Raw genomic sequence first — 56,927 nt, 5'->3', positions numbered from 1 at the left:
CATCGACGAGCTCGACACCGAGATCATTGGCTGTGAACGCGAGCTTCGTCGCCTGGGTGCCGATCATCGCTATGTCGAGTTGTTGGTGACCGCACCCGGGATCGCCTGGGTGCTCGGCTACACCATCGCCTCCGAGATCGGTGACATCAACCGGTTCGCGTCGGCGAAGAAGCTCACCGGCTACACCGGCCTGTGCCCGAAAGTCGACCAGTCCGGCGAGTCCGACTGGCGGGGACCGCTGGCCAAGAACGGCCCACGCTATCTGCGCTGGGCGCTCATCGAAGCCGCGGTGCACGCCGCGCAACATCCCTGTTATCGGCCTCACTACGAACGCACCAAGCGTCGCTGCGGCAAACAGCGTGGCGCCAAGATCGCCCGCGTCGAGATCGCCCGCAAACTCGCCACCGCGATCTGGCACATGCTCACCCGCGGCGAACCCTTCGCTCCGACAGGCCCCGACTACTCCCTGACCGCTTGACGGTCCTCTTCCGAGTTGGGCTACCGGAGCGTCCCACCAACCAAATCCTCCTTCGAGCAGGCAATAGAGAGATGACGGACACCACCCACCCGTACCCCGCGCGACCACCACCACGAAACCCTTGACACCCCGCCCCTCTTCATAGAGGGAGTAGTCGCGGGAGTAGTTCCGGGAGCGGAGCGGTCCAGCTTCGCGCGTGTACAAGCGCGAGGCGTGACGGCGCTGTCCGTCGGCGACCGTGAGCGAAGGCTTGCTGGTGTAGATCGGTTGCGAGTTTGCCGCTGATGGCCGAGTTCAGGGGCCGCCGTGTTCCTGCGCTCGGGACGCGACGACTAGGCCGGCGTTCCAGCCCGGTGCGCGCCCACCCGATGGTGGGCCCATCGCGGTCGTCCATAGGCCGGCGCGTGCCAGGAGCCAGGACACGAGTGAGTTCGAGTTCCACATCTCGCCAGCACGCAGCTCGTCGCGTCCCCACGTGCAGATCGGGAAGCGGGGGCGAGTTCGAGGACCCTTGTCAGCAGCGTCGCGAGAGGAGCCTTGTCAGCAGCGTCGCGACGAGTGCTGACGCGGACAGGGCCGCTTACCGCGGCTGCTATGTCAGGAATCGAGCCGTCCCGCCAGCAGCACACCTCGTAACGAAACAAACGCGATCGCCCGAGGAGTCGTGTGCCAACGGGTCCCTCGGCGACGACGCCACGGTCACCGTGTTGGATCCACACGGGCGCTATCTCGACACAGGTAGTCACGCCGCCTGTGGCTATTTCGAGCGCGGAGTGGAAGAAGTTGTGGCGAGGTCGGCGCTCGCGCGCCGCCGCGATTGCCTCGTACAGCCGGCCACTCCAGGGCACGAGCTCGCCATGACGCGGCCCGCCGCGGTCACGCGAAAGGAGAATCGGCGACCGGGCTCCGCGTCGACGACCGTCGCCACGGTGTTCCACTTCTTCGTGCCGTTGCGGTTCGTGCCGCGGAACCTCGCGCCTGGCTGCGGGCCCGTCGCGCCCCCCAGCCACGTGCCGCCCACGTTCTCGGGCGACCACTCGCCCATTCGGGTCACGTCGGAGACCATCGTCCACACCTGCTCCGCGGGCGCGTCGACGTCCCGGGTCACGCTCACCTGCTCCGTCACGTGCCGCAGCATATCGATCGGGTTTCACAGCTGTCCTCGAAGGACGACCGCGACATCCCAGCGATGCAAGCCCATCGCGCGGCCCTCGGCCGTCCGGTTGCCCGTTCCTGTGTTGACCGAACTGTCGTGTAGCCGACTCTTGACGAACACCGGCAGGTGCGCGCGGTCGCTTCCGAGGAAGCTCGTGGTGCGACGCGTCATTGTCCTACCGCCCATTTGCAATCGCGAGAATGGCCCTACTGTGCTGGACAAGCTGCCGGAAAGTCGAGGTGTTGAGATGCCCGATGACATTCGCGACGTTCCGACCGAGGAGTACTGGGAGCGGTTCGAGAAAAAGTGGACCGGGCTCCTGAGCTATCGCTACCTCGGGAGACGGCACGGGGTGCTCGACACCGGCGTGGAGCGGGAAACCATGGTGCTCCGCAGCGACATGCGGAACCCCGCCGGCGGCATCATGGCCGCGCCGTTGTGCATCGCCTCGCCCGAGTCGGGTGGGATGGCCGACGACCTGTTCGTGCCCAACCCGGTGATCGCGTCGATGCAAGTGATCGACGACGCACGCGACGTGCGCGAGATCGAGATCCTGCGCGAGACAATCCGCGTCGGGCGGCAGATGGGCTTCAGCCGTTCGAAGATCGTCGATGCCGACAACCCGGATCGGCTGATCGCGCTGTCGGAAGGGTCGGGGGTGAGCATCGGCCAACCGCCGCCCGGCTTCGAGCACGTCGACAATCCTGTGATCGACGTCGTCGACTCACCGTCGCTTCCGCCACTGCACGTCGCGTTCGGGGCGCAGCGACGCGCTCCAGGTGTGTGGGAGTTGCCGGAGCTCAGCGACGAGCTATCGTCGCCGGACGCGGCGTTGCACCTCGGGCCGATCCATGTGGTGTTCGAAGCGGCGGCGATGGACCTTGTCGCACACGAGGCGGACCGACGCGGTGCAGGTCGAGGACTGGCACGTGATGTTCGTCGCGCGCGGGAAGGTCGGGCCCTTCCGTGCGAGCGGCGAGGCCACCACCGGCACCGGTGGGCGAATCGGGTGTCGCCTGTCGCTGCACGACGAAGGCAACGAGGATCGCGTGATCACATCAGGGTCAGCGGTGTTTCGGACCTCGCCGTAGGCTGACGGCAACGAAGCAGTGGTGGGACGAGTGTGGGGGAAGCGCGATGAGCGACGCAGCCGAGCGCCAGCGGTACACGGTGATCTCGTCGGACGGGCACGCCGGTGCGCCGATGGAGCTGTACAAGGGGTACCTCGAGTCGAGCCTCCACGACGAGTACGAGGCATGGCGTGCCGAGTTCCAGAACCCGTTCGGTGACCTCGTCGACACCGAGTCTCGCGACTACAAGCGCAACTTCGACAGCTCGATCCGCCAGTCCGACATCGAAGCCGACGGCATCGCCGGCGAGATCCTCTTCCCGAACACCATCCCGCCGTTCTTCAACGGTTCACCCTTCTTCGGTGCGCCCGACCCGAAGGACGCGCGCGAGCTCGAACTCCGGTGGGCAGGAATCCGCGCGCACAACCGGTGGCTCGTCGACTTCTGTAGCGAGGTGCCGGGTCGTCGCGCGGGGATCGCGCAGATCTTGCTCGACGACGTCGACACCGCGGTTGCCGAGCTGCAATGGGTGAGGGAGCAGGGCTTGATGGGTGGCGTCCTGTTACCCAACCCGAACGCTGACTCGTCAGTGGCGCAGCTGCACGCACCCGTCTACGAACCGCTTTGGACGGAGTGTGAATCGCTCGGCGTGCCCGTCAACACTCACGGCGGCGGCGGGGGACCGAGCCTCGGCGCGTATCCGTCCACACCGGTGATGATGTTCCTCGAGTTCGGCTGGTACGCACAGCGTCCGCTCGTGCGACTGCTCTTCAGCGGAGTGTTCGAGCGTCACCCACGCTTGAAGTTCGTGATGACCGAGACCGGCAACTCGTGGGTGCCCGACCTGCTCGAGCATCTCGATTGGTTCTGCCACCAGATGCGCACTGCACGGCCGAACTCGGTGGAGGCGCACTTCGGCGGCCCGACTATCGGTGAGCTCTCGCTGAAGCCGAGCGAGTACTGGGCACGCCAGTGCTACCTCGGTTCGAGCTTCATGGGCCCGAAGGATTGCGCGCTTCGCTACAAGACGGGACTCGACCGGGTGATGTGGGGCGCGGACTATCCGCACGCCGAGGGCACGCATCCGTACACGATGGAGGCGTTGCGCTACACGTTCGCGGGCGTCGACCCGACCGAGGTGGCGATGATGCTCGGCTCGAACTGCGCCGCCGCGTACGGGTTCGACGTCGACGCGCTCGACGCCGTCGCGGCAGAGATCGGCCCGAGGGTCGACGAGGTCGCGCAGCCGTTCGACCCGAGCCAGATCCCCCAGGACTCGACGTCCATGGTGTTCTTCCGGGAGCCACTACCGGCGTGATCCAGCCGTTCCCGTAGGCTTTCGCCGTGCCCGACCCCGCTGCATCGGGCGCGCTCGTCGCCGAGTAGGTCCTACCGCACGCCCCGCCAGCTGTTTGTTTCGGTGTCCAACTCGAACGAAACCGGTGGGCGCCGAAAGACGCGGATCTCGCCGTCCCATTCGTCGAGCGGCGCGCACTGCCAGCCCCAATTCTGCGGGCGATCAGGCTGGCCGGGCAGCGATGCGCGGCCGTTCGACCAGAGCAGGGTGAGCCAGGTGGGCGTGTCGCGCGGCGCCCACGGGAACAGCCGGTCGAGCACCTTGCGGGCGAGCGGTTCGGGCGGGTCGTACGCGAGACCGAGACCGGCGGCGGCGTCGGCTCCGTGCACGATCACCTCGTCGACCGCCATCGCGAGGAAGCCGGACACGTCGGCCATACCCCCTTCGTGATACGCGCGCGCGGTGCCGGGCGACCCCGCGGCCACGATCGCGAGCATGCGGGCTGTCGCCGGCAGTAGCCGGAGCACTTGCTCGTTCGTCGCGTCGATAGCCATGTCGAGGATCAACGGCAACCACGTTGTCGTCTGGCTCGCGAGATGGCCCGAGTAGTACGTGACCGCCGAGGCGGAGTGCAGGACCGTGGTCCTCACGTCCCAGTCGAGCCTGCCCGCGGGCACGCTCCAATCAGCGTCGGTGGCGGGTGCGAGCGTCGCCGCCACGTGGTTGGCTGCCTCCACGATGTCGTCGGGGAGCAACGAATCGGCCATCAGCCGAGAGCTTGCGACGAGCGCGGCGCGGGTGCGACGAGCTCGATGGCGTTGCCGTCGGGGTCGCGCAGCTGCAGAGACGGCTTGCCGAGCTCGAGGACGATCCCGTCGTGATCGATGCCCGCACTGGTGAGGTGATCGGCCCACTCTTCCAAGATCGAGCCGTCGGGTACGGCGAACGCGAGATGATCGAGCGCGGTGTCGGCGCCGTCCGAGACGGAGACCTCACGCATTGACAACACGATTGCCACTCCGCTCGGCTTGTGGCGGAGCGCAACGTAGCCAATCGAGTCGTCGGCCGCGAACCGCTCGACTCCCAGCACCGTCGTGTACCACTGCTCACTCGCGCGCACATCGGTCACGAGGAGCTGCACGTGCGAGAAGCCCGTCATCGGCGAAGACGGCGAAGAGACCGACTCGGTCACGCGCTCATCATGGCAGGCCGTTGGCCGACATGACGACGAAGCGACGGATCCTACGTCACGATCGGAGCTGGGCTATCCACGGGCTCGTCGGATGGGCGGTCTCGAGCGCGATGGCCAACCAGTCGCGTTCCTCGGGCTCGAGCAGGGGCAACGCAGTCTCGAAGTCGTTCGCGGCGCGCTGCTCGATTGGGCCGGGCGCCTTGTAGAGCAGCGCGACCGGGAGCGAGAGGAACGAACCAGGCGGTCCGAGCTCCTCGAGTGGGAGCGACACACGGGGATCGCGGCGGTAGTGCCAGGTTCCGGCGTGGGACGGTTCGAGCAGGAACTCGACGACCGAGGGGTCGACCGAGAATTCCTGCCAGCGCAGGTCGACGCCGTCGTCGACGCGGGTCCAGAGGCACGCCTCGTCCGGTTCGAGCGGCGCGCCCCGCCACCGCCTCCACGTGTTCGGCTCGGCGATCCGGACGTCGCGACCGCGCAGATGTGTCCAGAGGGACGGCAGGTCTTGGCGCAGGACGGCAACGTCGACATCGTGGTGTTCACGAATGGCACGACCCGCACGCGCGTCGATCGCCCAACCACCGGCGATCCACCATGCTCCGGTGTAACCGTCCATAACCGCTCTCGTCTGCTCGAGCACTTCGTCGAGTGTGTCGGGCGACACGCGGATCTGCTCCCGGATCGAGTCGGGGAGGAGGAAGCTGCCGTCGGGCTCGGGCGGGAAGTCGACGACCGAGCTGATGGCAGCGATGGGTATCGGTCCGTACACGTGTGGGAAACGGCTGCCTCCGACCGGCTCGTCACGAACGCGGTTACCCAGGATCGCGCGATCGATGGAGAGCAGCACCAGATCGCGTTGTCCCGGGACGGCGAGCGCTGCGACGCGCGCGACCTGGTGCGGATACGAGCAGTGGATGAAGCCCTCGCGGTCCAGCGAGTCCGCGACGTAACTGCCGCCGGGCGCGAGTGCTTCCCACGCCGACTTCGTCGTGAAGTGGAGGATCACGCGAGGACCCGAAGTGCCTCGGTCTGCCACGGCGACTCGGGCCAGCCGGGCCTTCCCCGCAGTTTGTGGACGGCGTCGAGCCAGACCGCGACCGCGTTCGGTTCCCTCCCGAGCGATACGAGCACCGCGCCGATCACCGTGCCCGTCCGTCCGGTACCACCGGCGCAGTGAACGATCACGCCCAGACCGTCGTCGAGGAGTTCCCGCGTCGCGACCGCAGCCTCGGTGACGCGCAACCACTCAGCGCTCGCGTCAGCCGGCGCGAGCGCTCCGTAGAGATCTTGGAGCTCGAATCCCTGCCACCGAAGCGCGGTGGCGTCGTATACAACCTCGGTGCCGGCGAGACACACGATCGCGCTCACGTCGCGCGCTGCCGCGAGGCGTGCGAGCGGGAAGCCGTTACGTGGCCGCGGCATCCCACCGAGGGCCAGAGGTTCGCGTGCCGCCCACCAGATCCCGTCGACATCGGGGTCGAGCGCGTTGCGCGGGTCGAGCAGGTCGAAGGTCATTCCAGCACCACGCGCGCGACGTCGCGGATGTCGGCGTCGGGCAGGTGGACGGTACGCGGCGGCAGACCGTGGATCCATTCCTTGCCGACGAAGATCGGGATCCCGACGACGTCGAGCATGGGGAGGTCGCGCGCACCGTCGCCCACTGCGGCGATCTCATCGTGTGGCACACCGAGCTCCTCGATCCAGGAGGCCTTGTCCTCCGCGAACACGTGGTCGATCCGACCGTCGGCATGCAGCGTGGTGCCCAGGCATCGGTCGATGTCGAGCATTTCCGCCATCGCTTCCACCCCGAAGCGCCAGGTGATCGAAGCGATCGCGAGATCGACGCCGCAGTCGCGCAGCAGCGCGCAACCTTCGAGGGCACCGGGAGCGAGGTCGGCGTCGAGGCAGAGCGCGCGCAGCGTGTCAACTGGCACGTCCCGGTACCACGTAGCCATCTCCTCGCGGGCTGCCACGATCTCCGGCCGCGATCCGGCGCCTTCCAGGGTGCGCATCCGGTCACGCTGCCCGAGGCCCTCGGCCACGACCTCACAGATCGTGGGGCCCCGGATGAGTGTGCCGTCGAGGTCGAACACCACGAGTCGGACGCCCATGGGCCATTTTGACATCCTTTGACTTGTCGCGACCCCAGCGGGCTGTTTCAATCCCCGTATGGAGATCGACCTTCCCGCCGAAGATGATCCGCGCCGCCTCGAAGTGCGGGCCTGGTTCACGGAGCACCCGCGCCCGACGGCGCGGCAGCTTGTCGACGCCGGGTACGTCGTGCCGCACTGGCCCTTGCCCTACGGGCTCGACGCGGAGCCCGAGCTCCAGCTCATCATCGACGACGAGCTGAAGCGCGCCGGAGTCGCGCGCCCGATGAACCCGATCGGGATCGGCCACTGCGGCCCGATCCTCGTCGCGCTCGCCTCCGACGAGCAGAAGGACAGGTACATCTGGCCGATGCTCACCGGAGAAGACATGTGGTGCCAGCTCTTCAGCGAACCGGGGGCGGGATCCGACCTCGCCAACCTCAGCACTCGCGCCGAGCGCGACGGCGACGTGTACATCGTGAACGGACAGAAGATCTGGACTTCGCTCGCCGACACCGCGAAGTACGGGATCTTGATCGCGCGCACCAACTCGAACGTGCCGAAGTACGTTGGCATCTCCTACTTCATCATCCCGATGAACCTCGAGGGCATCGAGGTGCGGCCGATCCGCAACATGACCGGCGGCGCCGGCTTCAACGAGGTGTTCTTCACCGACGTACGCGTGCCCGCCGAGAACCTCATCGGCGAGGAGAATCGCGGCTGGGGCATGGCGAAGACCACGCTTGCAAACGAGCGCGTGTCACTGTCTACCGGCGGTGGTCTCCAGTGGGGGCACGGTCCGAGCGCACAGGACCTCGTCGCGCTCGTTCGTGACCGCGGCGGTGCGCCGAACGCGGTGCTGCGCCAGCGCCTCGTCGGCGCGTTCATCGAAGGCGAGATCCTCCGCTATCACAAGCTGCAACTCATCTCGGCCCAGGTCAACAAGCAGCCGGGCCCCGACGCGTCGTTGCGCAAGGCGCTCGCCGATCCGCACGGCAAGCGTGTGTTCAACCTCGCGAAAGACCTGATGGGCGCCCACGGGATGCTCAACGTCGACCCCTCGCTGGACCAGGAGTGGTACCAGTGGGCCGGCGGCTTCCTCTTCAGCCCCGCGCTCACGGTCGGCGGCGGCACCAGCGAGGTGCTCCGCAACATCATCTCCGAGCGCCTGCTCGGGCTCCCGCACGATCCCGACGTCGAGCAGGGCAAGACCTGGGCCGAGACCGGCGGCAACGTCACCGCGCGCGGCTGATCCGGCGGCCCGCGCGATTCGTCGTAACGAGGGGGAGAGCATGAAGTTCTGGGCGTCGACGGCGTTCTCGCCGCCCGATCACTATCTACCGCTCGCGAAGGCCGCCGACGAGGCGGGCGTGCACGGGATCATGATGTCTGACCACATCTTCTACCCGCGCGATCTCTCGACGCCGTATCCGTACTCGGCCGACGGCAAGCCGATCTGGCCGCCGGAGACCGCGTGGCCCGACAACTGGGTGACGATCGGCGCGATGGCCGCGGTCACCGAGCAGCTGCAGTTCGGGACGTCGGTCTACATCGCGCCCGCGCGCGACCTGTTCACCGTCGCCAAGCAGGTCGGCACCGCGGCGGTGCTGTCGGGGAACCGCGTCAACCTCGGTGTCGGCGCAGGTTGGATGCGCGAGGAGTTCGCGCAGACCGGGCAGCGGTACGACAACCGCGGTCGTCGCCTCAACGAGATGATCGCCGCGCTGCGTGCGCTCTGGAGCGGCGGGTGGGTCGAGTACCACGGCGAGCACTACGACTTCGATCCGCTGCAGATCGAGCCGTCGCCCACGCAGCCGGTGCCGATCTGGTGCGGCGGCCACTCACGCCCAGCCTTGCGTCGCGCGGCGCGCCTGTGCGACGGCTGGCTCGGCAACGCGTACCCCATCGAGGAGTGCGAGCGTTACGTCGGCCTGTTGCAGAAGGAGCTCGACGAGGCCGGCCGCGCCGGCGAACCGTTCGAGATCATCCTCGGCGTGCAGGCCGCGCCCACCCCCGACGTGTGCGAGCGGATGGCCGCCATCGGTGTGACGGGCCTCATGTGCGTTCCGTGGATGCAGATGTTGCCCGACGATCACGGCGAGATCGCCGGCGCGCAGCGCGGCACCGAGATCGGTCGCAAGATCGAGGCCACCCACCTCTTCGCCGAGCAGGTCATCAAGCCCGCCGCCGACATCTGAGAATCGGCGGCGCGATAGCGTCGGGCGCCAACCGCGCACCGGGAGACGGGGATGAAGCTCGACCTGCTGTACGAGATCGACGTGCCGAAGCCGTGGGCGAAGCCGCACCCGTACGGGCAACGCGAGGCTGAGCAGGCGGCGTACCGGGAGGCGCTCGAGCAGATCAAGCTGGCCGACACGCTCGGCTTCAACTGCTCGTGGCACGTGGAGCACCACTTCCGCGAGGGTCGCTCTCACTCGCCGGCACCCGAGGTGTTCATCGGCGCGCTGTCGCAGTGCACCGAGCACCTGCGGCTCGGCTTCGGCGTCACGCTCATGCCGCACGCGTTCACGCCGCCGATGCGCGTGGCCGAGAAGGTCGCGACGGCCGACATCCTCTCGGAAGGGAGGATCGAGTGGGGCACCGGCCGGTCCACGCCGATGGAGCAGGCCGCGTTCCACGTGCCCCGCGACGAGAGCCGCGACCAGTGGCAGGAGGCAATCGAGGCCGTCGTGCAGATGTGGGAAGACGAGTACTTCGAGTTCCACGGCAAATACCTCGACTTCCCGCGCCGGATGGTCACGCCCAAGCCGGTGCAGGACCCGCACCCACCGTGCTGGATGGCGGCGACCTCCGACGGCAGCGCCGCGGTTGCGGGCAAGCTCGGGCTCGGGCTGCTCTCGTTCTCGATCCTCCAGCCCCTCGACCGGATGTCGCAGCACATCGCGCAATACCGCGAGGCCGCCGCGAACCCGGAGCCGATCACCCGCGTCACCACGAACAAGGTGGCGGCCTACACGCTCGTGCACTGCGCCGAGACGATGGCCCAATGTGAAGCGAACGGCATCTGGGACTCGGTGTGGTGGTGGTACAAGAACCTCGCCGAGTTCACGCTGGAGTGGGAGTTCCCCAACATTCCCGAGAGCGAACGCGACAGCATCTTCCCGCTCCTGAAGCGCCAGATCGAGGGCAACTTCGAAGCGCAGGAGTTCAGCGACGCCGACATGATCATCGTCGGCGATCCCGACCACTGTCTACAGAAGATGCTCCACTACGCGGAGCTCGGGGTCGACCAGCTGATCTGTTACGTGCAGTTCGGCCACCTCGAACACGACACGATCATGCGCACGATCGAACTCCTCGGCACCGAGGTCATCCCCGAGTTGGAACGGCGCGACGTCGCCGTCGATGTCTCGGTGACGGCGTCATGACCCGCACCGACGACACTCCTGTTCCCGACTACCCGGGCCTGCTGCGCCTCGACGGAAAGCGATTCGTCGTACTCGGTGCCGGCCAGGGGATCGGGCGCCAGGCGTCGCACGCGCTCGCGTCGGTAGGGGCGCGGCTCGCGTGTGTCGACGTCGACCCTGATCTCGCGCACGACATCGCCGCCGAAGTCGACGGTATCGGCCTCTCGGGCAACGCGATCGATCGCGCCGACGTCGAGTCGCTCTTCGCGGATGCCACCACGCAGCTCGGCGGTATCGACGGCGTCGTCGACATAATCGGGATGGCGCGTTACGCCAACATCACCGAGATGACCGACGAGGAATGGGACTGGCACTTCGACATAGTGCTGCGCCACGCGTTCCTGGCCATGCAGCACGGTGCTCGAGCGATGGAAGCGAGTGGCGGCGGCGTGATGGTGTTCGTTGCGTCGGTGTCGGGCATCACGTCCGCGCCCCGTCACTCGGCGTACGGCGCGGCGAAGGCCGGGCTCATGTCGCTCGTGCGGACGGGCGCGGTGGAGCTCGGGCCGTCGGGGATCCGCGTGAACGCGGTCGCGCCCGGTGTGGTATGGACGCCCCGCGTGTCGGCGTTCCTCGGTGAAGAGGGCCGCGGGCTCAACACCGACAACACACCGCTTCGTCGGGTCGCGCAGCCGGCCGACATCGCCGCCGCGATTCTGTTCCTTGCATCGGATCTCGCTGCATACGTCACGGGCCAGACGCTCTCTGTCGACGGCGGCGTCGGGGCCAAGTTCCCGTACCCGATGGGGAACTTGTGACCGCTGCCGACCCCGTGCAGCCGTACGTACGCGGCTGCGCGTGGCCGGGGACCGACGAGATCCCGTACCCGCGGGCCGATCCCGACGATCTCGCGCGCTTGCCCGGCGACACCGTGGCGACGGCGCGGCTTCCGGTGAGCGTCCGGCTCGAGCTCATCGGTGACGCGGAAGCTGTCGAGCTCGCCTACACCACGCGCACCGACGACTTCGGCTACCGCGGTCCGGGTGCGGGTACGACGTTCACCGTCGTGCGCGCCGGGAAGCAGGTCGACGAGCAACCGGCGGTGCTCGGCGAGGGCACGGTCCGCCTCGGACTTGGTGGTGATGTATCCGACGAGCGCGCGATCGTGTACCTGCCCGAAGGGATGCAGCCGATCGTGCTCTCGATCAGCGCTCTCGGCGGCGCGATCGAGCCCGCGCCACCACAGCGACGCTGGATCGCGTACGGCGACTCGATCGCGGAGGGTTGGATCGCGTCCGGCCCCGTGGGTGCGTGGCCTGCGGTCGCGGGCCGCGACTACGAGCTCGACGTGGTGAACCTCGGCTACGCGGGCGCGGCGCGGGGTGAGATCGTGTCGGCGGAGCAGATGGCGAAGCTCGACGCCGACGTGATCTCGATCTCGCACGGCACCAATTGCTGGACGCGCATTCCGTTCTCTTCGTCGATGTTCCGTGAGAACACCCGCGGGTTCCTCGACATTGTGCGCGAGGGGCATCCCGATATCCCGGTCGTCGTGACCAGCCCGGTGCTCCGACCGGACGCCGAAGCCACACCCAATCGGCTCGGTGACACGCTCGGCGACCTGCGCGTCGCGATGGAAGAGGTGACGCTCGAACGCATCGCCGCGGGCGACGCCGCACTCACGCTCGTACGCGGTGGCGCGTTGCTCGAGCCTCACCACCTGCCTGACGGTATCCACCCTGGCGACGAGGGCCATCGTGTTCTCGCGGCTGCCTTCGGTGGTGCCGTCCGCGACGCACTGGAGGGAACATGACCGATCCACGTGATGCGTTCGACTTGGACGGCCGGGTTGCCGTCGTCACGGGTGCGGCGAGTGGGATCGGTGCGGCGAGCGCACGGATGCTCGCGGCGGTGGGTGCGACGGTCGTGTGCGCCGACGTCAATGCCGATGGTGCCGAGAGGGTTGCTGACGCGATCCGGTCCGACGGTGGCCGGGCGACCGCGGCGCAGTGCGACGTCTCGGTCCAGACGGAAGTCGACGACCTCGTCGAGCGCGCCGCGGCTGACCACGGACGAGTCGACGTGATGGCGAACATCGCCGGCATCATCCACGAGAGTCTCGTGGTCGACACGAAGGAGGACGATCTCGACCGCGTGCTCGGCATCAACCTCAAGGGTGTGTTCTTCGGGTGCCAGGCGGCGGCGCGGGTGATGATCGGGCAGGGCTCGGGCAGCATCATCAACATGTCGTCGGGTGCCATCGACGTGCCCGCGCCGAACATCGTGTGTTACGCGATGGCGAAGGCGGCGGTCGCGCAGCTCACGAAGACGTTGGCGGTCGAGGTGGGTCCGCTCGGCGTGCGCGTCAATGCGATTGCTCCCGGCTTCATCATCACGGGCATGACCAGCCGCCACTGGCGCCAGCCCGACGGCACCATTGACGAAGCTGTGAAGGAACAAGTTACGATGCCGATGCGCGAACGGTCGACGCTCGGTCGAGTCGGCGAGCCCGACGACATCGCCTACGCGGTGCTCTACCTCGCGTGCGACGCCGCGAGCTTCATGACCGGCCAGATCCTCCGCCCCAACGGCGGCGTCGCCATGCCCTGATCCTGACCGGTCAGGAACAGACCTTCGTCAGGTACTTGTCCCAAACGATTGTTGCCTTGGTGAACTTGACCGTGTCTTTCGCGGTGATCACCTGGAGCGCGGCGTTCGCGCTTCCGGCCTTTCCGACCTTGTCGAAGTAATCCGCCATCGTGTTGATCGCGGCCTTCACGTTCGCCGGCGTGCCCTTCGCCGCGCTCTTGAACGCCTTTGCCGCGTTCTTCCACGCCGACTTCTTGAACTTCGCCGGGGATCCGAGCGAGCTCAAGTCGGGTCCCGTGAGGGTCACCTGCGCGCACCTCTCGGCGTCCGTCGCCATCGATACTGAAGCGTCGGCGGTCGGCGCGAGCGTGGCCATAGCTCCGACGGTGGTCGCTCCCGCGACGAGCATCCTGAACGAGTGCATGCGTGCGCCCCTCCATCGGGACATCTGGCGTTGGGCAGCGCATCCTAATCGCGATGCCGTGAACTCTGACTACGTCACCGGTGCGAAGCGCGTCTCGGCATCTTCGGCAGGAATGCCCAAGGCCTCTCCGATACGGTCCCAGCCCACACCGCGGTCACGGAGCCGCCGGACCTGTGCGTTGAGATCGTCCACCACGTCGTGTGCGGTTCTCGCGATCCCCGGCAGGAGGGAGAGCAGCCGGTCGGCGGGCCAGTCGGCGAACGCGTAGCCGCGCTCGGCTCCCGCCGCGGGCGCGTTGCCTTCCCCGGCGAGAAAGTAGTTGCACAGGCGGATGCAGTCGTCGCAGATGTACACGCCGGGTCCGGCGATGAGCTTCGCCACCTCGTGGTTCGTCCTCGTGCAGAACGAGCACCGGGCGATGATGTGGGCGTCTGGAGTGGTCATGTGTGGTTCCTCCACGGGATGGATCGGGAAGTGACGGCGCGCGGAGGTGTACGACTCGCCGGTCTTTGCCGCGCGGGCTCGAACGAGCTGTTTCAGTCGCTTCCGCTTCGTCATCCGGGCTTCCACGGCCAGGGAAACGTCCCCCAGCGACGCGCCCGGCCGGATCTCCGGACGGCGACCCGGGGACACGCGTTCCCCTTTGCCTCCGGGTAGTTGGCCTCGCTGGGGGAGGTCGATGGAGGTTCGGCGCGGGTCTCGCCGACGCGCATCATCCCCTCTGGGTCAGCGTGTGTCAATCACGCGGCCGGCGGGTTGGCGCGTTCCCACACGACGGTCGAGCGAATGCCGTCGGAAGGGTCGACCGGCTCCGTGTAGCCGAGCACGGTGCGGATCTTGGCGGTCTCGAGCGTGAGGTCTTGGCGCCAGTCGAGTCCCGAGAACGGGCGAGGGGGCATCTCGCCGGCGGGTTGGGTGACGATCTCCCCGTGCCAACCGACGACCGCGGCCACTTGCTCGACCCATTCACGCTCGGTGTACGCGTACTGCTCAGCCACGTTGAACACTTCGCCGGCGGAACGGTCGAGTGTCACCGCCAGCAGGGCGGCGTGCGCGACGTTCGCGGCGTACGCGCGAGCGAAGCGCCACGTGTCCTCGCCGTCTTCCAGCAGGATGACCGGCGCATCATCGACCATCTGCTGCACATACTTCGACAAGCGACGATCGCCCGGGCCGTAGATCGCCGGATAGCGGAGCACCGTGCCCGGGAGACGCGTGTCGCGGAGCACCTCGGCCTCGACCCAGCGCTTCTCGTATTCCTCGCCGTGGATCGACAACCTCTCGCGTAGCGGGGCGTCCTCGCGAAGAGGGACCGGATCGGGAGAGCCCGGCTCTGTGCGATGGATTCTCCCGAACGCGCGGTACACGTCGGCGCTGCTCGGAACGACTACACGGCCCGCGTGCCCACCGAACGTGTCCATGAACGCGCGTCCGTCGTCACGCGTGAACGCCACCATGTGTACGACCACGTCGGCATCGAGCGCGCGGAGCTCGCTGCCGAGCGCACCATGTAGGTCTGCCTTGTCGCCATGGATGTGCGCGACCTCGGGTGGCAGGGGCGCTTCGTGCTCGCCCCGATGACACAAGAACACCTCGTGACCGGCGCTGACGAGTGCTTCGACGAGAAACGGTCCACTTAGATGGGTACCGCCAATGACGAGAACGCGCACTACTGCGGCTTCGAGCCGTTGGACGACACCGTGGTCGGATGGAGCTCTCGGGGCTCGACGACGTGGTCGACGAGGCCGTACGCGACCGCGTCGGCGCCGCGGAGGATGTAGTCGCGGTCGATGTCTTGTCGAACGCGCTCCTCCGTCTGACCCGAATGGCGCGCGAGGATCTCGACCATGTGGTCGCGCTGCACGATCACCTCACGCGCCCAGATCTCGATGTCGACCGACTGTCCTTGCGCGCCGCCGTGCGGCTGGTGGATGAGGATGCGGGAGTGGGGGAGGGTATTGCGCTTGCCCGGAGCGCCGGCGGCGAGCAGCACCGCGGCCGCCGAAGCGGCCTGTCCGACGCACGTCGTCTCGATGTCCGCGTGCACGTACTGCATGGTGTCGTAGACGGCGAAGAGCGCGTTCATGTCGCCGCCGGGGCTGTTGATGTAGAGCTTGATGTCCTTGTCGGCGTCCTCCGATTCGAGGTGCAGCAACTGGGCGACGATCAGGTTGGCGATCTGCTCGTCGATCGCGCCCGTGAGGAACACGACCCGGTCCTTCAGCAGCCGGGAATAGAGGTCGAAGGCGCGTTCGCCGCGCGGGCTCTGCTCGAGGACGGTGGGGACGAGGAGTTGGGACACGGCAACCTCCATATCGAACTGGCGTGCGATCGGGCGAGACGCAACTGATTGGTTGCACTATCCTGGCGCATGAGTCCGGGAAGTGCAACTATATGGTTGCGGATCCAAAGGTTCGGGATGATGGCGGAGGCGCTGCATGGAGCACGTCGAGCGTGAGATCAGGCTGCCGAGCTCCAGTGAAGAGGTCTGGAGGGCGGTCGTCGACCCGGCGCGGCTGGGCGGGTGGTTGGGGGGCGAGCTCGACATCGTGGCGCGCCCCGGGGCGCGCGGGAGCTTCCGCTCAGCCGACGGTGCGGCACGGCGGGTGATCGTCCTCGCGGTGGACAACGGTCACCAGTTGTCGTTCGCGTGGTGGCCGGAGACCGCGGCGGGCTCGTCGAGCACGGTGACGATCACGGTCACTGGCGACGTCGACGGCGGCTCGGTGGTGCGTGTCCGCGAGACTCGCGCGCAGGCCATGCTCGCCACGGCATGACCACGCGTGACGACAAGATCGGTGCGGTGTTCTCCGCGCTGTCGGACGCGACACGGAGGTCCGTGCTCGGCGAGGTCGCGCGCGCGGAGTCGGTAACTGCGACGGAGCTCGCGGAGACGATTCCCGTCAGCCGCCAGGCCGTGGTGAAGCACCTTCAGGTACTGGGGCGCGCCGGTCTCGTCACCTCGGCGCGCGACGGTCGCGAAGTGCGCTACTCCTTTGCCGCGGCTCCTCTCGCCGACGCCGCGCAGTGGATGGCCGAAGAGGGTGCGAACTGGGACGACCGGCTCGAACGGCTCCGTCGTTCCTTCGACCGCCGGTGATGGGCCGACCGTGGATGACGGTCAGCCGAACTTGGGCGGATGCGCGAAGAACGGTTCGAACACGTAGTCGAGCTCGATTGTCTGGCCGAACACGAGCATGCCGTAGGCGAAGAGGTCGGTCTTCACGAAGCACTGCACCCAGTAGTCGGCAAACGCCGGGCGCTCGTCGCCGGTGAACGCGGGCGACGCCGCGATGCGAGCATCGACCGCGTTGTCGAGGTGCGGTCGTGCCCGATACTTCGTGATCTCGACGCGTCCGTGTAGCGGACCGCCTTCGCGCGCGTCGGTCTCGATCGTGAGCAGCGTCTGCTCGAGTGCTTCGAGCTCGGCGTAGCGGATTCCGATGTGCGACGCCGCTTCGGGCGCGTCCCTCTCGAGCTGTGCGAACGAGGTCGCAGCCGGAGCCTCACCGATGGCGCCGATCCCGAGCTGCTCCTGGATCGCGCGTTCGAGCTCCTCCTGCGCCGGACCGACGCGAGCAAGGAACAAGATGTTGTCGGCGTAGTTGGCCGATCCGTCGTCGACGAGCACCGTGCAGAAGCCGTCGGCGCCGGGTCGCGGGCCATTGTCGACGAGCGTGCATCCGAGATCTTCGAGGAGCCGGCGCGACCCGGCCTCATCGCCCGGTCGGTAGTGCAGCGCAAGGTGGCCGAGGGTTCGAGCGGTGGTCACGCGCCGAAGGCTATGCCTACGAGACGAGGTCGCGCGTGATGTCGCCGACGGTGCTCGCGCCGATCAACGCCATCGTGCGTCGGACGTCGCGATCGAGGATCGCCAACGCGTGCGTGACGCCCCGTTCACCGCCCGCCGCGAGTCCGTAGAGGTGCACACGCCCGGCCATGCACGCGCGTGCGCCGCGGGCGACGGCCTTCACGATGTCGCCGCCGCGCCGCACGCCGCCGTCGCAGATGATCTCGAGCCGATCGCCGACCACATCGGCAACCGGCTCGACCAGATCGACGATGGCCGGTGACGAGTCGAGTTGCCGTCCTCCATGGTTCGACAGCGCGATGGCCTCCACCCCGGCGTCGGCCGCGACCTTGGCGTCGGCCACGGTCTGGATGCCCTTGATCACGATGGGGCCGTCCCAGACTCCGCGCATCCAGTCGATGTCGCGCCAGGAAAGAGAGGGGTCGAATTGTGTATTGATGTAGTCGGCGATCGCCACCGGGCTGCTGCCGTCGCCGACGTCGCGTCCGACGACGTTGGCGAACCGGATCGGATCGGAGCGGACGAAGTGCCAGGTCCAGGCCGGGTGCAACGCGCCGTCGATGATCGTGTCGATCCCGAGCTTGGGAGGCATCGTGAAGCCGCGACGCACGTCACGCTCGCGTCGCCCGAGAACTGCGGTGTCGACCGTGACCACGATCGCCTCGTACCCCGACGCCGCGGCGCGCTCGATCATCTCCTTGACCATGCCGCGGTCTCGCCAGACGTACACCTGGAACCAGTGCGGTCCGGTGGCCGCGGCGGCGACCTCCTCGATGGAGTACGTGCTCAGCGTCGAGAGTGTGTACGGGAGGGCGGCGCGCGCCGCAGCGCGCGCGGTTGCGAGCTCGCCGTCGGGATGCACGCTGCGCGGGAACCCGGTGGGCGCGAGGACGAGCGGTATCGGCAACGGGCGGCCGAGCAGCGTGGTCGACGGGTCGACGGTGCCGACGTCGCGTAGGACGCGCGGCCGGAACTCGATCCGCCGGAACGCGGCGGTGTTCGCGGTGAGAGTGATCTCGTCTTCCGCGCCGCCGTCGACGTAGTCGAACACGCCGCGCGGTAACCGTCGGCGCGCTATCTTCCGGTGGTCAGCTATATCGGCGGCGCGCGCGAGGCGCCGCGCGACGGGATCGAGCTCGATCCGCCGGAACTGCATCACCGAGCGCAAGGTCTCGACGGATCGCCGGATCCGTTCGCTCGCGTTCACGCGCTGCGCGCCTCGGCGGCAACGAGCTCCTCGGGGACGCCGTCGACGTACACGACCTGGCGGGTGCGGACCGCCGGCACCGTCGTGCCGGGAACCACCACCCCAACGAGGTTGAGGGGATCGGTTGCGTTCAGTACGACGCGCTCACCGGAGCGTTCGAGCTTGCGAACCTGGGCGAGCTGCTCGAGCGCGTGGGGGAGTGCGTACTGCTCGCCGGTGAAGCCGGTGACGAACCGTCCGCCGCGCACGAGCCCACGGTCTTCCAGCCGGCGCAACGCCCACTGGATATCGCGCCACGGGAAGCGCACCGAATCGCGGAAGGCGACGTCGCGGAATATCACACCCCAGCGGTTGAGGAGGAGTTCGGCGACGGCTTCCGCGAGCTCGTCGCGGTCGATGTCGGTGCCGGTCGCGGGAACGAGTGACCAGCGTCCGGCGGCGGGCCCCGGCGCGCGGGAGCCGCGCAACAGTCGCGACAGCCGCCGGGCATCGGTGCCGTTGCGGCTGCCGTTCACACGGGCGCGGATCGCGCCGAACCCGTCGGCAGTGAGCAGGCCGCGCGCGACGCCGTCCCAGAGCGCGCGCTCGATGTCTTCAGGGAGACGGTTCGTCGCCTCACCGAGCTCGGTGGCGAAGCACGCCCCGCGCTCGCGCAACACCTCGACCACCTCGGCAGTCGCGCCCACAGCAGGTTCGGCCGGGTCGCCACTGCCACTCCGAGCCGCTTCCAGCAGCCAACCCAGATCGTTGCGGAACACGATGGTGATCGGCGTGGCCTTCGACGGGGCGCCGGCAGGGGTGTTGGCGTCGTCGCGCGCTCGTGGCGTGAGCCGGAGCCAACCGACCTCGCCGTCGTGGCAGAGGCGGTCGAGCCAGGCGGGGTCGTAGTTGCGGAGACGGCGCGCAAGCAGGTCGGGTTCCCACGCGACCGCCGCGGCCTCGTAGCCCTGGAGCTGTTCGAGCGCGGCCGCGAGGCCGGGTTCGCCGGCGAGCTGGGTGCCGGGCGCGACGTGCTGCCACCGGAGGAGGAAGCGCATGAAGTCTTGCGCGGTGGCGGGCTCGACACCCTGACGGCGCGTGCGTCGCGAGTAGGAGTGCATGCGAGCGAGCAGGCGCCGTGACACCCACTCGGTGCCCGGCGCGTCCCCAGTAGTGGTGGAGGTGTAGCGCCCTTGCAACGCGAAGCCTTCGTGTTCGAGCACCGCGAGCCCGGCTTCGACACGTGACACGGTCAGCGTGGTGACGTCGGCGAGCCGGTCGACCGAAGTGATGCCGGCGATCTCGAGGTGGCCACGCAAGACGGTGGCGATCGCGCCCTCTTCGCCTGCGATGGCGCGGTCGGCGTCGCCGGACGCCTCCGTGGTACACCAGAGTTCGATGCCCTCCCGCTGGAGCACGCGCCCTCGCCCGCGCGTGACGAGCTCGTCCCAATACTCACGCCACTCGTCGCGTGCGCGGGTGACGACGAGCGAGCTCAACAGGTCGTGCAGGTCGTCGGCCGTCGACGGGTCGGGCTTGATCTCGGAGTGGACCTGGGAGATCGCGGCCGGTTCGAGCGCGCCGATCGACGCGAGGTCGACCGACAACCCGCGTCGCAGCGTGACCGCGTTCGTGCGGCGGTTCTGGAACTCCTCGTCGTCGAGGAACGCGTACGGCCGCGCGGTGAGGATCTCGTGTGAGAGCACCGAAGGCTCCGTGGTCTCCGCGAAGTGCACGGTGACCTCGGCGTTCTCGATTCGCTCGAGAAGGGCGCGCAGGCCGTCGGCATCGAGCCCCTCGTAGAGGGTGTCGGCGATGGTCTGGCGGACGAGCACGTGGTCGGGGATCTCGATGGGGCCGACGGCGTTGTCCTGGCAGGCCGCGGCCTGCGGGAACACCGCCACCATGAGGTCGTCGGCCTCCATCCGCTGGATGGGAGGCGGGTTCTTCCGCCCGGCGCGGTTGCGCAGGACCATGAGCGAGCGGTTGAGGTTCCAGCGCCAACGCGCCTGGAACATCGGGGAGTCGAGGATCGCGTGCTCGAGGGTGTCGTCGATCGCCTGGCTGCTCAGATAGCGGGGCACGTCGGCGAGGGGGAAGCTGTGGTGCGGGCCGAGCGACAGCACGACCGCGTTGTCGGTGGCCGCCGCTTGCAGCTCGAAGTTGAACGTGCGGCAGAAGCGCTTGCGGAGCGCGATGCCGAGCGCGCGGTTGATGCGCCCGCCGTACGGCGAGTGCACGACGAGCTGCATGCCACCGGTCTCGTCGAAGAACCGTTCAAGCACGAGACAGTCGAGTGTGGGCATCGCGCCGAGCACTGCGCGGCCGACCGCCAGGTAGTCGACGACCATCGTCGCCGCCTCGGGGCCGATGCCGGTCGTGTTGATGAGCCACGCGCGGGCGCCGTCGGGATCGCCACGCGCGAGAAAGCCGTCGACCCGCTTGCGGAGTTCCGACACCTCGGCCGACAGCTCGTCGGTACGCGCCGGTGCCTCGCCCATCCAGAAGGGAACAGTGGGCGCGGCGTCGCCGGCGTCTCGCACCCGCACCACCCCGGCTTCGATCCGTCGGATCTGCCAGGAGTGGGTACCCAGCAGGAAGATGTCGCCCGCCATCGACTCGACCGCCCAGTCTTCGTTGACGGTGCCGATGAAGGTGTCGTCGGGCTCGGCGACCACGCGGTAGTCGCCGTTCTCGGGGATGGCGCCACCCGACGTGAGCGCGGCGAGCCGAGCGCCCTTGCGGCCGCGTACCTCGCCGTTGATCGCGTCGTGGTGTACATACGCGCCGCGCGTGCCGCGGCCGGTCTGGATGCCGTCGGAGACGAGCGCTACCACTTCGTCGAACTCGGCGCGCTCGAGCTCGGCGAACGGCGCGGCACGCCGCACGAGTGCAAAGAGATCGTCGGTACGCCACTCCTGCGCGCCGACCTCGGCCACGATCTGCTGGGCGAGGATGTCGAGCGGCACGCGCGGCAGTTGGATGGCGTCGAGCTTGCCGGCGCGCACGGCAGCAAGGAGTGCGGTGCACTCGACGAGCTCGTCGCGGGTCATCGGGAACAGCCGACCCTTCGGTGTGCCGGCGCGACTGTGGTTGGAGCGGCCGACGCGCTGGAGGAAGGTGGCGATGCTGCGAGGTGAGCCGATCTGGCACACGAGCTCGACCGGGCCGATGTCGATGCCGAGCTCCAGCGACGCGGTGGCGACGAGGGCGCGCAGGTCACCGGCGCGGAGGCGAGTCTCCACCCGGTAGCGGCGGTCCTTCGAGAGGCTGCCGTGGTGCGCGGAAACTGCACCGTCACCGAGGCGCTCACCGAGCTGATGGGCGAGCCGCTCGGCGAGTCGGCGCGTGTTGACGAACACGAGCGTGGTGCGGTGTTCGCCCACGAGCTCGGCGATCCGGTCGAGCACGTCCCCCATCTGCTCGGCGGACATGACGGCTTCGAGCTCACCTTCGGGGAGCTCGAGCGCGAGGTCGAGATTGCGTTGGTGGCCGGCGTCCACGATCTGCGGGATGGGCCGGGTGCCGACGAGCAACCGAGCGATGGTCTCGACCGGTCGCTGAGTCGCGGAGAGGCCGACGCGTTGCGGTGGCCGGTCGCAGATGGCTTCGAGCCGTTCCAGCGTGAGCGCGAGGTGCGCGCCGCGCTTGTCGCGCGCGACCGCGTGGATCTCGTCGACGATGATCGTTTCGACGGTCTTCAGCAGCTCGCGTCCGCGCGCACTCGTGACGAGCAAGTACAGCGACTCTGGCGTGGTGACCACGAAGCTCGGCGGCCGGCGCAGCATCGCGGCGCGCTCGGAGCTGGTGGAGTCGCCGGTGCGGACGGCCACGCGCAGTTTGGGCGCGTCGAAACCGATCTCCGCGGCGACGGCGGCGATCTCGGCGAGCGGCCGCTCGAGGTTCTCGGCGATGTCGACGGCGAGCGCCTTCAGGGGCGACACGTAGACGACCCGTGTCGAGCCCTCGATCTCCTCGCCCTGCTCGTGCGCGCGGTACAGGCGGTCGATGCACACGAGGAACCCGCTGAGCGTCTTGCCTGACCCGGTGGGCGCGGCGATCAGCGTGTCGTGGCCCGCGGCGATGCGGGGCCAGCCCTCCGCCTGCGGTGTGGTGGGCCCTTCGGGAAAGCGGCGCCGGAACCACTCCGCGACGGCAGGGTGGAACCCGGCCAGCGCCGGGTGCGGATCACCCGCGACCGTGGGCCCCAGCGTGAGCTGCCGTGACGGGGAAGTCATCGGTGCCTATTCAACCCCATGGGTACGACACTTTCCCCTAGCGGGCGATGCGATCGGGTGTGCGGGTGGCGGTCTCCTGCAAGCCGCGCCAGACGGCGACGGCCTCGTCGCGGGGCAAGGCCAACGTGGCCCCGGCGATGAACTCGTCGTCGGGATGCGAGAAGCACACCGGCCCGGCGCCGAGCTGGTCGTAGCTCGCGACGGCGACCTCCTCCGGCGACGACGGGTACAGCAGCCGAGCGCGGGCGCGGTCGAGCGGATCGTCCGACTCGCGATTGCCGGCCAGGGCGGGGTCGAGTGTGGCCTGGAACGCGGCGTAGTTGGGCGAGAGCGTGGGGCCGACCAGGATCGTGGTGACGTCGACGCCTTCGTCGCCCAACTCGGCCCACAGCGTTTCGCCGAGGATCCACTCGAACGCCTTGCCCGCGTTGTAGGTGCCGAAGTTGATCGCGCCCGCAATACCACCATTCGAGCCGACGAGCACGATCCCGCCGCGCCCGCGCTCGACCATCGGCTTGCCGAAGAGATTGACGAGGACGATCGGCGTCGCACAATTCACCGCCACGCTCGCGAGCTGGTCCTCGAGCGGAACGTCGAGGAAGCGCCCGTGCATGGCGATGGTCGCGTTGTAGACGAGGAGACCGACTTCGACATCCGCGGTGGCGTCGGCGACGACCGTCCCGATCGCGGGATCGGCGAGGTCGGCGACGACCGGACGTGTCTCGACGCCGTGTTCCCCTCTGACCTCGGTGGCGGTCTGGCGCAGCAGGTCCTCGCCCCGGGCGAGCATCACCACGTTCAGGCCGCGCCGCGCGGCCTCGTGGGAGAACGCCCGGCCGATCCCCATCGACGCGCCCGCGATCAGTGCCCAGGACCCGTACCGTTCTGAGAAGTCCGTCATCGGTCAAGTGTCCCAGGAGTGTCCCGCGTTGACAACGCGACAGGGGGTCGGTCACGATGCGGCGCGATGGACAAGGAGAAGCTGGCGACGCTGTTCGACCTCACCGACCGGGTCGCCATCGTCACCGGGGGAACGCGCGGCATCGGCCGTTCCATCGCCGAGGGCTACGTGTCCGCGGGCGCCAAAGTCGTCGTCGCGAGCCGCAAGGCCGACGCCTGCGCCGAGACCCAGGCCCACCTCGAATCCATGGGCGGAGAGGCGCTGGGCGTTGCCACCCACATGGGCGAACTGGCGGGGGTGCAGGAGCTCGTCGACGCGACCGTCGACCGTTTCGGACGTCTCGACATCGTCGTGAACAACGCCGCGAACGCGCTCACGCAGCCCCTCGGGGAGTTCACGCCCGAGGCGTGGGAGAAGTCGTTCGGCGTGAACCTGCGCGGGCCCATCTTCCTCATCCAGGCTGCGCTCCCGTATCTGAAGGAGAGCCCGTGCGCGGCGGTGGTGAACGTGCTCTCCGCAGGTGCGTTCCTCGCGTCGACCAACGTCTCGATGTACTCGGCCGCGAAAGCCGGCATGCACGCCTTCACCCGTGCGATGGCACGCGAGTGGGCACCATTCGGTATCCGTGTGAACGCGCTCGCACCGGGCACCGTCGACACCGACATGGTTCGGAACAACCCGCCCGAGTATCAGGAGATCATGGCGAAGGCCGCCCCGATGGCGCGCGCCGCCCACGCCGACGAGATGGTGGGGCCCGCGCTCCTGCTCGTCTCCGACGCCGGAAGCTTCATCACCGGTGAAGTACTGGCTGCCGACGGCGGCCTCGTGATGCGTTGACCTGACCGCGACAACGGAAGCGACCCAGGAGGACTGCCGTGCCCGTCCCGCTCGACGACTACCCCGTCCACCAGGTGCCGATGTCCATGCGCTATATGGAGTCGAGCGACCGCAACTCGTACGACCGTTCGTACTGGAACGCGCAGGATCGCTCCGGCGAGGTGTTCCTCGTGACCGGGCTCGGGGTGTACCCGAACCTCGGCGTGATCGACGCGTATGCGACCGTCGCGACGCCGGGCAAGCAGGTGGCGGTGCGCATGTCGGACGCGTTGGGTGACAACCGCATGGTCCAAGAAGTCGGCCCGTACCGCATCGAGGTGCTCGAACCGCTGCAGAAGCTCCGCCTCACGTGCGACGCGAAGGACCAGGGGATTACCTTCGACCTCACGTGGAACGCCTCGTTCCCCGCGCACGAGGAGCCCCGGCACCAGACACGCGCCGGCGGCCGCATCATCCTCGACGCGGCGCGCTTCGCGCAGGCGGGCACGTGGGAAGGCTGGATGAAGGTCGACGACGCGGAGTGGGAGGTCTCGCCCGACGTGTGGGTCGGGTGCCGTGACCGTTCGTGGGGCATCCGCCCCGTGGGCGAGCAACCCCCGCCCGGTCGGCCCGACGAGACTCCCGGAGGCCGCAGCTTCTGGTGGCTCTACACGCCCACGCGCTTCGACGACTTCTTCTTCTTCGCGATCGCACAGGAAGACGCCGACGGCAACCGCGGGATCAACGAAGCCGTGCGTGTGTGGCCCGACGGACGCGTCGAGCAACTCGGATGGCCCGAGGTGGAGATCTCGTACCGATCGGGCACGCGTCATCCGGAGCGTGCAGTGATGCACGTGCGCGACGAGAGCCACAAGCCGTTCGACGTCGAGTTCGAGACGCTCGGGTTCGTCGCGCTCGGTCTCGGTTCGGGCTACGGCGGTGACGACTGGAACCACGGCCGCTGGATGGGCGAGGGCTGGGTCGACCGCGTCACTTACGACCTGAACGATCCGGAGATCCTCGCTCGGCTCGGCTTCGGCCTGCTCGACCACGTCGCCAAGGCCACGTGCAACGGCGCCGAGGGCTACGGACTGTTCGAGCACACCAACGTGGGCCGGCACGCGCCGAGCGGCTTCGCCGACTTCGGGTCCGTCGCCACCTGAGCGCATGCTCACTGGCGAGAAGATCCTGCTCACCGGCCCGGCCGGTCAGATCGCGTTCCCGCTCGCGGAGTATCTCGCCCGTGACAACGAGGTATGGGGGATCGCGCGCTTCGGTGATCCCGCGACGCGGGAACAGGTCGACGCGATCGGGGTGACTACCCTCGTGTGCGACGTCGGCGACGGCGACTTCTCGGAGTTGCCCGACGATTTCACGTACGTGCTGCATCTCGCCGCGTTCATGGGCCCCGGCCTCGACTTCGACCACGCCATACGCGTGAACGCCGAAGGTACCGGGCTCCTGCTCGCACATTGCCGCACGGCGAAGGGGGCGTTGGTGATGTCGACGCACTCGGTGTACCGCCCGCAAGAGGATCCGTTGCACGTGTTCCTCGAGACTGATCCGATCGGCGAGGTGAACGCCGCGCATTCGCCGACGTACTCGATGTCGAAGATCGCGCAGGAGGCCGTCGCGCGGTACTGCGCGCGTTCGCTCGACCTGCCGGTGGTGATCGCGCGCATGAACGCGTCGTACGGGCCGAATGGCGGCTTGCCCACGATGCACCTCGACGCGATCGCGACGGGGAACCCGATCACGACGCGCTGGGACCCGTGCCCGTACAGCCTCATCCACCAGGACGACATCAACGCGCAGACGGAGGCGCTGCTGGACGCGGCCGGCGTGCCCGCGACCGTCGTGAACTGGGCGGGAGACGAGGGCGTGGCCGTGCAGGAGTGGGCGAGCTACATGGGCGAGCTCACGGGAAAGGACGCGGTCGTGAACGTCATCGAGACTCCCGGTACGTTGCGCGGCTCGATCGCAAGCGATGCGAAGCGCGCGTCGTTCACCGGCCCGTGCACGGTGGGTTGGAGGGACGGCCTTCGCCGCGTGTGGGAAGCGCACCGCTAGCGCCACCCTCTCCAACTTGCGTCGTTCATGGTCGTAGAGCGCCCACAGGTGACGCAGGTTCGTGGTCAGTCGGGGCGGCGATATTCGAAGAGGAGGTGTTGGGAGAGGTCGCCGACGAGGTCGACGATCATGTGGCGGCGCGTGAAGTGCCACTGGACGGCGCGGCGGAACTCGTCGTGGTAGCGGCCGGCGATGATCGGCTGGAGCGGCACCCCATCGGTCTGCTGCAGCACCGTGAAGTACGAGCGACAGGTCGCGAGCTCGCGCGCGTCGTCGACATCGATCACGAGGTTCGTGGTGACGTGCTTCGTGCGCGGCGTGCCGTCGGGGTAGCGGCGTGTGCCGTCGACGTACATCTCGGTGATCGCCTGACCGCCGCGCCACGACACGTCGGAGCCAACGGCTGTGATCACCGCGTCGGCGAACAGCTCGCCGATGCCGTCGAAGTCGCCCGCGTCGATCAGCTCCGCGTAGCGGTACACGAGGTTGGCGATCGCAACGTGGTCGGGCACCGGCATGTTCGCGAACCTCACACCTTCGGTCGGAAGTAGGGCAGCATCGTGCCGTCGGCGATGGTGTGGAACTCGACGGTTATGCGCATGCCGATGTGGACGGCGTCGTGCTCGCATCCGACCAGGTTCGACAACATCTGAAATCCTTCGTCGACGTCAACGATGATGGGCTGGTACGGCACGACGAACGCGGGCGTCTGCGGACGCCAGACTGTGGTCCAGCTGTACACCGAACCGGTGCCCGCACTCGCCTCCCACGCGAGCTCCCGCGACGTGCAGTGCGCGCAGATCAACGCGGGCGTATGCGTCGCGAGGCCGCACGACGCGCAGCGCTGGAACCGCAGCTCGCCGCGCGCGCAGCCGTCCCAGTACGGCTGCGAGAGCTCGCTCGGGTAGGGACCGCTGATCTCGCCGGTCTGCGGCACGAGCAGGGTCACGCGGAATCCTTGCCGAGGAGGAGCACGTCGGTGAAGAGCGCACCCGCGCCACCTCCCGTACACAGCGCAACCTCGGCGCCTTCGACCTGCCGGGTCGCGCACTCGCCGCGCACCTGCTGCACGCCGCGGATGACGCGCTGGAGCAGTTGCACCATGGCGCCACCGTGGCTGAACGACATGAGGCCGCCGTCGGTGGTGATCGGGTACCGGCCCCCGGGCTCGATGGTGCCGTCGAGCACGAAGTCGCCGCCTTCGCCTTCCTTGCAGAAGCCGAACGCCTCGAACTGCCGGATGATCTCGAACGAGAAGGGGTCGTAGAACTCGCACACGTCGACGTCGTCGGGGCCGAGCCCGCCCATCGCGAACGCGACCTCGGCGGCCCGGCGGCCCACCATCCCCGCGACCAGATCGGCGCGCTTGTTGCCGCCGAGATCCCACGCCGGCGGATGTTGGTACGCAGGCCCGTAGTGGTCGGTGCTGCCGCCGAGGATGACGACGGACGGCTTCGGGAGGTCGCGGGCGCGCTCCGCAGTCGTCAGCAGGAGCGCGCACCCGCCTTCCGACGTCATCGAGCAGTCGAGGAGGTGGAACGGGTCGGCAACCATCCGGCTGTCGAGAACGTCCTGGGGCGTGAACGGTCCGCGCCCGAAGTAGACGGCCTCGGGGTTGACGTGCCCGTTGTTGCGGATCGTCGCGGAGACGGCGGCCAGCGCCTCTGGCTTGGTGCCGTACAGGTGCATATGCCGCCGCGCCATCAGGGCGAACTCGGCGGCGGTGAACATGCCGAACGGAGCGACGAACTCGTTCGCGGGCCGGGTCCACGGCGCGGTGGACGAGCGCTCCGTGTACACGCCGGCCGATCCCGCGCTCACGAGCACGGTTGTCGTCTGACCCGCGGCGATTGCGCCCGCGGCGTCGAGGATCCCGGGGATGCCGAAGCCCGACGCCGAGCGCCACACTGGTCCGAGGCGGGCCTGGTACAGGAAGTCGTTGCCGCCCTGGCCCATCACGCCGTCGATGTCGCGGATCGTCAGCCCCGCGTCGTCGATCGCGCCGACGCCGGCGTCGAACGTGATGGACCGCGAGTCGTGCCCCTCGAGCACGCGCGCCTGCTTCGTGTTGAACACACCGGCGATCGCGACGTCGTGGTACATGTGGCGTGCCATCGGTAGGATCAACCCCTCCTGGGTGCGCGGTACGCGTCCATGTGTGCCTGCACCTCGGGGGTTCGCCCGGCGATCGTCTGGTTGCGGTTCTCGAGCGCGATCGCAGCAGCCATGTTCGGCGCGTCGAGGTTGGCCCACATGACCTCCTTGGTCATGCGGAGACCGATCGCGGTGTAGCCCGCGATCTGCGACGCGAGCGTGATCGCCTCGTCGTGCAACGCGTCGTCGGGCACCACGCGGGACACGAGACCGAGATGCTCGGCCTCGATCGCGTCGACGGTGCGACCGGTCACGATGAGGTCGAACGCGCGCGACGCGCCGAGCAGGCGGGGGAGCGTGTAGCTCACTCCGATGTCGGTGCCGGTGAGCCCGGTGCGGATGAATGCGGAGCAGAACGTGGCCGACTCCCCGGCGATCCGGAGATCGGCGGCGGCCGCGATCCCGAGCCCGCCGCCGTACGCGGGACCGTTCACCGCGGCGACGATGATCTGCGGCGTCGATCGCATGTGCACGGTGAGGTTGGCCATGAACTCCTGGCCGCCGATCCCCGCGTGGACGTGCGGGTGCTCGCCCGGCGCAGGCGGCGTGCCGAAGTCCTTGAGGTCGAGGCCGGCGCAGAAGCCCCGGCCGGCCCCGGTGAGGATGGCGACGCGGCACTCCGAGTCGGTGCCCACCGCGTCGAGCGCGTCGTGCAACTCGGCGGTGAGCTCGAAGTTGAGCGCGTTGAGCCGCTCGGGCCGGTTGAGCGTGATCTGCTTGACGTGCGTCGCGACGTCCTCGACCGTGACCGTTGCCATGACCGCTACTCGAGCACCAGGTCGCGGATGACCTTCAGCTGCTCGGCGTCACGGCCGCCGACCAACAACGTGGTCACCGGGCTCGCGCGCCACGCCTCCAACCGCTCGCGGATGCGCGACGGCGGCCCGACCAGCGAGATCTCGTCGGCGAACTCCTCGGGCACCGCTGCGATCGCTTCCTCGCGCTTGCCCTCGAAGAAGAGGTCCTGCACGCGATATGCCTCTTCCTCGTAGCCCATTCGCGCCATGAGCTTGGTGTGGTAGTTCTGCCCCTTCGCGCCCATCCCACCGATGTAGAACCCGAGCCCGCTCCGCACGCCGGCGAGCGCGGCGCTCACGTCGTCGGTGACGGCGATGTTCACGAGCGCCGCGATGCCGAAGCCTTCTTTCGCGCCCTCGAGTTGGTCTGCGTACACCTCCTGCCGGTAGGGCGAGTAGTAGAGCGGGAGCCAGCCGTCGGCGATCTGAGCGGTCTGCGTGACGTTCTTGGGTCCCTCGGCGCCGAGGTAGATCGGGATCTCGGAGCGCAACGGGTGGGTCATGATCTTGAGTGGCTTACCCAGCCCGACGCTGCCGGGCCCGCGGTAGGGCAGCGGGTAGAACTCACCGTCGAACTCGAGGGGACCCTCGCGCCGGAGCGCGCGCCGGATCACCTCGACGTACTCGCGCGTGCGCGCCAGCGGCTTGTTCGAGGGTTGCCCGTACCACCCCTCGACGACTTGGGGCCCCGACACGCCGAGCCCGAGAATCAGACGGCCGTTCGACAGGTGGTCGAGCGTCACCGCGGCCATTGCCGTCGCGGTGGGCGTACGTGCCGCGAGCTGCACCACGCCCGTACCGATCTTGATGGTCTCGGTGTGCGCGGCGACCCATGCGCCGAAGGTGAACGCGTCGTTGCCCCATGACTCCGCCACCCACACGGAGTCGTAGCCCAGACGCTCGGCGTCTTGTGCCAGTTCCACGAACCCGGGACGCGGTGAGGCACCCCAATACCCGAACACGACCCCCAGCTTCATCGCATTGGCTTCATCGCATGGGCTCCCGTCTTGCGGTCGTCGGGAGGGGACCATACCTTCCCGACTTGTGAACCTGTCCATGACGCTGCCCACGATGCTCCCGCACACGCGCCCCGACGTGCTCGGCTGGTGCCGAGGCGTGGACGAAGGGCGCCTGTGGACGAGCCTCGCGGTGCCCGAGCGCATCACCTACACGAGCCATGACATCACCGTGCAGCTCGCGGCCGCCGCCGCGCTCACCGAACGAGTGCGGCTCTGGACGACGATCGTGATCCTGCCTGCCCACGATGCCGTCGCCGTCGCGAAGCAGATGGCGTCGGTCGACGTGCTCTCGGGCGGGCGCCTCACCATGGGTGTCGGTATCGGAGGACGCGAGCAGGACTACCGCGCCATCAACGCGTCGTTTGCGCGCCGCTTCCCGCGCATGGACGAGCAGGTGGCGACCATGCGGCGCATCTGGAGCGGCGAGCCCCCCTTCGAGGGTGGCGACCCCGTCGGTCCTCCACCGGTGCAGAAGGGCGGCCCTCCGCTCATCGCCGGAGTCTTCGGGCCGAAGGGGATCGCCCGCGCCGCGCGCTGGGCGGCGGGCATCGACGGCGCGTGGACGCTCGACGGCAGCCGCGACGTGATGGCCGCCGCGTTCACGCAGATCCGCGACGCGTGGCGCGACGCCGGCCGCGCCGAACCGCCGCACCTCTCGTCGAGCATCTGGTACGCGTTGGGTGACAACGCCGAGGAGCAGCTGCGTTCCTACGCCTACGACTACCTGAAGATCTTCGGCGATGCCATCGGACAGGGCGCGGCGTCGATGGCCACATGTTTCGGTCCCGAAGCGCTGCGTCGCACGGTCGCGAACGCGCGTGACGCCGGCGCCGACGAGTTCTTCCTCGTGCCCACCACCGCCGACCCCGACGAGCTCGCGCGCACCGAAGCCGTGCTGGGCGACTTCGCCGACTGGAACTGACTCGCATGGCCGAAGACACGACGTCCGCCGTCGACCGCATGCTCGAAGAGGTGTCGGCCGAGGTCGGCCTCGACGACTTCGGCCACCCGTCGTTCCGCGACGGGCTCGAGCGCGTCTACGCCTCGGGCACCAGGCAGGCCGGGCTCACGCCGCTCGGGCTCGGCGTGCTCGACGGCCAGTGTCGCGGCAATCTCACGAACCGGCTCCGCGTCACCGACTGGCACAAGCAGCACCCCGAGCTCGCGACCGACGCGATCCACGAACCGATCGTGATCGTCGGCCTCTCTCGCACCGGCACCACCGCGCTCAGCCAGCTGCTCGCGTGCGACACCGAGAACCGGTCGCTGCTCGGGTGGGAAGCGAGCCAGTCGGTGCCGCCGCCGACGAAGGACTCGTACGACTCCGATCCGCGCTTCGAGGCCGCGCGCGCGGGCGCCGGCATGCTCGACCTGCTGAACCCGGGCTTCAAGGCGATGCACTACGACCCGCCCGACCAGCCGATCGAGTGCTCGGTGCTGCTCGCGCAGCACTTCCTCTCCGCGAGCCTTTCCACCTGCTTCAACGTGCCCGACTACGACGCCTGGATGCTGGCGGCCGACGCGCATCCTGCGTACGCCTATCACCGGCAGGTGCTGCAGGTGCTGCAGTTGCAGTATCCCGGCGGTTGGCAGCTCAAGACGCCCGTGCACTGCTTCTACATGGACGCGCTCGCCGACACCTACCCGGACGCGCGCTTCGTCGTCACGCATCGCGACCCGGTGAAGGCGGTGGCGTCCGTATTGAGCCTCGTCGAGTCGCTCACGGGAACATTCAGCGACGTTGACCACCACGAGTACATCGCCGAGCACTGGCCGATGCTCGTCGAGGAGATGTGCAACCGCGTGCTCGATTTCCGTGATGCCAACCCCAACTCGGTGTTCCACGACATGCCGTACGAGCAGCTCGTCCGCGATCCGGTCGGCGCGGTGCGCGACATGTACGGCACGTTCGGACGCGAGCTCTCGCCGGAAGCGGAACAGACGATGCGCGCGCACTCGGCGGAGCAACCCCAAGGGGTACACGGAACGCACACGTACCGGCTCGCCGATTTCGGCCTCGACCGTGCCGAGGTCGCCGAGCGCTTTTCCCGTTACTACGAGCGCTTCGACGTGGCAAGGGAGGACGCATGAAGGGCGACGCGTGAAGGTCGAGGTGCTCCTCTCGGGCCCGTTCGACGACTCGGCCCGCCGAGCGCGCGAGCTCGCGGCCACCGGTGTCGACGGCATCTTCACCTTCGAGGGCCAGCACGACGTGTTCTTCCCACTCGTGCTGGCGGCCGACGCGGCCGCGAACGCCGGTGTCGACCTCATGTCGAACGTCGCCATCGCGTTCTCCCGCAGCCCGATGCACCTCGCCAACGCCGCGTACGACCTGCAAGTGCTGTCGAAGGGAAGGTTCCGGCTCGGCCTCGGCTCCCAGATCAAACCGCAGATCGAGCGCCGTTTCGGTGCCACGTGGTCGCGACCGGCAGCGCGGATGCGCGAGATCGTGCTCGCGATCAAAGCGATCCTCGCGGCGTGGGAGGGTGAGGCACCGCTCGACTTCCGGGGTGAGTTCACGACGCACACGTTGATGACGCCCACGTTCGATCCCGGTCCGAATCCCTACGGCCCGCCGCCCGTGCTCGTCGGCGCGCTGGGCCCGCGCATGACCGAGATCGCGGCCGAGGTCTCCGACGGGATACTGGTGATGCCGTTCAACAGCGCGCGCCACCTGCAGGAGCGCACGGTGCCCGCGGTCGCGCGTGGGTTGGCGAAGGGTGGACGCGAGCCCGGCGACGTCGAGATCATCTGCGAGGCGATTGTCGCGATGGGGGAGACCGAGGATGAGATCGTCGCCGCGACCAACGGAGTGAAGGGGCTTCTTTCGTTCTACGGGTCCACGCCGTCGTACCGGCCGGTGCTCGACGTCGAAGGGTGGGGTGACCTCCAGCCCGAGCTGAACGCGATGTCGAAGCGCGGTGAGTGGCGAGAGATGTCGGGCCTCGTCGACGACACGATGGTGCGCACGCTCGCGGTCGTCGGGACTCCCGACGAGTGCGCGCAGGAGATCGTCGATCGGTTCGGCGCCATCTCGCAGCGCGTGTGCTGTTACTTCCCCGGCTACGCCGCGACCGACGACCGCATCGCGAAGCTCGTCGCCGTGATCAAGGACGCGACCAAGGAGCAAGCGACCGCATGAGCTACGGGTTCGAGACCACCACCGACGACGTGATCGACGGCATCGACCTGAGCGGCACGATCGCCGTTGTCACGGGCGCGTCGGCCGGGATCGGGGTGGAGACCGCTCGTGCGCTCGCGGCCGCGGGCGCTCACGTCGTCCTCGCCGCACGGAACGCCGAGCGTACGCGGGAGGCCGCCGACTCGATCCGCGAGCGCGTGCCCGGCGCCGAGCTCGAAGGCGGCATGCTCGACCTCACGTCGCTCGACAGCGTGCGCGCGTTCGCCGCCTGGTATCTCGACGCGCACCACGAGCTGCAGCTGCTGATCAACAACGCGGGCGTGATGTACACCCCGTTCGAGCACACCGCCGAGGGCTTCGAGCTCCAGTTCGGCACCAACCACGTCGGCCACTTCATGCTCACCTGCTTGCTCGTCCCCGCGCTCCTGGCCGGCGCGCCGTCGCGGGTGGTGAACCTCAGCTCGGGTGGCCACGTCGGGTCCGACATCGTGTGGGACGACCCCAACTTCGAGCGCCGCGAGTACGACAAGTTCGGGGCGTACGGCCAGTCGAAGACCGCCAACATCCTGTTCAGCGTGGAGCTCGACCGCCGCCTCTCCGATCGTGGCGTGCATTCCTACGCGGTCCACCCCGGCATGATCGCCACCGAGCTGGGCCGATACATGACCCACGACGACATGGCGGCGCTCCAGGAGCGGGCGAAGCGCAGCCCGTCGGGCGGCATGCCGCCCCGCAAGAGCCTCGAGCAGGGGGCGGCCACCACGGTGTGGGCGGCCACCGCCCCTGAGCTCGAGGCCCGTGGTGGCACCTATGTCGCCGACTGCCAGGTGACCGACCAGCACGCGCCCTGGGCGCGGGATCCCGAGGGAGCCCAGCGTCTTTGGGCGTTGTCCGAAAAACTGGTCGGCCAAGAATTCCGGCTGCCCGAATAGCGCAGCCGCGCGCGCCCACATTCGCCGGAGCGACCACGGTAGGGTACGCGGCGCTGCCGGAGTGCGGTCGCACACACCTATCAGGGGGATTCCACATGTCCACACGCAAGACGAAGCGGGTCACCGGCGTCGGCTTCGTTGCCGTACTGACCGTTGTGGCCTCCATCCTCATTGCGCCCGGAGCCGCACAAGGGCAGTCCTCGGTTCGCGGCTACGACGGCACGACCATGAAGGTCGGCGGCTTCGGTTTGAAGAACAACTTCCCGAACGGGGACATCGGCGCCCAGGCCCGGTTCCAGCTGGCAAACACGAACAAGGAAGTCAAGAACGTCACGTTCGAGTACACGAACTACATCGACGACAAGCAGGACGCGGCAACCGCGCTCTCGGTTGGGCGCCAGCTCGTCACTCAGGACGAAGTCTTCGCGATCGTGCCCGACTTCTCGCAGTACAACCCGGGCGACTACTTCAACCAGCAGCACGTGCCGTACTTCGGCTGGGCGTTCGACTCAACGTATTGCGTGAACAGCGTCACCCCGAGCACGAAGCTCTATGGCTTCGGCTACAACGGCTGTCTCCTGCCGAGCAACCCGAAGGTCATGGGTGACAACGGCTTTCAGGCCTACAAGTACGTGACTGGGAAGACCGGGAAGAAGACCCCGACCGCCTCGCTCTTCTCGAACGAGACCGACTCGGGAAAGATCGCGGTCTCGACCCAGCAGGTGGCGTACAAGGGCGCCGGCTTCAAGGTCGGGTACGCCGAGGGCTTGCTCCCGCCGCCGCCACTCCCCGACGTCACGCCGTTCGTCCAGACGCTCATGACGTCGGCCAACGGCAAAGAACCTGACCTCTTGGTGTGCCTCCTCGCCGTCGACTGCATCCCCGTGTACACAGGGTTGGTCGCGGCGGGCTTCAAAGGAATCTTCCAGAGCCCTCTCTACTCGGACATCCTGGTCAAGCCGATGGCGAACAGCCTTTCGAGTGTGGCGTTCCTGCCCCTCAATGACACGAGCCCGGCGTCCACCAAGATGAAGGCCGCCATCGAGGCGTACAAGCCCGGCACGAAGATCTCGTCCGACATCGCGGCTTCGTACTTCGCGGCCGACATGCTGATCCAGGCGATCAAGGGTGTGCAGAAGGCGAAGAAGCCGATCACGCCCGAGAACGTCCAGGCCGTCGCCGCGAAGACGACGTTCGGGATCAAGGGCCTGTTCGGGCCGACGAAGTATCCCGACTCCACGGTGAAGCCCACGCCGTCCTGCTCAGCGTCGGTCCTGAGCACCGGCACCGTGTGGGAGACGGTCGAGCCCTACGCGTGCTCGACCAAGAGCTACAAGGTCACGTCGAGCAAGTAGGAGAACCTCGGCAGCAGCCCTCAGTGGGTGCTGCCGAGGTACGCCGAAGTGAGCAGCTCCATGTCGGCCTCCTCGCGAGCGCCGACCCACACGATCGTGCCGAGTTCCATGAACGCGAGCGTGTCGGCGGCCTTCAACGCGTTTTGCGCGTGCTCTTCGACGAGCAGGATCGCTGACCCCGCGTCGCGGAGTTCCACGATCGCGCGCATCACCGCAGCGGCGGCGAGCGGCGCGAGACCGAGTGTGGGCTCGTCGGCGATCAACGCCTTGGGTGGGTCGGCGAGCGCGGGAGCCAGGCTCAGCATCTGTTGCTCACCCCCGGAGAGCAGCCCGGCGACCTGCTTGCGGCGCTGCGCGAGGATGGGGAACCGTGCGTACGCCTTCTCCCGAAGCTCGGGATCACGCAGGATCACGGTGAGGTTTTCCTCGACGGTGAGACCCGGGAAGATGCCGCGCGCCTCGGGGACCAGCAGCAGGCCGTTCCGAGCGCGCCGGTACGAGGATTCGTCGGTGATGTCTATGCCTTCGAGCAGCACGGTTCCGAGGGTTGCCTCCACGAGCCCGGCTGCCACCGAGCACAGGGTCGACTTGCCTGCACCGTTGGCGCCGAGCAGCGCCGTGACCTTGCCGGCGTCGAGCCGGAGGTCGACGCCGTGGAGGACCTCGGCATCGCCGTAGCCGGCGACGATCCCGGACATCGCGAGCGTCGCACCCGCCAGCCGGTCGCCGTCGGGAAACTGTGACGCCGCGATCGCTTCCGGAGCGGTATGCGCCATCTCGTGCTCGGGCACCGCGCCACCGTGCGCGGCCGCTTCGGCAGCGGCGATGCGCGCGAGGCGTCGCTTCTCGCGCTGGTTGGCGAGTCGTTGCTGACCGACGAGCGAGAGGATGCCGTCCGGCTCTTGGGCCAGGTTGATGGCCGCGAGACCGGACAGGATGGGGATGAAGTACACCGAGGTCAGCAGTGTGTTCACGTCACCGCCGGGGAGGATGTCGCTCGCGATCCAGTGGAGGATCGCGGTGCCCGCCGCGAACGCGAAGCCGCCGAGGAGCGCACCACCGGGCCGCCGGACACCGAACGTCACCGCGAGGGCCAGCCAGAACAGACCGGTGTACACGAGCGCGTACGAAGGGTTCGCGCCGCCGATGTTGAAGTTGAAGAGACCGAGCATCACGCCGCCGAAGCCGGCGATACCTGCCGACAGCGAGAACACCATGATCTTCGTGCGGTTCACCCGCACACCCGCGGACTGTGCCGCCACCTCCGAACTGCGCGCCGCGAGCATCGCGCGGCCCGACGGCGAGCGGTACAAGCTGTGGATCAGCAGTGTGAAGAGCCCGAAGACGGCGAGGAAGAGCAGGATCTGCTCGGAGAGTTGGCTGAAGTCGAGCTTCGGCTGGTCACCCTTCACGATCAGGTCGTTCAGCCAGTTCAATCCCGGGATGTCGAGTGTCGGCGACCGGATCGGCCAGCCGACGTCGGTGTGGTTTCGCACGTCGTCGATCTCGAACACGATCGCCGCGCAGATGAACGCGGCTGAAAGGGTGCCGAGGGCGAGCATCACGCCGCCGAGCCGAGTGGCGAGCACGGCGATCAGCGCGCCGAGCGCGGCAGCGACGAGCGCACCGAAGACCGCGGCCAAGAAGAAGTTGGTCTCGCCGTGCGTGGAGATTCCCGGGATGTCGAGCCCGGTGTTCCAGCTGAGCGCCCAGCCTGCCGCAAACCCTCCCGTGGTCACGAATGCCGCCTGTGCGAGGCTCACCATGCCGCCGAGTCCGGTGACGACCACGAACGACAGGAAGATGATTCCCATCACCAGGCTCTGCGCGATCACCGACTGGTCGAACGGGTCGGCCTGGAGCCAGCTCACGTTGATCCACTGCTGCGAGTAGGCGACGAGCGCGACGATGAAGATCGTCCACGGGAGCAGCCGGCGCCACGTGGGCAGCCCCTCGCGATGGTCGGGTCGGGGTGAGTCGTCGGCCACCGTGCCCGCCTGCCGCGATCGATCGCGACCGAAGAAGAGGAGGAGCACGATCACGAGCACGTACGGCACCGAGAACTGCAGCCCGTTGATCGAATTGATCGAATCCGGGAGGAAGTCGCCGCGGTAGCCGGCCACGTAGTTCTGGGCGACGCCGAGCAGCATGCCGCCGATGAACGCGATGGGGATCGAGCGCAGGCCGCCGAGGACGACCGCGGCGAGCGAACCGAGCACGACCAGCGCGTAGAACGTGTCCTGCAGGATGAACAGGGGCGCGATGAGCACGCCGCCCAGCCCGGCCAGGATCATCGTGAGCACCCACGCGACCGACGACGTGCGCGCGGCGTTCACTCCGCGTAGCCCGGCGAGGGTGTCGCGGTCGACGACCGCGCGCATCTCGAGCCCGACGCGGCTGTGGCGCAGCACGAGCCAAAGCGCAAGCGCGGCGATCGCGGCCACGACGAACACCGCCACCTTGTCCGAGCTGAGGGCGACTCCGCTGCCCAGGTGGTAGACGTGCGCCGGGGTCGGGCCGATCCCGGGCACCGGTGCGCCCTGGACCACGGCTTCGCTCCCCGGCAGATCCCACCCGAGGACGTTGACCATGAGCGTGTCGACGAGCCACTGCATCAACGCGGGCAGCGCGACGAGGAGGCCGATGGTGCCGACGATCCGCGCGTACACGGGCGCCTTGGCGAGCCGGCGCAAGAGGAGACGGTCGAGGAGAAGCCCGAGCAACGGGGCAAAGATGAAGACCGAGATGATCAGCGACGGCACGATCGGGACGTGCAGTCCGGTGTTCAGCTGATAGAAGAAGTATGCAGTGGTGAACGCGACGGCGCCGTGCGCGAAGTTGAAGATGCCCGACGTGGTGTACGTGAGCACCAGTCCCGACGCCATGATCGAATAGATGGCGCCGGTGACGAGGCCGGAGACGGTCAGCTGGAGGAACTTGTCCACCGCGTCCTAGTTCCCGGACACGTCGTCGAGCGGACCGACGTCGGCCTCACCGAGATACGCGTCTCGGACGAGTTGGTTGTTCTGGATCTCGTCGGGCAGTCCCGAGGCCAACACGGTCCCGAGGTCCAGTACGACGACGCGGTCGCTGTGCTCCATCACGAAGCCGGCGTTGTGCTCGACCAGGAGCACGGCACAGCCCGTCTCGTCACGGACGGCCTCGATCTCTTCGCCGAGCCGTTCCGCTTCCATCTCGTCGAGGCCCGACGCGGGTTCGTCGAGAAGGAGCAGCTTCGGTGCGTCGACGATGGCGCGGGCGAACTCGACCATCCGCGCGACGCCAATCGGTAGGGACCCGGCGAGCTCTCCTCGCACGGCGTCGAGACCGCAGCGCGAGAGCACCTCGTTCACTCGGGCGCGGCGAGCGCGTTCATGTCGCCGCCGCGTCGGCGACGCGACGAGGTCGGCGAGAAAGCCGCCGCCGCCGCCGTGCCATTCGAGTGCGGCGAGCACGTTGTCCTCGACGGTCAACCAGCCGAAGGCCTGGACTCGTTGGAAGGTGCGCCGGAGCCCTCGACGCGCGCGCTGCACCGCCGACTTCCCCGTGATGTCGTTGCCGTCGAGCAGCACCCGTCCTTCGTTGGGAGCGCGAATTCCGGAGACGACGTCGAAGAGCGTGGTCTTTCCCGCGCCATTGGGGCCGATGATGCCGAGCACTTCTCCGGCGCTCGCGTCGAGGCTCACCCCGCTCAGCGCGGCGATACCACCGAATCGCACGCCGAGGTTCTCGAGCGAGAGGACGACGCCGTTCTGCGTGTTGCGTGCGAGATCCGCGGTCAAGCCCGGTCCCCTCGTTATGGGTCGCTCACTACGAGCCGGGATTCCCGGCTCGTAGCCGTTCGCTCTTCGGGTCGATTTTCCGGCGCGCGGAAGCTAGCCGAAGTGCCCTCCCGATCGCTCGCCGCGAAGCCCGTCAGCTCAGCTGCGAGGGCGACGGTGACGTGCCCCCGGAGCTCGGGCAACCCGTGCACGGGTAGCTGGGAACCTTCGGCTCGGTCGCCGGCGGGTCCACGTACTCCGCGATCGTCGTCGTCAGCGACTTGTCGAAGAAGCCCTTCTTGTTCTTCGGCCAGTGCCCGGACACGTAGCGCGCGCCCCCGTCGAGGTACATCCACGCGCCGTCGCCGACGGCCAGCGTCGCCTGGTCGGTCGCGTTCTTGGTGGGGTCGAACCACGCGAGCGCGGCATCACGGACTGCGATCCCGTCCTTGCCGGTCGGCCCGGTCGAGACGGTCAGCACGCTCTTGCTGTAGTAGCCGCCGACCTGGGGCACCGGGAGGGCGCCCGGCTTCAGCTTGGCCAGGGTGAGCTTCGGTCCTGCGAGGTGGATGCGCGTGTACAGCACGCCCACGAGGGCTTGCGCGCCCGACCACGTGCTGCCCTTGTCCGTGCCCCAGAACCACTGGAAGGGGTTCGCGGTCAGGGGGTCCTTGACGTAGGGCGGGAACCAGTCGAGCCCGAAGAAGTGCGCCGCCTGCTTCTGGTCGACCACGCGGAGGATGATGTCGAGGTCGGTCGGGAACGCGCCGCCACCGGTAGGGCCACCACTGGCCATGAACCACTCGGGCTCGTACTCGGTGCCCGTTGCCGCGTTCAGCGCGGCCGCGAGGCCGAGGCGGTAGTCGAGGACGTCGATGACCGTGGTGATGCCTGCTTCCTTCAGGTGCGCCATCATCGTGGGCATCTGTTGGCCCGCAAGCGTCTGCGAGTCGGCCTGTGCGGTGCCCGGCGGTACGTTGAACGCGGCCTCGCCGTTGGCAGCGATCTTGCCGCCGTACTTGGCGAACTCCGACTTGAAGAAGTCGATGTCGAAGCCGTTGTCACCGGACTGGTAGAGGATGCCGAAGCTGCGGGTCTTGTCCTTCACCGCGTCGCCGCCGTACTCGGCCTTCTTGCCCACGAGGGACTTACCGGCGAACTCCGCCGCGTTACGCGCCACGCCCTTCGAAACCTCCTTGGGCGACTGCGGCGGCGCGCCACCGGTGCCCAGTACGAGCGGCACACCCCGCGCCTTCACCTCGGTCTCGAAGATCAGGCCGCCGGTGGACTGGTTCCCGCCCTGGATCGCAGCGTCGAACACCGCGAACGGCTTCTTGGCCGCCACCGAGACGGCGTCGGCGCGCTGGGCGGCCTCGTCGGCACCCGTGCCGAGGCCGAACTCGTACTCGACCCTGCGCCCCCAGGTCTCGAACGCCTTGGCGTAGACCGCGTCGGCGTCGATGATGGGGTCCCGTTGGTTCGAGAACCCGCCGGTCGCCTGGTTCTTGTAGAGGCTGGCCGGGCTCCGGCCGTCCTGGACCACGTTCGTGTACAGCACGACGACCTTGACCGCGTCCTTGGTGACGCCCTGCGCGGTGGCTCCGCCGTTGTTGGCGCCGTCCTTCCACGGCTTCACGCAGGCCGGGGCCGCGAGCGCCGGGAACTTGATCTGCTTCCGGGTGGCGTCGCAGTCGGTGTTCTCGAGCGCGGCGGGGCTGTTGATGCCGGGATCGAGCGCGGCGACGGCCGCGCGCGCCGGGGTGGCGGTCAAGCCCGCGGCAACCAGGGCGTAGGTGATCGCCGGTATGACCACGCGCCGGCACACAGTCCTCGAACCTCTCATCGAGCCCCCTGAGGAATCAGTTTCCGTACCGAATTTCGAGGGATTATCGGTGAAGAAGTGTTCCCGAGCAAGTTACCCCGGAACCGTGACGGCTTCGACCGGTCGTCGTACAGTGCCGCGCATGACGATGCCGACGGACATCGGCGCGGTCGATCTGATGATCAGCTTCCCGGTTGCCGACCACGCCCGCACCTACGACTATCTGCGGCCGATGCTCCGCGACTCGGGCAGCGGCGAGATGGAGATGCCCGCCGAGTACATGTTCAAGGACATCCCGAACCGCCTCGACGCCGGCGACGACCCCGTCGACATCACGCTCGCCGAGATGGACAAGTGGGGCGTCGACATCGGCCTCATCGGCTTGGGGAGAGAGGTGATGACGGGAGCCCTCCGCGACCACCCGGACCGGTTCGCCGCCAGCCTCGAGGTCGACCCGAACGACATCACCGGCACGGTGCGCAAGATCCGCACCGCGCACGAGGAGCACAACATCAAGGCGGTCACCACGTTCCCGGCGGGCTGCAACCCGCAGGTGCCGGTGAGCGACAGGCGCTACTACCCGATCTACCAGACTTGCATCGACCTCGACATCCCGATCATCTCGAACGCAGGCATCGCAGGGCCGCGGTTCCCGTCGGCGTGCCAGGACGTCATGCACTTCGACGACGTGTGTTACGACTTCCCCGAGTTGCGCATCGTGATGCGCCACGGCGCCGAACCGTGGGAAGCGCTCGCGGTGAAACTCATGCTCAAGTGGCCCAACCTCTATTACATGACGAGCGCGTTCGCGCCCAAGCATTACCCGAGGGCCATCATCGAGTATGCCAACACGCGTGGTGCGGAGAAGGTGATGTACGCGGGCTACTTCCCGATGGGGCTGAGCCTCGAACGCATCTTCACCGAGATGCCGAACGTGCCGTTCCGTGACCACGTGTGGCCGCGGTTCCTGCGCGAGAACGCGATGCGCGTCTTCAAGCTCGAGGGCTGACTAGGGCTACTGATTGGGATGCGTCGAATCGACTACGCGGGGAGCAGCACATGGAGTCGCACGGAGTGGACACGCGGATGGTGTGGACCGGCAACGCGCTGCGCCAGCCCGCGTTCGCCGAGGTCCCGCACCACGCCGCACCTGGCGGTTATCCCAACGCCGACTTAGTAGGAGCCGGTCCGGAGGACGCGGCGAGCGAAGCGAAGCGGAGTGAGCTCGCCAGGAGCGAACGGCTGCGAGCCGGGTATCCCGGCTCGCAGTGAGCGACGCATCAACGGGTCTTCTCGCCGACGAGCGCGAACGAGTTGACGTACATGATGCGGAGCGCGGGGTGGAAGGCCCACGCGTCGCACTCGGGTGTGCCCCACTTGCCGATGCGGGCCTCGACCATCGGCCGCATCCGCTTGAACGTGACCTCGGCGTCGGGGTCGTCGAACTCGTAGAAGTGCAGGTAGCGCGGGTCACCTTTGGTCGCGTTCTCGTAGGGCGTGATCATCGTGTAGCCGGGGACGCCGGCCTCGACGATGTGGTTGAGGTGCACGAAGTCGCCCCAGTCGCGCAGCGCCTGAGCCTCGTCGGGGGTCGACGGGCTGATGAGCACCAGGGAGAGCGACACCGTGGGCTTCCCGGTGAGGCGACCCTGCCCCGGCCGGGGAGTGCGCACGAAGTGGTGGCCGATGATGCCGTCGGCGGTGGGCGGCGCGACGAATGACGGGTCGCATTCGTAGACGCCGAGCGTGTCGAACTCGGGCAACTCGCGCGGGAGGTCGGGTCGGTCGCGGTAGACGTTGCGCCACCAGGTTGCCCGCTCCACGCTCGGAAGCGCGAGCACCTCGCTCACGCGGTCGCGCGCGTAGGCGTCGGGGTCCGCTTCGGTCATCTCGAGGTACAGAACGGAAGTCAGTCGGTCCTCCATGGGCGCGAATCCTACGACCACCTGACGGGAGCCGCACCCATGAGGTGCGAGACCCTAGGATCACCCTCGTTTGTCTGAGACGTGAGAGAGGATCCGGCGTGTCTTTCAGCACTCAGCGTGTGGCGCGATTGGTTGGTGTCGTTGCACTCGCGGCTCTCGTTGCGCTGGGCGCGGTCGCGTGCGGCGGAGATGACAGCAACTCCGGCTCGACCAGTACAACCGCGGCGACCGCACAGAACGCGAGTACCGGGACCAGCAGCAGCGCGAGCATCGAGTCGCTCCAACGCGAGCTCAACGCGCTCGGGTGCAACGCGGGGCCGATCGACGGTGAGCTTGGCCCCGACACAGAGGGCGCGATTCGCCACTTCCAGGCCTCGGCCGGGCTCACGGTCGACGGGGTGGTCGGACCGCTGACCACGGCCAAGCTGGAACAGGCGTCATCGACCGGGACACCAAAGTGCACCGGCAGCCCGCCCGCGCCGCCGCCGTCGACGACCAGAGGAGCGGGTGGAGCGCCGTGCACGCAAGCCACGGTCGACGCCGGGACCGCGGCCTCGCTGCTTCCCGGCGAGACCGTCGTGATGTCGGGTCCGTTCCACTGCGCGGGCAACTGGGTGGTCAACTCGCCGACCGTGCAATCGTCCGGTGGACCCGCGATCCAAATCACCAACCTGTTGATGTGGAACGGGACCGCTTACCAGGTCGTCAACCGCGCCGTGTACTGCGAGAACGGCAGTGTTCCGCCAGCGATCTACCAGCAGGCCTGCCAGTCGAACTGAGCGCGCGGTCGCGTCACGAATGGCTCGGGCTACCGCGGTCGACTTCCTCGAGCGCATGCGCGTTCAATGTGACACCACCCAGCATGCCGAAGAGCACGGCGGCGAGCACGCCGAGGATGCCGCCGAGACCCACGACCACGTACCACTCCGTCTTGTCGCCGATCGCCAGCGCGAGGAGGGCCATGAAGAAGATGATCCCGACCGGGGTTCCGATGACGATCATCTTCGCGATCGAGCGCATGAGCGTGCGTTCGGCACCCCGCTCGGCGGCGAGCGACGCCTCGAAGCTGTCGAGTGAGTGTTCGCTCTCGCTGGGGACCAGTTCGCTGCTCATGGCGGCAATGTTGCCACGGTCGCATGCCCCGCTACGAGCTCGGCACGAGCACGGCCGGCAGCGAGCGGTGGCCGTTCGCCCAGAAGACGGGGTTCGGGTCGGACACGTAGTCGTCGACGAGGCGCAGGGTACCGACTCGTTCGCAGAGCTCTTCGATGACGGCGGCGGCTTCGAGTCGGGCAAGCGACGCGCCGGGGCAAACGTGGGGACCGGTTCCGAACGCGAGGTGCTCGCGCATGCGCGGGCGGTCGAGGCGGAACTCGGTGGGATCGCCGTAGACGGCCTCGTCTCGGTTCGCCGACGCGATCCCGAACACCACGCGGTCACCGACGTGCAGCGGGCAACCGTGAATCTCGGTCTCGTCCAGGACGGAGCGTGCGAGCACCTGCACGGGCGCATCGAGCCGGAGCGACTCCTCGACGAGCGGCGGGATCAGCTCGCGCCGCCCTCGAATCTGCTCGAACAGGTCGGGTCGCGTCGCGAGCACGTAGCAACAGTTGCCGATGAGGTTCCTCGTGGTCTCGTTGCCGGCCACGATGAGAAACATGATCTGGGTGCGGACGGTGCGGTCGGAGAGGTACTCACCGTCGACGTCGGTGTTGATGAAGCGGGTCACGACGTCGTCGGGCGGATCGTCCATCGCCCGGTGGTCGTCGATCAAGCTCTGCACGAAGCGGGCGAACTCCGGATGCGCGTCGGACAGTGATCCAGTGCCGCGCGCGTTCTGCGCTTCGAGGAGCTCGTCGGACCAGATGCGGAACCGATCCTCGAGCTCCTCGGGAACGCCGAGCATGTGGGCGATGACGATCGACGGGAGTGGATCGAAGATGTCGACGAGGTCGACGGTGCCCGCCTGCGCGCGGTCGACGGCTCGCCCGACGAGCTCGCGGGCGCGTCCGCGAATGAACGGCTCGTTCTGCATCGTGCGGTGCGCGGCGACGACGGTGTTGATCACCCGGCGGATTCGCCCGTGTCGCGGCTCGGGGATCGCCGAGATCATCGCGTCGTCCTCTTCGAGCGCGCTCGTGTCCATGAAGGAGCCGACGAACTTCTCCACGTCCTGTAGCCCGGCCGAGACACCGGCAGCGGTCGCGATGTAGTAGCCGGCCGGTGTGTCGACGATGCCACCCGACTCACGGACCTCCGCCATCGCCGCGTAGCGATCGTCGGAGCTCGGCGCGTAGGGGTCGAATTGGTCGCTCATGCTGCGTCGGCACGCTACCGCAGTCGTGCGCGATGCTTCCCGGGTGGCGGCAACTCTGGACTGGTACGGCTGCGCGACGTTCCGGTTGACGATCGGGGAGCTCGTTGTGTTCCTCGACGCCTACATCGATCGCGCGCCCGGCGCTCCCGGCACGGGCCTCACCGCCGACGACGTCGACCGCGCCGACTGGATCCTCGTCGGGCACTCGCACTTCGACCACTTGTGGGGCGCCGAGCGGATCGCTCGGAACACCGGCGCCACGATCGTCGGCTCGTACGAGTCGATCCGGGTGATGGCGGAGCAGGGTGTGCCCATCGAGCAGCTGATGCCGGTGGCGGGCGGCGAGCCGATCCGATTGTCGGACGACGTGATGGTGAACGTCTACCCGTCCCAACACTCGTGCGTATGGACCAAATCAGGTGGCATGTTCGAGGCCGACTCGGTGTGCCTCGGTGATCTCGGGGTGACCCACCAGGAGCGACTGGCCCGCTTCGGCGACATGCGAAGCCTGATGGCCGGGTCGCTCTCACCGGGGGCGGTCGAGCATCTCATGGTGTCGCAGCAGGACGCGCGCGGCGACGGCGGCGCACTCGTGTTCATGATCGACACACCGCAGGGAACACTCCTCTACCAGGACACGTCGGGGCACTGGAGCGGGATCCTCCACGACCTGCGGCCCGACGTCGCGATCCTCGCCGCCGCAGGGCGCGGCAACATCGACGGTGAGCCGGTGCAGGGCTCGCTTGCCGGTTTCGTGGCACGCCAGGCGTCGCTCGTCCGAGCGCGCACGGTGATCCTCTCGCACCACGACGACTGGCTCCCCGGGTTCTCGAAGGGGATCGACGTGAGCGTGGTGCGCGACGCGATCGCGTTGGAAGCACCGCGCACCACCCTGGTCGAGCTCGACTATCTCGACGGCCACGTGGTCTTCAAATGAGCAAGGTCTTCGCAGACAGGAGGTCGACGCAGTGACACAACCGAGTGGGGGTCTCGAGGGCTACGCCGCGCTCGTCACCGGCGGCGGTACCGGCATCGGAAGGGCGTGCGCGGCGCGCCTCGCGGCCGACGGCGCCGCCGTCACGATTGTCGGGCGTACCGAGTCGCGCATCGTCGACGCGGCGAAGGTCATCGCAAAGGGTGCCGGACACGGTGGCAGCGTGCAGTACATCACCGCCGACGTGACCGACGAGGACAGCGTGAAGGCGGCGGTCGAGTTCGCGTGCGCACCCACTGGCGGGCTCGATTCGGTCGTCGCCAATGCCGGTGGCGGCGGTGGCATGGCGCCTCCGCACCTGCAGGACGTCACGGAGTTCACGCGCGTGCTGCACCTGAACGTGTTGGGCACGCTGATCTCGATGAAGCACACGGTTCCGCATCTCGTGAGGTCGGGGCGCGGATCGTTCGTGGGCATGTCGTCGATCGCGGGTGAAGTCACCCACCTCTGGTTCGGCGCGTACCCGGTGGGCAAGGCGGGCCTCGAAGCGCTCGTGCGGAACGCGGCGGACGAGTACGGTCCCACCGGCGTGCGCTTCAACGCGATCCGACCCGGCTTCATCTCCACCGAGATCATGGAAGGCATCCCGAGGGACGGGCCCGTCTACGAGAGCTACCTCGTGAACACGCCGATGTCAGAGAGTCGCGCCGCCGGTGTCGGTGAACCCGAGGATGTCGCCGCGCTCGCGCGCTTCCTCGTGGGTGAGGACTCGCGGTGGATCACCGGCCAGATCATCGACGTGGACGGGGGGCACCACCTCCGGCGCGGTCCCGACTTCACTGCGTTCATCGAACCGGGTCTCGGACGCGACGTGATGCTCGCCCGGAAGCCGCTCGGATCATGACTGCAACCGTCATCGATCTGCTCGACGGCGACTTCTACGTCGGTAACCCCTACCCCACGTACGCGTGGCTCCGCGAGCACGCGCCCGTCTACTGGGACTCGGTGAACGAGCTCTGGGGGATCTCGCGCTACGACGACATCCTCGAGATCGAGAAGGCGAAGGAGATCTTCATCAGCTCCGATCAAGTGAAGGGTGGCTACCGCCCGAACCTGCCCGCCGACCCCGCGATGATCGGCATCGACGACCCGCTGCACACCAAGCGCCGCAAGCTGGTGGCCCGCCGCTTCACGCCGAACGCCGTCACCAGGTGGGAGGAGCATGTGCGCGACACCGTCACGAGCCTGCTCGACGCGGTCGCCGGGCGCGGCGAGGCCGAGATCGTGGGGGAGCTCGCGGCGCCGCTCCCCGCGATGATGATCGGCGACCTGCTGGGCTTTCCGCACGAGATGTGGCCCAAGCTCCGCGATTGGTCGACGCGCACGATCGTGGGTGGCGGTGGCCCGCGGTATGCGACCGACGACGTGGTGTTCGCGGCGATCGAGTTCCGCGAAGCGTGTGGCGAGCTCTACGACGAGAAGACCTCGTGTCCGGCCGACGACATCATGACGATCTGGACCGGCGCTGCCATCGATGGCGAACCGCTCGACCGCGAGACCGTGATGGCAGACTGCCTGCTCGTGCTCGATGGGGGAGCGGAAACGACGCGCACGGTGATCGCGCGCACGATGCTCGAACTCGCGGCGCGGCCCGACCAGTGGCAACTGCTGCGCGAGGGCGCCGACATGACCGTCGCCACCGAGGAGTTCATCCGCTGGGTGACGCCGGTACTCAACATGTGCAGGGTCGCGAACCGCGACTACGTGCTGGGGGGAACCACGATCCGCAAGGGCCAGCAGGTCGTGCTCATGTACCCGTCGGCCAACCGCGATCCTGCGCACTTCGAGGACCCGGAGCGCTTCGACGTCACGCGACAGCCCAACCAGCACATCGCGTTCGGGTTCGGTACGCACTTCTGCCTGGGCGCGGCGCTTGCCCGCCTCGAGATCCGCACCTTCTTCGAGGAGCTCGTGCGGCGCGTGCGGGAACTCCGTGTGAAAGAAGGCACTGAGATCGTCGAGGTCCGGAACCCCTTCGTGTTCGGGCTGGAACGCGCGAACATGGAGCTCGACTTCGTCTGAGAGTGCGGAGGACCGCATGTACGACCTGAAGATCACCGGCGGCACCATCGTCGACGGCACCGGCGCCGATCGCTTCGAAGGCGACGTCGCAGTGAAGGACGGTGTGATCGCCGCGGTCGCGCACGGCGCGATCGACGGTGAAGCCGCGGAGACGCTCGACGCGACCGGGATGCTCGTCACGCCGGGGTTCGTCGACGTGCACACGCACTACGACGGCCAGGCCACGTGGGACCCGATCCTCGAGCCGTCGTCGGGTCACGGCGTGACCACGATCGTCGCCGGCAATTGCGGCGTCGGGTTCGCGCCCGTGCGGCCCGGTTCCGAGCAGTGGTTGATCGGTCTCATGGAAGGTGTCGAAGACATCCCCGGTACCGCGTTGAGCGAGGGGATGGACTGGAGCTGGGAGACGTTCCCCGAATATCTCGATGCGCTCGACCGCCGCGCGTTCGCGATCGACGTGGGCGTACAGGTGTCGCACGGCGCGGTGCGCGCGTATTCGATGGGCGAGCGCGGTGCCGCGAACGAACCCGCCACTCCCGAAGAGATCGCGGCGATGGCGGTCATCGTGCGTGAAGCGGTCGAAGCCGGGGCGCTCGGCTTCTCCACGTCGCGCACGCTGGGCCACCGCGCGATGGACGGCCGACCCGTACCGGGCACGTTCGCGGCGGAGGACGAGCTGTTCGCGCTCGGGCGCGGCATGGCCGCGGGCGGCCGCGGGGTCTTCGAGCTCGCGCCGATGGGCGCGGCGGGCGAGGACATCGTGGCCCCGAAGATCGAGATCGACTGGATGTGCCGCCTCGCCGACGCGATCGGCATGCCCGTCTCGTTCGCACTCGAGCAGGTGCAGGCCGCGCCCGACCTGTGGCGTGAGCTGATGGACGAGTCGATCCGCGCCACCGACGCCGGTGCCCCGGTGTACCCGCAGATCGCGGCGCGGCCCTTCGGGATGCTGCTCGGGTTCCCGAGTCGTCACGCCTTCACGCGCCGACCCACGTACCGAGCGCTCCAGCAGCGGCTGTCGCGCGAAGAGCTCGCCGCCGAGCTCGCCAAGCCGGATGTGCGCGCGGCGATTCTCGCAGAGCGCGACCTTCCGCCCGATCCAACCGCGCTGTTCGAAGGGTTGGGCGCGTTGATGCAGTCGTCGCTCGACCGGGTCTACTCGCTGGGCGATCCGCCCGACTACGAGCCCACCGACGACCGCACGATCGCGGCACTCGCGGCGGCCGATGGCGTCGACCCGCTCGAGAAGCTCTACGACGTGATGCTCGAGCACGACGCGCAACACCTGCTCATGCTCCCGTTCTTCAACTACGTCGACCGCAACCACAACGCGATCCGAGAGATGCTCCTTCATCCCGCAGGTGTGTCGGGGCTGTCCGATGGCGGCGCGCACTGCTTCCTGATCTGCGACGCGTCGATTCCCACCTTCATGCTCACGCACTGGGCCCGCGACCGTTACCGTGGCGAGAGGCTCCCACTCGAGTACGTCGTGAAGAAGCAGACCACCGACACGGCTACGCTCTTCGGGCTCGGCGACCGCGGCGCCATCGAGGTCGGAAAGAAGGCCGACTTCAACGTGATCGACTTCGAGCAGCTCACGTTGCACATGCCGCGCATGGCCTACGACCTCCCCGCGGGTGGCGCACGCCTGTTGCAGGGTGCGAGCGGCTACGTCGCGACGATCGTGAGCGGGGAGGTCACCCGTCGCAACGGCGTCGACACCGGCGCCCGCCCCGGCCAGCTGATCCGCAGCTCGCGGTAGGGAGCATTACAGCGAGAGCGGAGGTCAGGTGCATCCGAACGACGAGTTCCATCCGCCGACGAACGACGATCCGTACTGGAGCGAGACCAACTGGTTCGCGTTCGGGGTGCCCGACCGCAAGCTGTCAGGTTGGCTGTACCCGTTCTTCCGCCCGTCGCTCGGCGTGTGCTCCGCGGCGGTGCTGCTGTGGGACGACCAGGGCGACCAGACCTGGAACTGCCGCTACTTCAAGCAGTTCTGGCACCTTCCGATGCCCGACGAACCGCTGTCCGACTTCACGCTGGCGAACGGTCTCCGTTACCGCTGCACCGAAGACGAGATGGTGTACCAGCTCAGCTACCACGACCCCGACGCCTCGGATCCAGACGATCGGGAGATCTCGATCTCGTTGACCTTCACCGCGATCATGCCGCCGCTCGCCACCGCGAACGCCGGGCCGGCGGGCGGTCATCTCGACCAGGTCGGCCGGTTCGAGGGCGCGATCAAGCTGCGAGGGGAGACGATCCCGGTGAACTCGTACGGCGCGCACGACCGGTCGTGGGGAAGCCGTTCGCAGTTCTCGCAGTACCTCATGTCGTCGGGGAACTTCAAGGCGTCGGAGTCGCCCTATTTCTTTGCGGCATCCGAGAACGTGGCGTTCCAGGGCATCGCGGCGAACGTCACGCCCGAGTACCCGCTGCTCATGGGCTTCTTCATGCGTGACAACGACGTCGTCCGCCTGAAGAGCGGGAACCGCGAGGTGCTCGAGCGCGACGACGCCACGGGCGCGCCCGTGCGCGTGCTCGTCACGGCGGTCGACGAGCACGGCCACGAACTGCACGCGGAGGGCGAGTGCGTCAACCGCCTGATGGTGTTCCTCAACGAGAACCTGTGCGGGTGGAACTCACTGGTGCGTTGGGACATCGACGGCGTCGAGGCGTGGGGCGAGCACCACGACAACTTCAGCGCGCACGGCATGCGCCGCTTCGCGCGCGCGCGGATGTTCGGCGAGGAGTGAGCGGCGAACCCCGAGCCGCGATCGGCGACGCGCTCCACCACCTCCAAACCCGCTTGCCACTCCGGCGCGGGCAGGCACTCCAAGGTCGAGATATACGCTCCCACTCATGGAGCTGGGCTGGACGATCGACATCGACGCGGTAGGGGATCCTGCCGGCGCCAACGACCGATATGACGAGCAACTCGACGCGTTCGAACGTGCACTCGAGCCGTACGGCGGCGCCGTGGCCGGCAGTCAGCAGCGCGGCCGGTACGGAGCGAGGTTCTCTCTCGACACCACGAGCGTGAACCCCATCGAGATCCTCGAACAAGGTCTGCACATCTTCCACGACGCGTCGATCGAGGCCGACCTGCCGCCGTGGCAGGTCGTGCGGTGCGAGATCCTCACGTACGAAGAGGACGAAGCCACCGAGGAACCCTGAAACGCCGCCCAAACACCGTCGGGCCGCTCTCAGTACCGGAAGTTCAGGAAGGATCGAGAGCGAGGCGTTGTCCTGCTGGTGTATCCACGGCTGGCAGTAGTGCGCGATCACGCCACGGCGTAGCTGGTCGGGTGTCGTGTTCGCACCCGTCTGGTGCAGGACCCGACCGTCCAGGCACACCAACGAGCCCGCCGTCCCACCAACCGCGATCGTTTCCCCGACCCGCCGGGTGATGACATCGGCCGACCAGCCGGCGTGATCCTCACGATGCGATCCGGGGATGAACCGTGTCGTCCCGTTTGCCTCGGTGAAGTCGTCGGGCATCCAGATGATGTTCGCGACCATCGGAAACGGCGGCCACGGTTTGGGGTACGTAGTCCTGGTCGTAGTGCAAACCCATCGGGTCGCCGTCGGGCCCGGTGATGTTGGCGGTGATGCTCGACAGGAGAACGCCGGATCGAGCAGGTGCTCCATCAAGGCCATGATCACCGGGTGCTCGACCAGCTCGACGAACTCCGTCCCCTTGTTCAGCAACCCGAACACGCGCTGGTTCTCGGGCCCGTCCTCCCACTTCGGATCATGATCGATGCCGGCTGCGCGCTCGAACCGAGCAGCCTCGACGAGGCGCGATCGCACCCGAGCGACGTGCTCCTCCGACAACACATCCGAGACCACCGCGAACCCGTCCCGTTCGAGCTGCTCGAACGCCGGTTCGAGACGCTGCTCGCTCGACACGCTCCGTGTCCGCCACGGCTGCCATCTTGACCCTCCAGGAAAGTTCGTCTCGACCTGGCACTATCTCGGTGGTCTGGGCGATGATGACCGCTGCCGAAGGGTGAGGTGAGCGACGTGCTGAAGGACATTCGGGACCTGACCGGCGACACCGAGGAGTACCGCGAGGAGCTCACGAAGCGTTGGTCGAGCTTGTTGAGTTACCGGTACATCGGGCGCAACCACGGCTCGATGAACACCGGGCCGGTGGACAACACGGTGACGTTGCGCCACGACATGCGCAACGCGGCCGGAGGCCTGATGGTGGCGCCCATCTCGATCAGCTCCCCGGAGGGTGGCGGCCAAACCGACATGGTCGCGGTGCCCAACCCGGTCATCCACTCCTGCCAGATCCTCGACGACGCCCGCGACGTGCAGCGCATCGAGGTCTTCCAGTCAGAGGTCCTCAAACAGGGCAAGACCATGGGTTTCAGCCGTTCCAAGATCGTCGACGCCGACAACCATGATCGGGTGATCGCCTACACCGAAGGCCAGGGGGTGAGCATCGGAACGCCGCCGCCTGGTCTCGGGAGGATGGACCTCGACGAGCCGATCATCGCGGTCGTCGACTCGCCCGATCTCCCGCCGTTGTGGGAGGTGTTCGGCGCCTCACGCCGCGACGACGGCCACTGGATCCTGCCCGAGCTCGCCATCGAGTTGGCGTCGCCCGACGCCGCCTTGCACCTCGGACCGCAGCACATCGTGCTGGAGACGGCGGCCATCGACATCGCCTCCCTGCTCGTGGGCACCGACCTGCTACAGATCCAGAGCTGGCATGTCATGTTCCTGGCTCGAGGCAAGGTCGGCCCATTTCGCGTCGATGGTGAGGCCGACCGCGCGGCCGACGGCCGCGTCGGGGTACGCATGACCCTCCACGACGAAGGAAACGGCGACCGAGCGATCACCTCCGGCTCGGCCGTCTTCCACATCGTCGGATAGGCCCCAGCTCTTGTATAGCGGTCGACGTTGATCAGGCCATCAGGGCGCCGAAGTCGAGTTGGCCCATCGCCATGCCGGCGCTGAAGCCGAGATCGACGTTGAGGTTCACGCCGTTCACGAACCCCGACGCGTCGCTGCCGAGGAACGCGAGCACCATGGCGATGTCGCGCGGCTGCGCGACGCGTCCGCTCTGCTCGATGCACCAGTCGATGGTCTTCTCACTCATCGTCTCGCGGAAGTCTGGGAGCAGCGGCGTGTCGATCGGGGAGGGGCACACGCTGTTCACGCGGAGCCCCCGCTGCTGCGCGTCCCGCGCCGACATCATCGTATAGAGCTGCATGCACTCCTTCGACATGGAGTAGGCGTCGGCGAAAAGCTCGGCGTGGGCGTCGATCCAGGAGAGCGAGTCGTCCCAGCCGTCGATCGCGAACAGCTCCTGGAGCTCGGCGAGATGCGTGGCCCACTGGGCGCCCGCGATCGACGCGGTGATCGCCACCGCGCTGCCCTCCGCCATCTTGGCCGCGAGCCCGATGGTGAGCTTGCGGACCGCGAGATAGTTGACTGCCATCACCGTGTTGACCGGCAGCGTGCCCGCGACGCCCGCGTTGTTGAAGAGCGCGTTGACGGGGCCGTCGATCGCCGCGATCGCTGCGCCGACAGCGGCCTCGTTGCTCAGATCGGTCTGGATGAACGTGCTCGCCGGTCCCGCCGGCTCCTTCAGGTCGATCACGGTGATGTGGTCGGCGCCGAGGTCGTCGAGCAACTCCAGGAGCGCCGCGCCGACACCTGAGTACGCGCCGGTGAGCACGACGCGCTTGCCTTCGTAGCTGAACGGTGAGGCCACTAGTCGATTTCCTTCCAGTACGTGCCGGCGAGCATGCGCTCGATGGCATCGCGGTTCATCATCATGTCGTCGGGATCGTCGGGTACCGGGGCTTCGGCGAAGAACGCCGAGCGACGGCCGATGCGCGCGGAGATCATCCCGTAGCGGGTCGCGTTCCACAAGGCAAAGAACTCGAAGTCGCGCGGCGTGTATCCCGTGATCCGCTCGTACTCCGTGAGCGCGTCACTCGGACGCATGAAATGTGGCATCCCGGCACCCGCCCCCCCGCCGTACCGTTCGATGACGTCCTGGAACATCCAGTGGATGTAGACGCAGTACGAGAGGTCGAGCTCCCTGGGTGACAGGGCCGCCATCTCCCAGTCGAGCACCGCGATCGGTTGGAAGTCGCGGTACATGATGTTGCCGATCCGCGCGTCGCCCCAGTTGAACACCGCGGCGCTCTCGTTCGTGGGCCAGTTCTCCTGGATGTGCGCGAGCGCGCGCTCGAGCAGCGGTGACCGGAGCCCGTCGGCCACGATCCAGTCGTAGTACGCGGTCCAGTCGCCGACGTGACGGCCGAACGCGGTGGGTTCGGGGCGGTCGAGGTCGAGGTACGGGAACTTCTCTTCGGGCGCGGCGATCCCGTGGAGTTCGGCGATCACGCCGATGGTCGCGCTCTGGAGAGCGGCCTGCTGTTCGCGCGTGGCGTCGAAGAGCCAGTTACCACCGAACGGGTAGGGCATGAGGTCGGGGGGAACGATGCCGTAGCGCTTCTCCATCACGAGGAACGGCGCGCCGAGAACTTTGGGGTCGCGCTCGAGCCAGTGCACGCGGGGGACCGGAACCGACGTGTGCAACGCGACCTGCCGCATGATCTGGAACTGGCCCTCGAGGTCGTACTCACGGAACACCGGCACGTTCGCCGGGTCGGGCGCGACGCGCGCCACGAGCGGCTCGGTGCGCTCGGTGCCTTCCTCGTCGAACACGGCGTCGAACAGCAGCGTCTCGGTGGACATCCCGTTGGTGGCGGGAATGTCGAGCTGAGGGATGACGACGCTCCGGGCGTCGGGGCGCCGCGCCGCCAACCACGACTCCAGCGCACGGCGGGTGGCATCGAGGTCGCGCGTGAAGGTCTGCGGCCGGGCGGTGGTCTCGGGCGGCGGAATCGGCTCTTCTGGCATCGCCTCGACCCTACCCCGGTGGGCTTTCAGGGGTCGATGCCGCGGCGTTGGGTGGGCTCGAACGGGCCGCGCGCGCGGCCGTCGCTCAGGGTGAGACCGTCGAGCAACGCGTTGCGCAGGTTGCGGGGGTCGATCACGTCGTCGTACGACATCGAGTTCGCGCTGCGGTACGACGCCGAGGCCTGCGCCGCCTCCGCACGCGCGAGCGCGTCGTCGTCGAGCTTGGCCGACTCCGCGCCACTCGCTGCGGGGAGCGCGCCGAGCGTGACGGCTGGGAACGCGAGCGAGATGGTCTGCCCATCGAAGGGGTTCATCGCCATCACCGACGATCCGAACCCGAACGCCTTGCGCACCGTCACGTGTAGCTTCGGGACGCGAAGCCGGTGCTGCGCGACGAACATGCGGGCGACGTAACGGAGCGCTCCGGAGCGTTCGGCCGCAGTACCGCTCATCACTCCAGGATTGTCGGCGAGGAACACCATCGGGAGGTGGAACGCGCCCGCGACGTCACAGAAGTGCGCCGCCTTCTCGGCCGCGTCGCTGTCGACGGTTCCCGCGAGCACCGACGGGTCGTTCGCGACGATTCCAACGCTCCGGCCGCCGAGACGCGCGAGCGCGGTGATCAGCGACGCACCGAAGCTCGGCTGGATCTCGAAGTAGCTGTCGCGGTCGACGAGGCGCTCGACGACATCACGCATGGAGTACGGGAGCCGTGAGTTCGGCGGGATGATGTCGAGGATGTCGTCGAGCACGCGCGGGCCGGTGTCGGGACCGTCGCGGCGCGGCGGCGCCTCCCACGCGCTGCGTGGCAGGTACGAGAGGTAGTGGCGCGCCAGCATGATGGCCTCGTCGTCGTCCTTCGCGAGGTTGTGCGCGACGCCCGACATCTCGACGTGGACCTGCGGTCCGCCGAGCTCCTCCTTGGTGACGTCTTCGCCGATCGCGGCCTTGACGAGCGGTGGCCCCGCGGTGAAGAGCGACGCCGCTTCCGTCATCACCACGAAGTCCGACAGCGGCGCGGTGAGCGCGCCGTGCCCGGCCGACGGGCCGAGCACGAGACACACCATCGGCACGAGCCCCGACAGCTCGGCGAGCGCTTGCAAGTCG

57 protein-coding genes and 1 pseudogene (1 of these 58 running past the window's edge) are annotated in these 56,927 nt (G+C 68.1%); 29 read left to right on the top strand and 29 right to left on the bottom strand.

Translation table 11 applies throughout. The features are described from left to right. Window positions 1-478 carry the 3' end of an IS110 family transposase gene (locus tag WD271_07780; GenBank protein MEX1007733.1) on the top strand. It extends 563 nt beyond the left edge of the window, so only the last 478 of its 1,041 coding nucleotides appear in the window; its start codon lies beyond the left edge, outside the window; the stop codon is at window positions 476-478. Window positions 479-1,235: 757 nt separating this feature from the next. Here the strand turns inward: WD271_07780 and WD271_07775 are convergent. Both WD271_07775 and WD271_07770 read right to left on the bottom strand, forming a co-directional pair. Beyond that, on the bottom strand, window positions 1,236-1,604 hold the full coding sequence (locus tag WD271_07775) for an SRPBCC family protein (GenBank protein MEX1007732.1): 369 nt from the start codon (window positions 1,602-1,604) through the stop codon (window positions 1,236-1,238). 24 nt (window positions 1,605-1,628) lie between these two features. Next, window positions 1,629-1,805 (bottom strand): hypothetical protein, encoded by a 177-nt coding sequence (locus WD271_07770; GenBank protein MEX1007731.1) that lies wholly within the window; start codon window positions 1,803-1,805, stop codon window positions 1,629-1,631. A 76-nt stretch (window positions 1,806-1,881) separates the two neighbouring features. On the opposite strand from WD271_07770, the pseudogene WD271_07765 reads away from it, so the two are divergent. Further along, window positions 1,882-2,725: pseudogene (locus tag WD271_07765) on the top strand (hypothetical protein). Window positions 2,726-2,771: 46 nt separating this feature from the next. Then, on the top strand, window positions 2,772-4,022 hold the full coding sequence (locus tag WD271_07760) for an amidohydrolase family protein (GenBank protein MEX1007730.1): 1,251 nt from the start codon (window positions 2,772-2,774) through the stop codon (window positions 4,020-4,022). 71 nt (window positions 4,023-4,093) lie between these two features. Here the strand turns inward: WD271_07760 and WD271_07755 are convergent, their stop codons facing one another. The 5 genes from WD271_07755 to WD271_07735 are packed head-to-tail and all read right to left on the bottom strand — an operon-like array spanning window position 4,094 to window position 7,304. Beyond that, complete coding sequence (locus WD271_07755) at window positions 4,094-4,768, bottom strand: maleylpyruvate isomerase N-terminal domain-containing protein (protein MEX1007729.1); 675 nt, start codon at window positions 4,766-4,768, stop codon at window positions 4,094-4,096. Continuing rightward, a complete protein-coding gene (locus WD271_07750) occupies window positions 4,768-5,193 on the bottom strand; it encodes a VOC family protein (protein ID MEX1007728.1) in 426 nt (141 codons plus the stop codon). The genes WD271_07755 and WD271_07750 overlap by 1 nt, the downstream gene beginning before the upstream one ends. Window positions 5,194-5,248: 55 nt before the next feature. Next, window positions 5,249-6,199, bottom strand: coding sequence for a DUF952 domain-containing protein (locus WD271_07745; protein ID MEX1007727.1), 951 nt, complete (start codon window positions 6,197-6,199; stop codon window positions 5,249-5,251). Beyond that, entirely contained in the window at window positions 6,196-6,708 is a 513-nt protein-coding gene (locus tag WD271_07740; protein ID MEX1007726.1) for a hypothetical protein, read from the bottom strand. Before WD271_07740 ends, WD271_07745 begins: the two co-directional genes overlap by 4 nt. Next, window positions 6,705-7,304 (bottom strand): HAD-IB family phosphatase, encoded by a 600-nt coding sequence (locus WD271_07735; protein MEX1007725.1) that lies wholly within the window; start codon window positions 7,302-7,304, stop codon window positions 6,705-6,707. Before WD271_07735 ends, WD271_07740 begins: the two co-directional genes overlap by 4 nt. 58 nt (window positions 7,305-7,362) lie before the next feature. Between WD271_07735 and WD271_07730 the strand changes: the two genes are divergently transcribed. From WD271_07730 to WD271_07705, 6 genes are read left to right on the top strand one after another with little or no spacing between them, the layout of a single operon-like run. Continuing rightward, window positions 7,363-8,535: an acyl-CoA dehydrogenase family protein gene (locus WD271_07730; protein MEX1007724.1), complete on the top strand. Its 1,173-nt coding sequence runs from the start codon at window positions 7,363-7,365 to the stop codon at window positions 8,533-8,535. Window positions 8,536-8,575: 40 nt separating this feature from the next. Then, window positions 8,576-9,481, top strand: a complete 906-nt coding sequence (locus WD271_07725) for an LLM class F420-dependent oxidoreductase (GenBank protein ID MEX1007723.1) — start codon at window positions 8,576-8,578, stop codon at window positions 9,479-9,481. Window positions 9,482-9,532: 51 nt separating this feature from the next. Beyond that, the gene (locus tag WD271_07720) at window positions 9,533-10,672 is read left to right on the top strand and encodes an LLM class flavin-dependent oxidoreductase (protein MEX1007722.1); all 1,140 of its coding nucleotides are present in this window, start codon (window positions 9,533-9,535) and stop codon (window positions 10,670-10,672) included. Further along, window positions 10,669-11,469, top strand: a complete 801-nt coding sequence (locus tag WD271_07715) for an SDR family oxidoreductase (protein MEX1007721.1) — start codon at window positions 10,669-10,671, stop codon at window positions 11,467-11,469. Before WD271_07720 ends, WD271_07715 begins: the two co-directional genes overlap by 4 nt. Further along, window positions 11,466-12,464 (top strand): GDSL-type esterase/lipase family protein, encoded by a 999-nt coding sequence (locus WD271_07710; GenBank protein MEX1007720.1) that lies wholly within the window; start codon window positions 11,466-11,468, stop codon window positions 12,462-12,464. The genes WD271_07715 and WD271_07710 overlap by 4 nt, the downstream gene beginning before the upstream one ends. After that, window positions 12,461-13,261, top strand: coding sequence for a glucose 1-dehydrogenase (locus WD271_07705; protein ID MEX1007719.1), 801 nt, complete (start codon window positions 12,461-12,463; stop codon window positions 13,259-13,261). Before WD271_07710 ends, WD271_07705 begins: the two co-directional genes overlap by 4 nt. Window positions 13,262-13,271: 10 nt before the next feature. On the opposite strand, the gene WD271_07700 is transcribed toward WD271_07705, so the two are convergent. The 4 genes from WD271_07700 to WD271_07685 form a co-directional block, all read right to left on the bottom strand. Further along, the gene (locus WD271_07700; protein MEX1007718.1) at window positions 13,272-13,664 is read right to left on the bottom strand and encodes a hypothetical protein; all 393 of its coding nucleotides are present in this window, start codon (window positions 13,662-13,664) and stop codon (window positions 13,272-13,274) included. Window positions 13,665-13,733: 69 nt separating this feature from the next. Further along, on the bottom strand, window positions 13,734-14,222 hold the full coding sequence (locus tag WD271_07695) for a ClpX C4-type zinc finger protein (protein ID MEX1007717.1): 489 nt from the start codon (window positions 14,220-14,222) through the stop codon (window positions 13,734-13,736). 182 nt (window positions 14,223-14,404) lie between these two features. Continuing rightward, window positions 14,405-15,334, bottom strand: coding sequence for an NAD-dependent epimerase/dehydratase family protein (locus WD271_07690; protein ID MEX1007716.1), 930 nt, complete (start codon window positions 15,332-15,334; stop codon window positions 14,405-14,407). After that, window positions 15,334-15,966 carry an ATP-dependent Clp protease proteolytic subunit gene (locus WD271_07685; protein ID MEX1007715.1) on the bottom strand — a complete coding sequence of 211 codons (633 nt, stop codon included), beginning with the start codon at window positions 15,964-15,966 and terminating at the stop codon, window positions 15,334-15,336. The genes WD271_07690 and WD271_07685 overlap by 1 nt, the downstream gene beginning before the upstream one ends. Window positions 15,967-16,102: 136 nt before the next feature. Here WD271_07685 and WD271_07680 point away from each other — a divergent pair, with 136 nt between their 5' ends. After that, window positions 16,103-16,441 (top strand): SRPBCC domain-containing protein, encoded by a 339-nt coding sequence (locus WD271_07680; protein ID MEX1007714.1) that lies wholly within the window; start codon window positions 16,103-16,105, stop codon window positions 16,439-16,441. Continuing rightward, window positions 16,438-16,764 carry a metalloregulator ArsR/SmtB family transcription factor gene (locus tag WD271_07675; GenBank protein ID MEX1007713.1) on the top strand — a complete coding sequence of 109 codons (327 nt, stop codon included), beginning with the start codon at window positions 16,438-16,440 and terminating at the stop codon, window positions 16,762-16,764. Before WD271_07680 ends, WD271_07675 begins: the two co-directional genes overlap by 4 nt. Window positions 16,765-16,785: 21 nt before the next feature. Here WD271_07675 and WD271_07670 read toward each other — a convergent pair whose 3' ends face one another. The 4 genes from WD271_07670 to WD271_07655 are packed head-to-tail and all read right to left on the bottom strand — an operon-like array spanning window position 16,786 to window position 23,800. Continuing rightward, window positions 16,786-17,436, bottom strand: coding sequence for a hypothetical protein (locus WD271_07670; GenBank protein ID MEX1007712.1), 651 nt, complete (start codon window positions 17,434-17,436; stop codon window positions 16,786-16,788). Window positions 17,437-17,452: 16 nt separating this feature from the next. Continuing rightward, a complete protein-coding gene (locus WD271_07665) occupies window positions 17,453-18,682 on the bottom strand; it encodes an alpha-hydroxy acid oxidase (protein ID MEX1007711.1) in 1,230 nt (409 codons plus the stop codon). Continuing rightward, window positions 18,679-22,899: a DEAD/DEAH box helicase gene (locus WD271_07660; protein MEX1007710.1), complete on the bottom strand. Its 4,221-nt coding sequence runs from the start codon at window positions 22,897-22,899 to the stop codon at window positions 18,679-18,681. The genes WD271_07665 and WD271_07660 overlap by 4 nt, the downstream gene beginning before the upstream one ends. 37 nt (window positions 22,900-22,936) lie before the next feature. Beyond that, entirely contained in the window at window positions 22,937-23,800 is an 864-nt protein-coding gene (locus tag WD271_07655; GenBank protein MEX1007709.1) for an SDR family NAD(P)-dependent oxidoreductase, read from the bottom strand. Between the two features lie 66 nt (window positions 23,801-23,866). Between WD271_07655 and WD271_07650 the strand changes: the two genes are divergently transcribed. Genes WD271_07650 through WD271_07640 form a run of 3 tightly spaced genes read left to right on the top strand, consistent with a single transcriptional unit; the run spans window position 23,867 to window position 26,686 of the window. Continuing rightward, window positions 23,867-24,637 (top strand): SDR family oxidoreductase, encoded by a 771-nt coding sequence (locus WD271_07650; protein ID MEX1007708.1) that lies wholly within the window; start codon window positions 23,867-23,869, stop codon window positions 24,635-24,637. Window positions 24,638-24,675: 38 nt separating this feature from the next. Beyond that, window positions 24,676-25,779, top strand: coding sequence for a hypothetical protein (locus WD271_07645; protein MEX1007707.1), 1,104 nt, complete (start codon window positions 24,676-24,678; stop codon window positions 25,777-25,779). 4 nt (window positions 25,780-25,783) lie between these two features. Beyond that, window positions 25,784-26,686: an NAD(P)-dependent oxidoreductase gene (locus tag WD271_07640; protein ID MEX1007706.1), complete on the top strand. Its 903-nt coding sequence runs from the start codon at window positions 25,784-25,786 to the stop codon at window positions 26,684-26,686. Window positions 26,687-26,751: 65 nt separating this feature from the next. On the opposite strand, the gene WD271_07635 is transcribed toward WD271_07640, so the two are convergent. The 5 genes from WD271_07635 to WD271_07615 are packed head-to-tail and all read right to left on the bottom strand — an operon-like array spanning window position 26,752 to window position 30,614. After that, a complete protein-coding gene (locus tag WD271_07635; GenBank protein MEX1007705.1) occupies window positions 26,752-27,204 on the bottom strand; it encodes a nuclear transport factor 2 family protein in 453 nt (150 codons plus the stop codon). Between the two features lie 11 nt (window positions 27,205-27,215). Next, window positions 27,216-27,635 carry an OB-fold domain-containing protein gene (locus tag WD271_07630; GenBank protein MEX1007704.1) on the bottom strand — a complete coding sequence of 140 codons (420 nt, stop codon included), beginning with the start codon at window positions 27,633-27,635 and terminating at the stop codon, window positions 27,216-27,218. Next, window positions 27,632-28,801: a thiolase family protein gene (locus tag WD271_07625; protein MEX1007703.1), complete on the bottom strand. Its 1,170-nt coding sequence runs from the start codon at window positions 28,799-28,801 to the stop codon at window positions 27,632-27,634. The genes WD271_07630 and WD271_07625 overlap by 4 nt, the downstream gene beginning before the upstream one ends. A gap of 8 nt (window positions 28,802-28,809) precedes the next feature. Continuing rightward, window positions 28,810-29,598, bottom strand: coding sequence for an enoyl-CoA hydratase-related protein (locus tag WD271_07620; protein MEX1007702.1), 789 nt, complete (start codon window positions 29,596-29,598; stop codon window positions 28,810-28,812). 5 nt (window positions 29,599-29,603) lie between these two features. Continuing rightward, on the bottom strand, window positions 29,604-30,614 hold the full coding sequence (locus tag WD271_07615; protein ID MEX1007701.1) for an LLM class F420-dependent oxidoreductase: 1,011 nt from the start codon (window positions 30,612-30,614) through the stop codon (window positions 29,604-29,606). A gap of 67 nt (window positions 30,615-30,681) precedes the next feature. Here WD271_07615 and WD271_07610 point away from each other — a divergent pair, with 67 nt between their 5' ends. From WD271_07610 to WD271_07590, 5 genes are all read left to right on the top strand, one after another. Next, window positions 30,682-31,578: an LLM class flavin-dependent oxidoreductase gene (locus WD271_07610; GenBank protein MEX1007700.1), complete on the top strand. Its 897-nt coding sequence runs from the start codon at window positions 30,682-30,684 to the stop codon at window positions 31,576-31,578. Between the two features lie 5 nt (window positions 31,579-31,583). Continuing rightward, window positions 31,584-32,747 (top strand): sulfotransferase, encoded by a 1,164-nt coding sequence (locus WD271_07605; GenBank protein MEX1007699.1) that lies wholly within the window; start codon window positions 31,584-31,586, stop codon window positions 32,745-32,747. A 10-nt stretch (window positions 32,748-32,757) separates the two neighbouring features. Next, entirely contained in the window at window positions 32,758-33,798 is a 1,041-nt protein-coding gene (locus WD271_07600) for a TIGR03617 family F420-dependent LLM class oxidoreductase (GenBank protein MEX1007698.1), read from the top strand. Next, window positions 33,795-34,730, top strand: a complete 936-nt coding sequence (locus WD271_07595; protein MEX1007697.1) for an SDR family NAD(P)-dependent oxidoreductase — start codon at window positions 33,795-33,797, stop codon at window positions 34,728-34,730. The genes WD271_07600 and WD271_07595 overlap by 4 nt, the downstream gene beginning before the upstream one ends. A 95-nt stretch (window positions 34,731-34,825) precedes the next feature. Continuing rightward, window positions 34,826-36,085 (top strand): ABC transporter substrate-binding protein, encoded by a 1,260-nt coding sequence (locus tag WD271_07590; protein MEX1007696.1) that lies wholly within the window; start codon window positions 34,826-34,828, stop codon window positions 36,083-36,085. Window positions 36,086-36,105: 20 nt separating this feature from the next. On the opposite strand, the gene WD271_07585 is transcribed toward WD271_07590, so the two are convergent. From WD271_07585 to WD271_07575, 3 genes are all read right to left on the bottom strand, one after another. Then, complete coding sequence (locus WD271_07585; GenBank protein ID MEX1007695.1) at window positions 36,106-39,030, bottom strand: ATP-binding cassette domain-containing protein; 2,925 nt, start codon at window positions 39,028-39,030, stop codon at window positions 36,106-36,108. 6 nt (window positions 39,031-39,036) lie between these two features. Continuing rightward, window positions 39,037-39,867, bottom strand: a complete 831-nt coding sequence (locus WD271_07580; protein ID MEX1007694.1) for an ABC transporter ATP-binding protein — start codon at window positions 39,865-39,867, stop codon at window positions 39,037-39,039. Between the two features lie 133 nt (window positions 39,868-40,000). Further along, the gene (locus WD271_07575) at window positions 40,001-41,689 is read right to left on the bottom strand and encodes a hypothetical protein (GenBank protein ID MEX1007693.1); all 1,689 of its coding nucleotides are present in this window, start codon (window positions 41,687-41,689) and stop codon (window positions 40,001-40,003) included. A 121-nt stretch (window positions 41,690-41,810) separates the two neighbouring features. On the opposite strand from WD271_07575, the gene WD271_07570 reads away from it, so the two are divergent. Together WD271_07570 and WD271_07565 are read left to right on the top strand one after the other, a co-directional pair. After that, complete coding sequence (locus tag WD271_07570; GenBank protein MEX1007692.1) at window positions 41,811-42,677, top strand: amidohydrolase family protein; 867 nt, start codon at window positions 41,811-41,813, stop codon at window positions 42,675-42,677. A 50-nt stretch (window positions 42,678-42,727) separates the two neighbouring features. Beyond that, entirely contained in the window at window positions 42,728-42,940 is a 213-nt protein-coding gene (locus tag WD271_07565; protein ID MEX1007691.1) for a hypothetical protein, read from the top strand. An 8-nt stretch (window positions 42,941-42,948) separates the two neighbouring features. Here WD271_07565 and WD271_07560 read toward each other — a convergent pair whose 3' ends face one another. Further along, the gene (locus WD271_07560; GenBank protein ID MEX1007690.1) at window positions 42,949-43,593 is read right to left on the bottom strand and encodes a hypothetical protein; all 645 of its coding nucleotides are present in this window, start codon (window positions 43,591-43,593) and stop codon (window positions 42,949-42,951) included. A gap of 98 nt (window positions 43,594-43,691) precedes the next feature. Here WD271_07560 and WD271_07555 point away from each other — a divergent pair, with 98 nt between their 5' ends. After that, the gene (locus WD271_07555) at window positions 43,692-44,372 is read left to right on the top strand and encodes a peptidoglycan-binding domain-containing protein (GenBank protein MEX1007689.1); all 681 of its coding nucleotides are present in this window, start codon (window positions 43,692-43,694) and stop codon (window positions 44,370-44,372) included. A gap of 13 nt (window positions 44,373-44,385) precedes the next feature. Here the strand turns inward: WD271_07555 and WD271_07550 are convergent, their stop codons facing one another. Together WD271_07550 and WD271_07545 are read right to left on the bottom strand one after the other, a co-directional pair. Next, window positions 44,386-44,706, bottom strand: coding sequence for a hypothetical protein (locus WD271_07550; GenBank protein MEX1007688.1), 321 nt, complete (start codon window positions 44,704-44,706; stop codon window positions 44,386-44,388). Between the two features lie 31 nt (window positions 44,707-44,737). Next, window positions 44,738-45,910, bottom strand: a complete 1,173-nt coding sequence (locus tag WD271_07545; GenBank protein MEX1007687.1) for a cytochrome P450 — start codon at window positions 45,908-45,910, stop codon at window positions 44,738-44,740. A gap of 43 nt (window positions 45,911-45,953) precedes the next feature. Between WD271_07545 and WD271_07540 the strand changes: the two genes are divergently transcribed. The 7 genes from WD271_07540 to WD271_07510 all read left to right on the top strand — a co-directional run bounded on the left by WD271_07540 (window position 45,954) and on the right by WD271_07510 (window position 53,816). Next, window positions 45,954-46,847 (top strand): MBL fold metallo-hydrolase, encoded by an 894-nt coding sequence (locus WD271_07540; protein MEX1007686.1) that lies wholly within the window; start codon window positions 45,954-45,956, stop codon window positions 46,845-46,847. A gap of 31 nt (window positions 46,848-46,878) precedes the next feature. After that, on the top strand, window positions 46,879-47,748 hold the full coding sequence (locus WD271_07535; GenBank protein MEX1007685.1) for an SDR family oxidoreductase: 870 nt from the start codon (window positions 46,879-46,881) through the stop codon (window positions 47,746-47,748). Next, a complete protein-coding gene (locus tag WD271_07530) occupies window positions 47,745-48,926 on the top strand; it encodes a cytochrome P450 (GenBank protein ID MEX1007684.1) in 1,182 nt (393 codons plus the stop codon). The genes WD271_07535 and WD271_07530 overlap by 4 nt, the downstream gene beginning before the upstream one ends. 16 nt (window positions 48,927-48,942) lie before the next feature. Further along, window positions 48,943-50,688: an amidohydrolase family protein gene (locus WD271_07525; protein ID MEX1007683.1), complete on the top strand. Its 1,746-nt coding sequence runs from the start codon at window positions 48,943-48,945 to the stop codon at window positions 50,686-50,688. 28 nt (window positions 50,689-50,716) lie between these two features. Further along, the gene (locus WD271_07520) at window positions 50,717-51,685 is read left to right on the top strand and encodes a hypothetical protein (protein ID MEX1007682.1); all 969 of its coding nucleotides are present in this window, start codon (window positions 50,717-50,719) and stop codon (window positions 51,683-51,685) included. A gap of 106 nt (window positions 51,686-51,791) precedes the next feature. After that, on the top strand, window positions 51,792-52,106 hold the full coding sequence (locus WD271_07515; GenBank protein ID MEX1007681.1) for a hypothetical protein: 315 nt from the start codon (window positions 51,792-51,794) through the stop codon (window positions 52,104-52,106). An 840-nt stretch (window positions 52,107-52,946) separates the two neighbouring features. Next, entirely contained in the window at window positions 52,947-53,816 is an 870-nt protein-coding gene (locus tag WD271_07510) for a hypothetical protein (GenBank protein MEX1007680.1), read from the top strand. A gap of 31 nt (window positions 53,817-53,847) precedes the next feature. Here WD271_07510 and WD271_07505 read toward each other — a convergent pair whose 3' ends face one another. The 3 genes from WD271_07505 to WD271_07495 form a co-directional block, all read right to left on the bottom strand. Further along, on the bottom strand, window positions 53,848-54,660 hold the full coding sequence (locus tag WD271_07505; protein ID MEX1007679.1) for a coniferyl-alcohol dehydrogenase: 813 nt from the start codon (window positions 54,658-54,660) through the stop codon (window positions 53,848-53,850). Next, window positions 54,660-55,820 (bottom strand): phosphotransferase family protein, encoded by a 1,161-nt coding sequence (locus tag WD271_07500; GenBank protein ID MEX1007678.1) that lies wholly within the window; start codon window positions 55,818-55,820, stop codon window positions 54,660-54,662. The genes WD271_07505 and WD271_07500 overlap by 1 nt, the downstream gene beginning before the upstream one ends. Window positions 55,821-55,846: 26 nt before the next feature. Continuing rightward, window positions 55,847-56,927 (bottom strand): carboxyl transferase domain-containing protein (locus tag WD271_07495; GenBank protein MEX1007677.1); only part of this gene is annotated, 1,081 nt, incomplete at its 5' end.

It is taken from the genome of Acidimicrobiia bacterium (assembly GCA_040880805.1).
Classification (GTDB): Bacteria; Actinomycetota; Acidimicrobiia; order IMCC26256; family DASPTH01; genus DASPTH01.
Note: the sequence above shows the minus strand (reverse complement) of the source record. Positions and strands in the feature narration are given on the sequence as shown.

What these genes read in the sequence shown, in the direction of transcription:
- WD271_07770 (MEX1007731.1), bottom strand. Translation starts at nt 1,805, where the DNA reads ATGACGCGTCGCACCACGAGCTTCCTCGGAAGCGACCGCGCGCACCTG.
- WD271_07760 (MEX1007730.1), top strand. Translation starts at nt 2,772, where the DNA reads ATGAGCGACGCAGCCGAGCGCCAGCGGTACACGGTGATCTCGTCGGAC.
- WD271_07755 (MEX1007729.1), bottom strand. Translation starts at nt 4,768, where the DNA reads ATGGCCGATTCGTTGCTCCCCGACGACATCGTGGAGGCAGCCAACCAC.
- WD271_07740 (MEX1007726.1), bottom strand. Translation starts at nt 6,708, where the DNA reads ATGACCTTCGACCTGCTCGACCCGCGCAACGCGCTCGACCCCGATGTC.
- WD271_07735 (MEX1007725.1), bottom strand. Translation starts at nt 7,304, where the DNA reads ATGGGCGTCCGACTCGTGGTGTTCGACCTCGACGGCACACTCATCCGG.
- WD271_07730 (MEX1007724.1), top strand. Translation starts at nt 7,363, where the DNA reads ATGGAGATCGACCTTCCCGCCGAAGATGATCCGCGCCGCCTCGAAGTG.
- WD271_07725 (MEX1007723.1), top strand. Translation starts at nt 8,576, where the DNA reads ATGAAGTTCTGGGCGTCGACGGCGTTCTCGCCGCCCGATCACTATCTA.
- WD271_07720 (MEX1007722.1), top strand. Translation starts at nt 9,533, where the DNA reads ATGAAGCTCGACCTGCTGTACGAGATCGACGTGCCGAAGCCGTGGGCG.
- WD271_07715 (MEX1007721.1), top strand. Translation starts at nt 10,669, where the DNA reads ATGACCCGCACCGACGACACTCCTGTTCCCGACTACCCGGGCCTGCTG.
- WD271_07705 (MEX1007719.1), top strand. Translation starts at nt 12,461, where the DNA reads ATGACCGATCCACGTGATGCGTTCGACTTGGACGGCCGGGTTGCCGTC.
- WD271_07700 (MEX1007718.1), bottom strand. Translation starts at nt 13,664, where the DNA reads ATGCACTCGTTCAGGATGCTCGTCGCGGGAGCGACCACCGTCGGAGCT.
- WD271_07695 (MEX1007717.1), bottom strand. Translation starts at nt 14,222, where the DNA reads ATGACGAAGCGGAAGCGACTGAAACAGCTCGTTCGAGCCCGCGCGGCA.
- WD271_07680 (MEX1007714.1), top strand. Translation starts at nt 16,103, where the DNA reads ATGGAGCACGTCGAGCGTGAGATCAGGCTGCCGAGCTCCAGTGAAGAG.
- WD271_07675 (MEX1007713.1), top strand. Translation starts at nt 16,438, where the DNA reads ATGACCACGCGTGACGACAAGATCGGTGCGGTGTTCTCCGCGCTGTCG.
- WD271_07660 (MEX1007710.1), bottom strand. Translation starts at nt 22,899, where the DNA reads ATGACTTCCCCGTCACGGCAGCTCACGCTGGGGCCCACGGTCGCGGGT.
- WD271_07655 (MEX1007709.1), bottom strand. Translation starts at nt 23,800, where the DNA reads ATGACGGACTTCTCAGAACGGTACGGGTCCTGGGCACTGATCGCGGGC.
- WD271_07650 (MEX1007708.1), top strand. Translation starts at nt 23,867, where the DNA reads ATGGACAAGGAGAAGCTGGCGACGCTGTTCGACCTCACCGACCGGGTC.
- WD271_07640 (MEX1007706.1), top strand. Translation starts at nt 25,784, where the DNA reads ATGCTCACTGGCGAGAAGATCCTGCTCACCGGCCCGGCCGGTCAGATC.
- WD271_07635 (MEX1007705.1), bottom strand. Translation starts at nt 27,204, where the DNA reads ATGCCGGTGCCCGACCACGTTGCGATCGCCAACCTCGTGTACCGCTAC.
- WD271_07625 (MEX1007703.1), bottom strand. Translation starts at nt 28,801, where the DNA reads ATGGCACGCCACATGTACCACGACGTCGCGATCGCCGGTGTGTTCAAC.
- WD271_07620 (MEX1007702.1), bottom strand. Translation starts at nt 29,598, where the DNA reads ATGGCAACGGTCACGGTCGAGGACGTCGCGACGCACGTCAAGCAGATC.
- WD271_07615 (MEX1007701.1), bottom strand. Translation starts at nt 30,614, where the DNA reads ATGAAGCTGGGGGTCGTGTTCGGGTATTGGGGTGCCTCACCGCGTCCC.
- WD271_07605 (MEX1007699.1), top strand. Translation starts at nt 31,584, where the DNA reads ATGGCCGAAGACACGACGTCCGCCGTCGACCGCATGCTCGAAGAGGTG.
- WD271_07595 (MEX1007697.1), top strand. Translation starts at nt 33,795, where the DNA reads ATGAGCTACGGGTTCGAGACCACCACCGACGACGTGATCGACGGCATC.
- WD271_07590 (MEX1007696.1), top strand. Translation starts at nt 34,826, where the DNA reads ATGTCCACACGCAAGACGAAGCGGGTCACCGGCGTCGGCTTCGTTGCC.
- WD271_07575 (MEX1007693.1), bottom strand. Translation starts at nt 41,689, where the DNA reads ATGAGAGGTTCGAGGACTGTGTGCCGGCGCGTGGTCATACCGGCGATC.
- WD271_07570 (MEX1007692.1), top strand. Translation starts at nt 41,811, where the DNA reads ATGACGATGCCGACGGACATCGGCGCGGTCGATCTGATGATCAGCTTC.
- WD271_07565 (MEX1007691.1), top strand. Translation starts at nt 42,728, where the DNA reads ATGGAGTCGCACGGAGTGGACACGCGGATGGTGTGGACCGGCAACGCG.
- WD271_07560 (MEX1007690.1), bottom strand. Translation starts at nt 43,593, where the DNA reads ATGGAGGACCGACTGACTTCCGTTCTGTACCTCGAGATGACCGAAGCG.
- WD271_07550 (MEX1007688.1), bottom strand. Translation starts at nt 44,706, where the DNA reads ATGAGCAGCGAACTGGTCCCCAGCGAGAGCGAACACTCACTCGACAGC.
- WD271_07545 (MEX1007687.1), bottom strand. Translation starts at nt 45,910, where the DNA reads ATGAGCGACCAATTCGACCCCTACGCGCCGAGCTCCGACGATCGCTAC.
- WD271_07530 (MEX1007684.1), top strand. Translation starts at nt 47,745, where the DNA reads ATGACTGCAACCGTCATCGATCTGCTCGACGGCGACTTCTACGTCGGT.
- WD271_07525 (MEX1007683.1), top strand. Translation starts at nt 48,943, where the DNA reads ATGTACGACCTGAAGATCACCGGCGGCACCATCGTCGACGGCACCGGC.
- WD271_07515 (MEX1007681.1), top strand. Translation starts at nt 51,792, where the DNA reads ATGGAGCTGGGCTGGACGATCGACATCGACGCGGTAGGGGATCCTGCC.
- WD271_07500 (MEX1007678.1), bottom strand. Translation starts at nt 55,820, where the DNA reads ATGCCAGAAGAGCCGATTCCGCCGCCCGAGACCACCGCCCGGCCGCAG.